This is a genomic window from Streptomyces sp. NPDC058470 (genome assembly GCF_042721055.1).
Classification (GTDB): Bacteria; Actinomycetota; Actinomycetes; order Streptomycetales; family Streptomycetaceae; genus Streptomyces.
In genome coordinates this window covers 1-56,592 of the sequence record NZ_JBHXMF010000053.1, presented here as the reverse complement: position 1 = coordinate 56,592, position 56,592 = coordinate 1, and the positions used below count along the sequence as shown (strand labels likewise).

Below are 56,592 nucleotides of genomic sequence, written 5' to 3'. Positions count from 1 at the left end.
GGCGTCGGCAAGACCGCCATCGCGGAGGGTCTGGCCCAGCGCATCGTGCGCGGTGACGTGCCCGAAGGACTGCGCGACAAGACGGTGTTCGCCCTCGACATGGGCTCGCTCGTGGCGGGCGCCAAGTACCGCGGCGAGTTCGAGGAACGCCTCAAGGCCGTACTCAGCGAGGTAAAGGCCGCCGACGGGCGGATCCTGCTCTTCGTCGACGAGTTGCACACCGTCGTGGGCGCGGGCGCCGCCGAGGGTGCCATGGACGCGGGCAACATGCTCAAACCCATGCTGGCACGCGGCGAACTGCACATGATCGGCGCTACCACCCTGGACGAGTACCGCAAGCACATCGAGAAGGACGCCGCCCTCGAACGCCGCTTCCAGCAGGTCCTGGTCGACGAGCCGAGCGTGGAGGACACCATCTCCATCCTGCGCGGCCTGCGCGAACGCCTGGAGGTCTTCCACGGCGTCAAGATCCAGGACACCGCGCTGGTCTCCGCGGCCACCCTCAGTCACCGCTACATCACCGACCGTTTCCTGCCCGACAAGGCCATCGATCTCGTCGACGAGGCGTGCGCCCGGCTGCGTACCGAGATCGACTCGATGCCCGCGGAACTCGACGAGATCACCCGGCGCGTCACCCGCCTGGAGATCGAGGAGGCGGCCCTGTCCAAGGAGACCGACCCCGCCAGCAAAACCCGCCTGGAGGAGCTGCGCAAAGAACTGGCCGACCTGCGCGGCGAGGCCGACGCCAAACACGCCCAGTGGGAGGCCGAACGGCAGGCGATCCGCCGCGTGCAGGAACTGCGCCAGGAACTGGAGCAGGTCCGCCACGAGGCGGAGGAGGCCGAACGCGCCTACGACCTCAACCGCGCCGCCGAACTCCGCTACGGCCGCCTCCAGGAACTGGAGCGCCGATTCGCCGCAGAGGAGGAGCAACTCGCCGCCAAACAAGGGCAGAACCGGCTGCTGCGCGAGGTTGTCACCGAGGAGGAGATCGCCGAGATCGTCGCCGCCTGGACCGGCATCCCCGTCGCCCGCCTCCAGGAGGGCGAACGCGAGAAACTGCTGCGCCTCGACGAGATCCTGCGCGAGCGCGTCATCGGCCAGGACGAGGCCGTCAAGCTCGTCACCGATGCCATCATCCGCGCCCGCTCCGGCATCCGCGACCCGCGCCGCCCCATCGGCTCGTTCATCTTCCTCGGCCCCACCGGCGTCGGGAAGACCGAGCTGTCCAAGACCCTCGCCCGGACCCTGTTCGACTCCGAGGAGAACATGGTCCGCCTCGACATGAGCGAGTACCAGGAGCGGCACACCGTCAGCCGGCTCATGGGCGCACCGCCCGGATACGTCGGCTACGAGGAAGGCGGCCAGCTCACCGAGGCCGTGCGCCGCAAGCCGTACTCGGTCGTACTGTTCGACGAGATCGAGAAGGCGCACACCGATGTCTTCAACACCCTGCTGCAGATCCTCGATGACGGCCGCATCACCGATGCTCAGGGCCGCACGGTCGACTTCCGCAACACCGTGATCATCATGACGTCCAACATCGGCTCCGAGCACCTCCTCGACGGCGCCACCGCCGAGGGTGAGATCAAGCCCGACGCCCGCGCCCTGGTGATGAGCGAACTGCGCGGGCACTTCCGCCCGGAGTTCCTCAACCGCGTCGACGACATCGTGCTGTTCAAGCCGCTCGGTGAGCAGCAGATCGAGCGGATCGTGGAGCTGCAGTTCGACGAGCTGCGGCAGCGGGTCGCCGAGCGCCGCATCACCGTCGAACTCACCGAAGCAGCCCGCGAGGTGATCGCCCACCAGGGCTACGACCCGGTGTACGGGGCCCGGCCGCTGCGGCGTTACATCTCCCACGAGGTCGAGACACTCGTCGGGCGAGCCCTGTTGCGCGGCGACGTCCAGGACGGCGCGAAGGTCCGCGTCGACGCCGAGCACGGAGAACTGGTGGTCACCTACGACCAGCCCGAGGACGTGAAGGGAGCGAAGGCGGCATGAATACCGTGCCGGCCACCAACGTCAACTGCCCGCACTGCGGGCGCACCAACCGGGTACCAGTGGCCGCCGAGGGCCGCCCCAGGTGCGGCAACTGCAAGCAGCCTCTGCCGTGGATGGCCGACGCGGGCGACGACGACTTCACCGAGGTTGTCGAGCAGGCCACCGTGCCCGTCGTTGTCGACCTGTGGGCCACCTGGTGCGGCCCCTGCCGCATGGTGAGCCCCGCGCTGGAGCAGGTCGCCGCTGATCTCGCGGGAACGATCAAACTGGTCAAGGTCGACATCGACAAGAACCCGCGCCTGGCGCGACGGTTCGAGGTCCAGGCCGTCCCGACGCTGCTGGTCCTCGACAAAGGACAGACCATCGCCCGGCAGGCGGGTGCCGCACCGGCCCCTGCCCTGCGGCGGTGGGTGGAGCAGTCGATCGCCGGCCGCGAACCGGCCGGGAAAGGATGATCGGCCATGACCGTACGAACCGACCCCCACCTCGCCCTCGTACGCCCCGTCACCCCTCGCGCCCCGGGGTGCGAGGAATGCCTGGCCACGGGTTCTCCCTGGGTCCACCTCAGGCTCTGCCTGACCTGCGGCCACGTCGGCTGCTGCGATTCCTCGCCAAACCGGCACGCCCGCCGTCACGCCGCCGCCGACGGCCATCCGATCGTGGCGTCGATGGAGCCCGGCGAGGACTGGCGGTGGTGCTTCGTCCACGAGGCATTCGTGTGATGCCCGGCGACGAGACACGGCCGGGCGCAGCGCCGGTGCCGGACAAGGCGGAGGAGAGCGTCCCCTTCGAGACCCCCGACATCTACGGCGCCTATCCCCGCCTGCCGGACGACCAGATGGCCCGCCTGGCGCAGCATGGCCGGACGCGCCCGGTGGACGCCGGTGACGTGCTGATCCGGGAGGGGGAGCGATGCGAGACGTTCTACGTCGTCCTCAGTGGCTCGGTCGCCATCGTCGAGGGCTACGGCACGCCCGACGAACGCCTGCTGCGTGTGCACGGCCCTGGCCGCTTCATCGGCGAACTCGGCCTCATGAACGGACAGATGGCCTTCTACACCGCCGTGATCAGGGACTCCGGCGAGATCCTCGCCCTGTCCATGGATCAGCTGCGTGACCTGGTGACCCGGGACTCCCTCCTTGGTGATGTGGTGCTGCGCGCCTGCCTGGGCCGCCGTGCCCTGCTCGTCGGGCAGGGCGCCGGTTTCCGCATCATCGGCTCGCGCTATTCGCCCGACACGCGGCGGCTGCGCGAGTTCGCCGCTCGCAACCGGCTACCGCACCGCTGGATCGATCTGGAGACGGACGAGGAGGCCGAGGCGCTGCTGCGCCGCTTCGCGGTTGGTCCGGAGCAGACGCCGCTGGTGATCTGGCGGGACACGACCCTGCTGCGCAATCCGAGCAACGCCGAACTGGGCCGGTTCATCGGCCTGCCGCCCCTGCCGTCGGGCAACGGCCGCAGCGATCTCCTGATCGTCGGCTCCGGTCCGGCCGGTCTCGCCGCCGCGGTGAACGCCGCCTCGGAAGGCCTTGGCACCACCGTGGTCGAGGCGATGGCTACCGGCGGCCAGGCCGGGACGTCCTCCCGCATCGACAACTGCTTCGGCTTTCCCTCCGGCATCTCCGGCGCCGAACTCACCGAGCGCGGGGTGCTCCAGGCGGACAGGTTCGGTGCCCGGATCAGCGTCCCGGCGGAGGCGGCCCGGCTCGAACCGCGGGACGACCACTACGCTGTGACGTTCGCCGACGGTAGCGAGATCACCGCCCGTACCGTCGTCCTGGCCACCGGCGCCCGCTACCGCCGCCTCCGTATACCTGGCATCGAGCCGTTGGAGGGCGCGAGCGTCCACTACTCGGCGACCGTCTACGAGGCCCAGCAGTGCCGTACCGACCCGGTGGCGGTGGTCGGCGCCGGCAACTCCGCGGGCCAGGCCGTGCTTTTCCTTGCCGGGTACGCACCGCGGGTGTATCTGCTCGTCCGTGGGCCGAACCTCGAGGCGCATATGTCCCGCTACCTGATCGATCAGATCGAGCGCCATCCGCGGGTGCACGTGCTGCCGCGCACCGAGATGACGGAGGCACTCGGCGACAAGGCGCTGGAGGCGGTCACCGTGGTCGACCACCGCACGGGCGAGCACCGCAATCTCGCGGTGCGGGCCCTGTTCATCTTCACTGGCGCCGACCCTCACACCGAGTGGCTGTCCGGCGCACTGGCCCTCGACGCACGCGGCTTCGTGCTCACCGGCGCGGAGGCGCAGGCCTGCTCCGTTCCCGAACTGTGGCAAAGCCAGGGCCGCGACTGCCTGACCTTGGAGACCAGTCTGCCTGGCGTCTTCGCCGCCGGCGACGTCCGCAGCGGCTCGGTCAAGCGCGTGGCCTCCGCGGTCGGCGAAGGCGCGATGAGCATCCACTTCGTGCACCGCTATCTGGGCCACACGGCCGCGCCCGGCGGCACCGACAGCTCCCCGCACACCCGTCGGAAGGAGTCCGCTTGGCTCGCATGACACCAGCGGGCGACGAGATCACGACAACGATCAGGAAACGCCGTTGCGGCGAACTCGCGGAACGCCATCGCGCCTTCCACGCCGCCGACTTCACCCCACGTGATATCCGACGTCTCCTGGCCACCGACCTGGTGAGGCGGGTGTGCTCGCCCCCACGGCAGCCCTTGTCAGCATGAACACGCTTGCTTGCTTATCGAGATCTACCGCACCCGCTTCGCCCTCGCGGCTTGACCCACCGGCTCACCGGGCGTCATGCAACTTCCACGCACGATGTCGCTGTGCGCGCCCTGCGTGACGCTGACGCACATCGACAACGATTTCGGCCTCCCCGCCCTCGCCTCCTGTGTCCGCACCCGCGCAGAAGGATGGCTCACCCTCGGCTTCGCGGCGCGTGCCGACTCCGAGGGGGCCGCGCTGAAGCTGCCTTGCTGCCGGCCGCCGCGTCTCCTCGGTCCGGACACTGGATCGTGTCTGCAGACCCAACGCGGACACGCGGGCGGGCCGGTCACCTCGCCTTTGAGGTGCCGGCCGTTTCCGCATCGCTTTCCGTGCTCAGGCTGTCCGCTTCTTGAGCGAGGTCAGGTGGGCGAAGACGACGACGTTGGCCGAGTAGCCGTGCCTCTTGTCGAAGCTTCCTCCGCACGTCATGAGTCGAAGTTCGGGACGGTTGGTGGTTCCGTACACCTTGTTGTCGGGGAACTTGTCTTTCGCGTACTTCTTCACCTCGTCGACGGTGAAGATGGCGGTTGCCCGGTCGGCCCGGCTGACCTTCACCGTGTCGCCTCGGTGCAGGGTGTTGAGGTTGAGGAAGATCGCCGGTCCGGTCCTGGTGTCGCGATGACCGACGATCAGGGAGGTTCCCGCCTCGCCGGGTGACGGGCCGTTGCGAAACCAGCCCACCACTTTCGGCGTGCTCAGTGGTGGAGCGCCCAGCCGGCCCTTGTTGTCGAGGTCGAGGCCGGTGACCGGGGCCTCGATGAAGATGGCGGGAATGGCGATTTTCACCGGCCGGGAGCGTGCCAGGGGTGTATGCGGGGCCTGTTGGGGCGGCGCGCCACCGCCGCCCGCGGCGTCACCGGCGCGGGCGGCGGTGACCGGAGGCCTGTCGGAGGAGTCTGAAACCCCCCAGACGATGCCGGTCACCAGCGAGAAGGTCGCACACAGCGTCATCGACAGACGGCACGCACGACTGGGTCCGCGTTGCCGTCGCCGTCGGCTTTGGCTATGCCTCGTTGCGGGCACGGCGGCGCGCGGCTCGGCGGATCATGATCAGCGCGGAGACGGCGATCCCGCCGGCGGTCAGGGCGGCGGCGGTCCCGGCGTTCGAGTCGCTCTGGGAGCTGACGTTCTCCAGGTCCGGGACGCCTCCGCCACCTGCCGGCACCGCTCCGATGGGCTTGTGATACTCCTTGCCCGGGCCGATTTCCGCGGGGCCGCGGCGCTGGGTCTCCTGGCGGTGGCAGTCCACGGAGAACCTCTTCGTCTTGGGGCCCGCAGGGGTGATCCACACCAGCTGGTACGTGCCCTGCGGGAGCCGGTACTTCGCGCTGTCCGCCGAGCCGTTGATCAGCGGCAGCGTGCTCTGCAAGGTGTCGCCGGGTGGCATGGTCGGGGGCTGCGCGGTGATCGTCCAGGCGACCGCAGGCAACGACTCGAAGTTGCTGGCGGAGAGGACGAACTCGCAGACCTCGACTCCGTCGCCGCCGCGCGAGTGCCAGTCGACCGAGCGGATGTCGATGGCCCCGCTGTCACCGGGAGCGGCGTAGGCGCCTCCCGCTCCGGCGAGGGTGGCACCAGCGACCACGACGGCCACCGCGGCGCCCCCGCGGACGCAACGGAAGCGGAGGGAAGAGGACATGACCATGCTGGACTCCTTCAAGCCGGGATGATTGTCGTACTTATCGACCAGGCCTGTAGTGAATGCCATAAAACGCCAAAAGATGTATCGAGACACCGTAAAAGTCATCAGATATAACTCGAATAGCCCAAGTCGCCCCACAATGGAGTCCGTCACGCCTAGTGGTTGTCTTTCAACTCGTGTCGTGAGGCGTGTGCGACCCGATGAACCTGGGCGCGCGCAGGTGGGATGTCCGGTGTGTGACCGTTCGTCGACGGCGGGGTCGGCGTTCGACTGCTCCAGCCGATATCGGGTGCGGGCATGCCGCACTGTCATCAGCGGTGGCCTCACGGAACGGTGTTGCTGAAACGCCGTAGCCCGACTCCTCGGATGCCTCCAACCATCCTTGTCTGAAGGAGGGTTGGAGGCATGGGCGTGCTTCGAGCGCCCCCTGCTCGCGCCCTGCCTCCGTATCTCGCGTCCGCGTCACCGTGGTGAGTGGCCGGGTCCGGCTGCCTGGTTGACGGCTACATGATGTTCGGGCCGGCCCTGGGCAAGAGGTGGTGGACGTCATGGCCGACCGGATCGGGAACATCTCTCGGCAGCGTTGCGAACGTGCCGGCTCGCCAGCCAGGGAACTGATCGCGCAGGTTCCAAAGCCAGGCTCACCCTGAACCGTGAGACCGACCGCTGCGCCGATAACCGCCTCCGTGATGCGCGCGCCCGAAGGGTGAGGGTGACCTGGCCGTTGGTCAGTACGAACAGCGCGCCGGTGGCGGCCTTCTTCCTCACCCCTTCTTCGGATGTCCGGTACGCGGCGGGACAGCGTAGATCGCTCTTTGCCCTTCGCGGTCTTCGGGCCGGCGCCTACGGAGGAGAGACCCTCGCTCCAGGCGACTCGGGGAGGTCGCTCCTCGACGCCTTCCATGAACTGCGGGAACTCGTCGAACTGGGTCCGCTGGTCGTAGGCCGCGCGGAGTGGAACTTCCACGTCGACTGCTTCCTTGACCGTACTCATGAGTCCCTCCTCATGTGGTTCCCGCCGAGGCCGGCCCCTTCAGGAGCGGGTCGGCTGCTAGGGCGCGTGCGAGGCACCGAGTACCGGGAAAGCCGTACGAAGGCTCCGACCCGGCCGCTGGAAGGCGTCGGCCGGTTTTTGCGGGGAACTCGTCCGGACATCAGCACCGAGGACTCCAGCGCCGACCCGGAGCGGAGCGGTCCGGTGCCTCAGCACGGGACGAATGAGGTACTCACCGTGGAAAGCCGAAACAACCCCGACGACGTGGCACTGTCGTCGCAGGAACGCCTCGCGCTGTGGCGTATCGAGGCGGAACTCCGCCAGGACCGACGCCTGGCCCGGCGGATGCGCCACTCGGTGGCCCGGCCGTGGCTGCCCCCCTTGGTGGCCGCCCTGACGTGTGCGTCACTGCTCCTCCTCGTCGTGGGAGTCCTCACCTCCGACTCCGCCGTCCTGTGGTGCCTCGCCGCGCTGTGGCCGATCACCCTCCTGCTGGCTTTCCGGATGCTGCGCCGTCCGACAGGCGCCGCGGACCGCACCAGGCCATGAACGTGAACTCCGAGCCGTCGCGCGGCGGTTCACGGCGGCAGGTCCGGTTGCGCGACAGCGACCTCCACCGGCCGGGAATCACCCGGATCCGCTGCGGGCGAGGGTTCCGCTACGTCGATCCCGGTGGCCGCCCCATCACCGACGGGGGCGAAAGGCAACGCCTGCGCGACCTGGTCGTACCGCCCGCGTGGAAGGACGTGTGGATCTGCCCTGAGGCCAACGGGCACATCCAGGCGACCGGCACCGATGCCGCGGGGCGACGCCAGTACCTCTACCACCCGCGGTTCCGGGAGCAGCAGGAGGCAGCCAAGCACGAGCACGTCCTCGAAGTGGCCCCCGCCCTGCCCCGGCTGCGGAAGCACACGGCCGAGGACCTCAAGGCCCGGGGACTATGCCGGGATCGTGTGCTGGCCTGCGCGGCACGCCTGCTCGACCTGGGGTTCTTCCGGATCGGGAACGAGTCGTACCGCCGTGACAACGAGACTCACGGTCTCACCACGTTGCTCCGCGAACACGTCTCGTGCCACCACGGCGAGGTGCGCTTCGCCTATCCGGCCAAGGACGCGAAGGATTTTTCGCAGACGCTGGCCGAGGAGTCCGTCTGCCGGGCCCTGCGCTCGCTGCTGCGCCGCCGTGGCGACGGCGAGCGCCTCTTCGCCTACTGGCAGGCCGGCGCCTGGCACGACGTGCACGCGGATGATCTCAATGCCTATCTGCGCGAGCGCACGGACACCGACATCACAGCCAAGGACTTCCGCACCTGGCACGCCACCGTCCTCGCGGCCGTCGCCCTCGCCGTTGCGGAACCCGTCGCCGCGGCATCCCGCACCGCCCGCCGACGCGCGGTGACGCACGCCGTCCGTGAGGTTGCGGGTTACCTGGGGAACACGCCCGCGGTCTGCCGCGCCTCGTACATCAACCCCAGGGTCGTCGAACTCTTCGAGGAAGGCCGGACCATCGCCCCGGCGCTCGACGACCTGGGCGCAGGGGTTCGCTTCGGCGAACCAGCCACGCAGGGTGTCGTGGAGGAAGCCGTGCTGCGGCTGCTGGCGTAGCTTCGCGTATCCCGTCGCCGCGGGGGAACCCGACGGCCACGAACACGAGGCAGGAACCGAGGCTCAAATCAAGGGAACGTACTGGCTGGAGACCGCACCGCCGGGCGAGCCCGCTCCCCCGCCGTCCCTGACCTCTCCGTCGACGTCGCGGTGGTCGGCGGCGGCATCGCGGGACTCAGTGCGGCCTGGGAACTGGCCAGTCAGGGAGGCGAGGTGGCCGTACTGGAGGCCGGACGGCTCGCCGCCGGGGTCACAGTCGCAAGACGGCCAAGCTGACCGCTCTGCACACGCTGGTCTACGACCATCTCGGCCGCAGGCCCAGTTCCATCCCCGGAAGTACCTGCTGGCGCTCGCGGCCGACCTGCGACGACGCGGAGGTGCCGTGCACGAGGACACGCGAGTCGACGGCAGCGAGGGCCAACCCTGCGTGCTGACGACAGACATCGGCGTGTCTATCCGCGCCGACGAGGTCGTGATCGCCACGCACTATCCCGTGTTCGACCGGGCCCCGTTCTTCGCCAGGCTGCCCCCGGGGCGGGAACTTGTGATGGCCGGCACCGTCGAGGAGACCCTGGCACCTCGACGACATGTACATCACGCCCGAGCAGGCCACGCGGTCGGTTCGCAGCACACCGTACGACGCCGGCAAACGCCTGCTGATCGTCACCGGGGAGCACGTCGCCCCCCGGTGCCGCCGACGTCGAGGAACGCTTCGCCCGACTGTCCGCCTGCGCACAGGACCGCTTCCCCGGTCTCACACTCACGCACCGCTGAGCCAGCCAGGACAACGACTCCACCGACTCCGTGCCCCTCGCCGGCCCACTCCACGCCGACAGCCGCCAGACCTACGTGGCCACTTGCTTCGGCGGGTGGGGACTGAGCAGCGGCATTTATGTCGGGCGGCCTGATCGGGAACCTCATCGGCGGACACGCGGGCGAGCGGAGCGATCTCTACGATCCGCGCCGCCTGGCCTCCGTGATCCGCGAGGGCGGGTCCTTCCTGAAGGAACAGGCTCACGTGGCCCAGCGCTTCGTCGGTGACCGGTTGCCACCGCTGACGGGCCCCGCACTGGAGGATCCCGCGCAGCGACAGTCCCGTGGTGCGGACGGCCGACCGGCAGCCAGCAGAAAGTCCTGCAGGTGACCAGGAGCGGTTGGGCGAAGGCCCGTCACCGCCACGGCAACGGCATACGTAGGTGGGCCCGCGCGGTGGAAAGCGACGGTCCCCCGGTTGCGGCGCACAAGGGCGCGGAGTGGGACATCGTCCGGGGCGAGTACTGAGCGGCGAGTGGTCGTGGCGGTGCCGGCAGCCCTGGCCTGCATGATCGCCACGCCGCGGGAAACCCGGCCGCCATGGCTGCGAACCAGGCTGAGGCCCCCATTCTCGAAGCGCTCGCCCGCTAGGCGGACGCGGACGAACTGGGGTTCACTCCCCCGGGCCACAAACAGGCACGCGGCGCGGACCCCCGCGCCCGCGCGGTACTGGGCAGATCGGGCCGGACCAACAGGGCGTCTTCGACTTCTACCGCACCAAAGCGCTGCCCCGCCTCGAAGACCGATGAGCCGCACGACGAGGGCGTTACGCAACCCGTGAGAGGGGAACCCGTCGATCAGTACACGAGAGGAGAAACGCGATGCCGACAGGATCGAACCAGAAGCGGGAACGACAGTACGAGCACGTGAAGGAGAGCGCCGAGAAGCGGGGTGAGTCCACGCGCCGGGCGAAGGAGATCGCATCCCGCACGGTGAACAAGGAGCGCGCCCGCTCCGGGGAGGCGAAGACCTCAAGCAGGACCTCCACACATGACCCCAAGTCCGCCTCACAACGCGGCGGGCAGCGCTCGCACAGCGGCGCCGAAGGGCCCACGAAGGACCAGCTCTACGCCGAGGCCAAGAAACGCAACATCCACGGCCGCTCCTCCATGGACAAGCGACAGCTGCAAAAAGCCCTCGGGCGCTGATCACGACGCCCGGCCCGCGGAAACGTCTCCCGGCAGCGCGGGGTAGCAGCCGTGGCAAAGAGCGCGCTCAACTCGTCGGCCTTCGATGACACACGCAACGAGAGGGAACGCGCCCCGGACGAACTGCTCGCCGCAGGCGTTGCGCACGGCCTCGTCCGCAGGGGCACCAGCGGACGCACCGTCCTGCGGGCCCTTGGCGGCATCTGCGGGCTGCGGGCCCACGGCTGGAAGGACGACGCGGTACGCATCGCCACGCTCCTGTACGACGGGCTGCGCTACGGCGCAGTGGGCCACGGTCAACTCGACCGCGACACGTCTGAGCAGCGCCACCAGCGCCAGGTGACCCCCGTTGTCTGAAGATCGCGCCATGGGCCCGGCAGACCGCACCCCGCCAGCTTGAAGCCCCTAGCTGTACTGCCCAGCACCATCCCTCAGGCCGTCCGAGCAGTGTCATTACTCATGCCGGCCCAACGAGCCGTCCGCCAACCGATCACAACCAGCCTCCTGTCATGCCGGCGTCAGGAACAGGCACTGACTACTACTGGACAGCCTCCGCCGCGACGACGAGGGCCTCCGGGGAAGGAAGTTCCGCCTGTACGGGCGAGGCGGGGAAAATCCATGAGTACGGGGGCAGCATCATGTCTGCGCCGTCACCAGGAAACTGGTGCGCAACCCCCGCTCCTGGACGAGGAATCCGCCGAGAGCACCGCGCCATGGCGGGCGCGCAGGTATAGCAGGAGTCAGGAGACATGCCAGGTGACACCATGGGGAGCCAGGAAGTTGAGGAAATCGGCCGGATCGTAGGCCTGGGCGGGGGTCAGTACTCCCGCGCGTGCCCCGTCTGCCGCGAGCCGACGAGCGCCTTCGACAGCGATCACCGCGGTAAGACCGTACCCGTCCGGCCCGGTCACCCAGCCCTGGGCACGGCTTCCATCCGTTCCGGTGGCATCGGCCGTCATCAGCCACCGGCCCGCCCGCCGGGCGTCTTCCGCGACCGTCTCGGGGATGCTGTCGACGGTGTCCGGGGTGAGTGAGGCGAACAGCGCGGCTACATCTGTCCTGATGGCGCTGTGTATGCGCCGCGCCGCCACGTGTCGGGGAATGGTGATGACCCCAGGGAGCGCGAACGTCGTGACGGGGACGGCGGCGGTCGAACCGGGTGGGACAATAGTCTCCACCTGCGAGCCGCTCGCAGGCTGCCAGGCTCCGTCGAGGTACTCCAGTGCGCCCTCGTCGAAGACCGCGGCCATCGAACGCGCGGTGCCGCGCGAGGCCCCTCCCCCCGGCTGGCGCAGGTCGGCGATGAGCATCTCGTCGACCGGGGTGACACGGGCCGCCGTCAGGTTGGCGATCAGGTCACCGGGGCCGCCGTCGTCGGCCATGGCCGGCACAACGGTCACCCCTGCGTGCTCGGCTTCCTTGCCGAACACATCGAAGACGCGCTGGATGTAGTGCTGCTCACCAGTCGTGTCGACGTAGTGGGTCCCAGCGGTGATCGCCGCGCGTACCACCGGTTCTCCCCACAAGGTGAACGGGCCCGCACAGTTGACGACGGCATCGCAGTCAGCAATTGCATCAGCCAGACCAGCCGGGTCCGCCAGGTCCGCGACCCGGGTCTCGGCTCCTGTCACGCCGGCCTCCACTGCCGCAGCCCACAGCCGATCCGCGTCACGGCCCACCAGCACCGGCGTGATCCTGCGACGGCACAGCTCGGCGACGGTGAGCCTTCCGGTGAACCCACTCGCGCCATACACGGCAATCCTCATGCCATCTCTCCCTGTTACTCGTGCTGAGCCGACGGAACATCCGCTCACCCATCACCGTAGGGACCGCACTGTGAACGTCCTATGCCTGGAGATCCGACTTAGATGTCCATTCGTCCGGAACAGCCGAACCGGACAGTACGTTGGGACCATGGACGTACTCAGTGACGCCGTCGCCGCGATGCGCACCGGTGTCCCACACTCGTCGCGGACGCAGCTGCGCACCCCCTGGGGCATCCGCTTCGAGCCGCAGCAGGGCGCGGGCTTCCACGTGATCCTGCAGGGCTCATGCTGGCTGGTCCCCTCACAAGGCAGGCCCATCACTCTGGGCGTGGGCGACGTGGTGTTCCTGCCCCGTGAACTCGGGCACGCGATCGCGGACGCGCCGACAACACCGCTGCCCGATGACGCCACGAGACGCCTGGTCGAAGCCGACGTACGCGACGCGAACGCCGGCCATGAGGGCGCGACCACGGTGATGCTCTGCGGCGCGTACCGGCTCGATCAGGCCCGAGCCCATCCGCTCCTCACCGAACTGCCCGACGTCGTACACCTCCCGGCCCGCATCGGGCAGCAACCTGCACTGCGCGGAGCCATCGACCTTCTCGGCCACGAACTCGCCGCCGAACCGCTGCCAGGCGCTTCCGGAGTCCTGCCCGCGCTCCTCGACGTCCTGCTGCTCTACATCCTCAGAGCCTGGTACGACGAGCAACCCGAGCAGGCCACCACCGGATGGGGCGCGGCCTTGCGTGATCCCGCGGTCGCCGCCGCACTGCGGGCCATCCACGGCGAACCCGCGCAATCCTGGACCGTCCAGACCCTTGCCGCGCTGGCGGGCCTGTCCCGGTCCGCCTTCGCCCAGCGGTTCACCTCAACGGTCGGCTGCCCACCCCTCACCTACCTGACCTGGTGGCGCATGACCACGGCGGCACGGATGCTCCGTGATACCGACCTTCTCCTCCGCTCGGTGGCCGAACACACCGGCTACACCTCCGAGTACGCCTTCGCCAAAGCCTTCAAAAGGGAGTTCGGCACAGCGCCGGGCCAATACAGGAACGGCTCTCGGCCCCGTTCCGAGCTCAGCACACACTCGGGCTAGAGACCCCTGGCCCAAAGCGACCACCGGACAACCGGCAGCAGGCGCCGATCTCCGACGCCTCGACAGCCTCTGAAACCCGAGCATCTCCGCCTCGTGCGCGGGCATCGCTCCCAACTCGTCGATCTTGGCCGCCACCGCTGAATCAGCATCGTCCGGTCGGGACCATCGACGGGCCTGGGCTCACCACGCCGGGCCAGGACGGACGGCCGCTACGGAATCCGGTCACGGCCCCCCTCACATACACGGCCCTGATCATGGCGTGCTCCGGGCCGGTCCCTGTCAGATCGCCCTCGTTGCCGACCCGTTCCGCAGCACACCGCGCCCGCGGATCCCGGCCCCCAGGCCGGCGAACGCCCGAAGGCTGGATCAGCCCGCGGATCGTCCGCTCCTCCCGCCGTCCGTACTCGTGGAGCAGGCGGCACCGGCTCAGCTGCGGCGCGATTCAATCGGCCCTCCACTCGATCCCGTTCAGCAGGAGCCGTCCGCCGATGGTCAGGCCTTGCGTCCCACGCCACCGAACATGGCTACCTCGGCGGCCGGTTCGGCCTCGCCGCCATCCGGGCGCCATCGATTGCAGGAGACCACGCCTGGCTCCAGGAGCTCCAGCCCGTCGAAGAACCCAGCGACGGCGGCCGGGGTGCGCTGGGTCAGCTTCGGCGTACCGTGCTCGTTCCAGAAGGCCACCGCGGCGTCAACGTCCGACAGGTCCGGTCGGGTAATGGTGTGCGAGAGGACGAGGTGGCTGCCTTCGGGCAGCGCGTCCATCAGACGCCGCACTATCGCGTACGCCTCCTCGTCCTCCTCGATGAAGATGACGACGCCGAGCAGCACCAACGCCACGGGCTCACTGAAGTCCAGCGTCCGTGCCGCCTGCTCCAGGATTGCTTCGACGTTACGCAGGTCCTCGTCGAGGTAGTCGGTGCGCCCCTCCCGCGTGCTCGTCAGCAGGGCCTCGGCGTGGGTCAGCACGATGGGGTCGTTGTCGACATAGACGATGCGGGACTCCGGCGCGACACGCTGAGCGACCTCGTGCGTGTTGTCGGCCGTCGGCAGACCGGTGCCGATGTCGAGGAACTGCCGTATCCCGCACTCGTCAGCGAGGTACCGTACGGCGCGCCCGAGGAACAGCCGGTCGGCGAGGGCGTAGTCGCCGATACCCGGGTGCAGTTGGCGTATCTGGTCCCCAGCTTCCTGATCGACCAAGTAGTTGTCCTTACCGCCCAGCCAGTAGTTCCAGATCCGGGCCGTGTGTGGCTGGTCGGTTTTGATTCGCTTGCGCGCCTCGATCGCCGCGGCGGGAATCTCAGTCACGGGACGTCCTCCAGATCAAGCCGATATACGGTCAAGGAGCAACCTAGCGGCAGGAGTTGAGGACAGCGACTCCGTCCGACGACAGGGCTGGACTGAGGAATGGCACCGTTCGGCCTCCCATGAGGCATCAGATGCAGAGGACTCCTCGCATCAACCGCCGTCTGGACCGCCTTCGTCACCCACTTCAAGCAGCCCAGCCGCTACAGGGAAGGCGCGAGCTCTGAACAGGGATCGCGTCAGGGGGCGCAAACCCCGCTGCACGGTCCCAGCCACAGTGGACCGCAGCCGTAGTCGGTCCAGTTGCACCACCACGGTGAGGCGTAACACACCATGTCGCAGCTTCCGCTCCCCGCGCATTGGGAATTGCAGTCCATGACCTGGGTGCCCTGGTCACTCCGAGGCGCCGCGCCTTGCGTGTCCGCAGGGCCCAGCGTCATGAGAATCGCCTGCGCCTCGCTCTCGCCGAACGCCGCCACCGCCGCCGATTCCAGCTCTTCGGGGGCTCCTCCCTGTCGGCGCCCCGCGATGATCTGCGGTGCCAGCCGCGTCGCGTCGTCCAGGACGGCGGACTGCTCGGCCGACAGACCGGGGTGCGTTTTCCGGTAGTTCGCGAAGTGCGCCACCCACAGATCGCTCCGAGCCGAAGCGGACAGCGCGCCGTAGACGGCGCGCCGATAGTCCGCGGGGTAGGAGACGAACTCGGAGTAGCCGGAGGGCAGCCGGTCGCGGTTGGCCTTCACCCATCGCGACGCCTTGCTGCCCTTGGCGCGAGTCACGGCCTGCGCGGGTGAGGCTGCCAGACCGCCGGTGACCAGAAACGTTCCCAGGGCCAGCCCCGGCACGGCCTTGAGGATTCCTCGACGGCTCGGGGGCCGCAGCACATCGAGGTTGCGGAGCGCACGCACCACCCGCAGCGAGTCCGCCGGCCCCAACAGCCGCGCCAGGCGGACGGACAGCGCGGTTCCGGTCCAGGCCCGCACCTGGTCGCCTTTGACCGCCAACAGGGTCGGCGCCCACTCGGCCCCATCCCCCAGGGCACGCGCGCGCAGGCCGCGAATACGGGGTTCCGTGAGGCCCGCGGCGGTCAATTTGCCGTCGACGGACACACGAACCCGATCCACCACTTCTTCGCAGAATCGACAGTCGGCGTCGAATGCCAATATCCACTCGGTCACAAGCTTCTCCCCACGTTTACTTGACAACCCGACCCACGGCGGCCGCCCGGTGTAGGTTTTCATGCCGATCCATAGAGTGCCGTTCAGCACGATTTCACGCTTCGGGTCTACCTGAAGAGAAATCATTTGCCGAGGCCTCTGGAAACATCAATCATTTCGACGAGGATCGAAACGTTTTACATTCACAGGCCATACTTACGGTGGTCTCGCAGGTTCGACTCCGGATGGCGACGAGCCTGGTGGCTCAAAGCGAGCAGCCTCGCCGAGGGCCGATACTTCGCAAGTGCGGACCACTGATGGCTCGTCTCAGTTTCAGCAAGGATGTCGAGAACGCCGTGACGACTCCGTCCCAGGGGCAGAAGCGACCACCGTGGTCGCACGGCTCTCAGGAGGCCCTCCATGACGAACGACCGGATCACCGAGATCCTCAATCGCCCGCTGAGCCAGGAGTTGCTGGCTCGTGACCTCTGCCGCCTGGCCTACGTGGCCAAGGATGGGACACCGCGGAACATCCCGATCGCCTTCGCCTGGAACGGCAGGGAGGCCGTGATGTGCACGTCGAAGAACGCCCCGAAGCTGGCTTCGCTCCGTCAGAACCCAGCCGTCGCCCTCACGATCGACACCGAAGTGCACCCGCCCAAGATCCTGCTCGTCCGCGGCACTGTTGAACTCGACGAGGTCGACGGCATTCCCGATGAGTACCTCGAAATGAATGGCTCCTACGAGATGACGGCCGAGCAACGGGTCGAATGGGAGGCCGAGGTCCGCTCGCTCTACGACGGCATGGTCCGCATCGTGATGACGCCGACGTGGGCGAAGCTGATCGACTTCGAGACGACCTTGCCCAGCGCCGTCGAGGAACTCGTCCGGCAGCGTGCGGAACGTCAGCAGAAGAGTGGCACCAGGGTGCGGTCCGTCGAGCCAAGAGTGTCGAAGTCATGACCATCCGGCGCGTGGGGCGAGCAATTCAGCCTCGACGGGAGAAGCCCCACCAACCGGCCGGAACTACCATCACCGCAGCCACCGTCAGGAGATCCTGAACATGCGAAAGCTCATTGCCCAATAACGGCCACCCGCGAGGACAGCCGACCCCGAAGTGCCCTGCTGCCTGGCCTGTGAGCGTCTCACTTCCCGTCGCGCCCCAAGCTTGCCGACAGCGTCGAGGGGCCTGCGGCGTCAGCCACGCCGGCTCGCGGCTGCTGGCGGATCTCGCTGATGCCACCAGGGTGGCCACCCCCCGTACTCCGCCGTCCTCAGGCCGCTTCGGCCGTTCACGGGACCGGACATGATCCGGGCCGGATCGCCACCGACCTGGCGTTGATGCTCGCCGACAGCGGTGAAGCGCTCGCGGATCTGGCCGTACTGCGGGAGCAGAAAGTGGTGTTCGGCTGGCCCCTTTGCCGCGACACCAAGGAGCCTGGCGGCTACTCGCCGACACGAACGAAAAGCAGCGCGGCCGTACGCCCGGCCGGCCCGCGTCCCGGGTCGTCCGATCCGCCGTCGCGGTTGCCTCCGCCTGGCGAGCGTCTCCCGGAATGTGGGTGTGGTCGCGTCTTCGGCAGCCGCGACGTCCACGACGACCAGCCCCGGCTTCCGGACGTGTACCTCGTTGATCGGATCCGTTCAGGGCATGACGAGCCGGACCCCCGATGAGTTCGCCGCAGTGGACACCTCCACCCGACCAAGAACGATCGCGGCCCGTTCGGTCACGGCGCCGGGTCGGTGAGAGAGCCGCGCTCATCCTTTGGCGCCGTCTACGGCGGTAGCGCGGGCGCGGGCGCCGGTTGTGCTGGTGTGCTGCCTCCGACTGGGCAGTGCGGGGTTGAAGACGCGGGCCACGCGCTGGGTCCAGGGAGGAGTGAAGTCGAGGATGAAGCTGACGCGGTCGGCGAAGCGGGCTTCGGGGACGGGGATTTCGATGCCGGGGTGGTGGAGGCGACCGTGGGTGACAGCGGCGGCGACGTAGTTGGTGATGGCGTCGGTGCGGTGGGTGCGGGGGCGTTGGCCGGGTGGGGTGAGGTGACTGAGGATCCGCAGGACCGTGGGGATGCTGGCGTCGAAGCTGCCTTGGTGCAGGGGTGGGCAGACGGCGGCGACGGTGAGGGGGTCGGAGTCGGTGGTCGCATCAAGGCCCGTTTGGTCGTACCAGAAAGCGGCTGCGTGGGCTTCTCCGCGGGCGTGGTGATGCAGGGAGAGACAGTAGGCGGCCGGGGTGTGTCCGGCGCCGGCGGCGTACTGCCACCAAAACCGTGCCCCGTCCGCGACGCCGGCGAGGTGCAGTGCGCAGCCCAGCAACCAGGCGCCGGGGGGTTCGGGGAGCTGGTCGGTGAGAAATTCCAACGCGCCGGGGACCACTGTGGTGACGACGACCTCGCAGAGGTGGTCCAGATGCAGGGTGGCGGCTGTGTCGCCGGCCTGCTCCTCGGCCAGGGGGTTCGCTGCGTCGGGAGTGAAGTCGACGTAGGGGCAGTCTTTGTAGGCGACAGTGTCGGTGGGGACGCGGGGGTGGTGGTGGAGGCGGGCGCGGGCGAGGAGAGCGTCGATGGGGGGCATGGCGTCTGGGTTCACTCCCGGGGGCTGTGTGTGTAGACGAGACGTTCAAGGGTGGCGCGGGCGTGGTGGTCGACGGCGTGGGCGAGGGCGGGGCTCAGGCCCAGGACGTCGGGGATCTCCTCAAGGGGCATGTCGCACAGGTAGCGCAGCACCGCGACGTCCATCTGGTCGTGCGGGAGGCGGCTGATCGCGTCGAAGAGGTCGACGAGTTCACTGAGGGCGACGAAGTGACCCGGTGATGCGTCGTGGACTTCGGCGGTGGAGAAGACGGCGGCGCGCAGGTCGGGGTGGCCCTCGTACTGGCGGTGGGCGCGGGCCATGACCCGCTCGCGCAGCAGTCGCCAGGCGTAGCGGCGGATGTTCTCACTGTTGGCGGCCTCGCTCCAGCACAGCCACAGGATGTCGAAGGTCTCGGTAACCACCCAGCGGGCTCGGTGGTCGGTGAGGAGGAAGGCGCGTGTGTAGGCGGTGTAGGCGTCGGCCATGGCCTCGGTGAACGCCTGGTGGGCCAGGGGCGGGGGTTCAGGCTGGAGAGCGACCTGCTGTATGCACTGCTCGATCCAACCGGGTTCCTTGTGGGCTTCGCGGGCCGCTGCGGTCCACAGCCGGCGCACGGGTTGGACGGGCAGGCCCAGGGCGCGGATCACGCTGAAGGTGATCTCCCAGGCGGGGTAGTAGCCGTTGCCGCGCAGCAGTTCGCTTATGCGGGTCTTGGAGTAGCCGGAGCGGTCGACGAGGTCGTCGAGGGTCAGGCCGCTGGAGAAGAGGAAGCCACGGACCGGCTCCAGCCAGGCGCGGTGTGAGAGGCCCGCGGTGTCGGAGATGGGGGCCGGCTTGCGGCCCCGGCGGCCTTGGGTATCTGGTCGGGGCGGCTGGTCGGCATCGGGGGGCCAGATCATCGGGGCGGCTCCTGTATGCCGGCGGCTGTGGGGTCGGCGGGCGGATGGGAGCCGTCGGGCGGGCTGGGGCCGTCGGGCGCGGTCAGGGCCTGGACGATTTGCTGCACGATCAGGCCCAGGGACGGGAGCAGTGCAGCCACGGCCGCGACGTGTCCCAGCACGGTCATCACCGTGCTCCACGTGAGGACCGTCGCCAAAACGGCTACGGTCACCACTTTCTTACTCGACATCGCACTCGGTTTCTGTGAGCGGTTCACACACCAACAGCCCTTCCTGGCTGCAGTGCTGAAGCACTGTCAGGAGAGCGACGCCAGCATTGCGTGCCTGCCTCGTGCGACGCCACGTGATCATGGAGTTGCGGAACAATGCCTCTGTGAAAGCCGGGCCCCGCTGCCCCCCGCCACCCCCGGTCGGGAGCGAGAACCGCCGATGATTCAACCCTTTGAGGGGAAACATCGCTTCTGCCCACACCTGGCTCGCTCACCTGCCCCATCGTGGAAAGGCGAGGCGCCACTCGACGCCGCACAAGAGCGTGCGGTCCCCGGTGCTGAAGAAACACCTCAAGGGGGGCCGCACGGCACCCCGTTGCGCGCCCGCCTGCCGCCCGCCCGCCTGCCGCCTGCCGCCTGCCGCCTGCCGCCTGCCGCCTGCCGGGCCACCATCCGCCGCTCCGGCTGCCCGACAGCACCCGTGGCCGTGTTGATTGCCCGCGAGCAGCTCCACCACAAGAACGCCAGGAGCTCAGGGGCTGCCCGACTGCGTCATGGCGTCGGCGAGTTGGCCCACGACATCCAGGATTCCCTGACCGAACGCGGTCGGGGCTACCAGCACGCCGAACACCAGCACAATGACCACGGTCAGCTTCTCGTCCGACCGGCTTCGGGCCTCTGTGCGTCGACGCAGCCGCACAACGATGATGACAGCCAGCAGAACCGCCACATTGATCGTCAGCAACACCCGGCTAGTCCTCCCGGCAGGCAAGAACGTCCCAGCCATCCTGTGTAGCCCCAACTACTCAATACAGCTGCCCAGTTACCGTTTGTTGACGGCAAAGCACTTCCCTAAGGCCGGAATCCAGGCCTTGCGCACCTTCATCAATGAGTGGTTGTCGGGTCAAGGTCGACCCGCCCAGTGGCCGCGCTCACCGGCGGCCTGTCGAGCAATGGCGCAGACACTTCGTTTCCACATATTGCGAGGCATGAGGTTGTTGAGCATGAGCGCGTCGTCATGGCATACCGATGGCGGTCTGGAAGATCGTGGTGGGCCTGAACGTTGCCTGCAGGTATGCGGATCAGTGAGGCTTCCAGAGTCAGCGGTGTGAGTGCGCGATCGTTGCGGCACTACGAGGATGAGGGGTTGATCGTCCCGGGGCGTTGCAGCAATGGGTTCCGTGACTACTGCCGGTCCACTGTCGACCGGGTGCTCCGCATCCGCTCGTTGCTCGAGTCAGGACTGCCTGTGCGGCTGATCAGGGAAATCCTGCCCCGCCTCGCCGACGGATCCGACGTCAGCACGGATGCGGTATGCGCAGAGTTCCTGTCCGAGGTGCAGAGCTATCGCGATCGACTCGCTGCGCGTATCGCAATTCTCAGCGAACAGCAGTCGGCACTCGACGCCTACCTGCGGGAGGCCCGACGCGCCGCTCTGTGAACGTCAGTTGACCTTGACGTAAGTGTGAGACTCCTACGGTCCGTGCATGGAGATCGACGAGCAGCATCACACCACCGCACAGACGGTACGAGCGCTGGTCCAGCAGTCCCATCAGGGACCGAAGGACCTGACACTCACAACCGATCGGCCCCGCCCCACCCCGGGGCCCGGCGAGTACCTGATCCGAGTGGGCGCCGCCGGTGTCAACTTCGCTGACGTCATGCAGACCCATGGAACCTACAGCGGAGGCCCGCAGGCCCCTTATGTGGCGGGCTTCGAAGCCGCCGGCGAGATCGCAGGTGTCGGACCGGACGTAGAGACCCCGATGCGGATCGGCACCCACGTCGTCGGTGCCGGTCCGGGTGCCTTCGCGCAGTACATGACGATGCCGGCCGCGGGTGTGATCCCCGTGCCTTCCGGTTGGAGTGACGCCGAAGCCCTCGGCCTGGTGCTGAACTGGGCAACTGCTTTGGCCGCGCTGAAGCCGTTGGGCGAGATCAAGAGGGGTGAGGTGGTGCTTGTTCATGCAGCGGCCGGAGGGGTGGGACAGGCTGCCGTCCGCCTTGCTCACCATTACGGTGCGCGCGTGATCGCCACGGCGTCGCCGGCCAAGCACGACAGCGTCAAAGCGCTCGGCGCCGACGAGGTCCTGGACAGCGCACACCCTGGCCTGGCCGAGGAGATCAAACGCCTGACCGGCGGGGTCGACCTGGTCCTGGAATCGGTGGGACAGGCCACATTCGAAGCCAGTCTGTCCGTCACCAAACCCTTCACCGGACGCGTCATCGTCTTCGGCGCCTCATCCGGCAACGCCGCTGTGACCACACACGACCTGGTCTTCACCCACCAGGTCCAGCTCAAGGGTCTGCACATCGGCGCGCTGGCGAGCACAGCACCTTCCCTCTACCAGTCGTTGCTCGTCGAGATCGAGGCCCTCATCGCCCAAGGGACATACCCGCCCGGCGCCCCCCAGATCCACCCCTTGGCAGACGGGCCGGCAGTGCTCCAACAGCTCGAAGCCCGCCAGACCCGCGGCAAGCACGCCCTCGACCCCTGGCGCTAGGAATCCCGATGACTCACCGCAACACCCCGCCGAGCGGCGCGGGTGGAGGTAGGGACGGTCTTGAGGAGTGCGCGGGCCTCGGAGGCGGCAGAGACCGTTCTGCCAGGTCGCGGCGGCCGGGGCAGCAGGCAGGTAGTACTCGCGCACCAGGGACCTGAGGTGTCGGCGATCTGCTGGCGACGTCCGGCTGGGCTCAGGCGAGAACGGCGACGGCGCGGGCCAGGTAGCTGTCGTCGGGGTGTGGGCGGAGGACGTACACGCCGGTGCGCAGGATGTTTGCCGGCACCAGGGCGTCGCCGGAATCGGGCTTCTTGCGTGAGACGCTGTGGCACCCGCGGGCGCCGACGTCCGCCGCGGGGACCGGGCCCGGCGGCGGACGGAACCTGCCGCTGTCGCGGCCGGCCGGCAGGCCCTACGCCGACTCCCGCAACCGCAGCTTTCCGTGGACCACCAACTCGTCCCGGCTGAGCCCGCCGCTGCGGGTCAGCAGCCGCGCCGCCTGTTCGACGGCGAGCGCGCCGAGCTCCCGGGTGTCGAGGGCGACGGTGGACAGCGGCGGTTCGACCAGGGATCCGAGCTGAAGGCCGTCGAAGCCGATCACGGCGAGGTCCTGGGGGACCCGGCGTCCGAGTCGGCGGGCGGCACGCAGTGCGCCGATGGCGATGATGTCGTTGAACGTGAACACGGCGGTGACGTCGGGGTGCCGGGCTAGCAGGTACTTCAGCGCGCCCTCCCCGCCCTCCACGCTCTGGTCGGCGCGGCACACCGCGTCCGAGTCGAGTCCGCAGGCGTCCATCGCGGCGGCGAACCAGTCGTGCCGGTTGCTCGGCTCGGACCGGCCCGCGTGATCGAGCATGCCGATCCGCCGGTGCCCCGACTCGGCCAGATGGCGGATCGCGGAGGCGACGCCCTGCTCTCCGTCGATCCGGATCGTGCTGAACCGCTCGGAGCGGTGCTCCCGGTCGATGAGCACGACCGGCATCCCACGGGTCAGCCGGTCGATCTCCTCCTCGGTCAGGCTCATGTACCCCACGACAGCGTCCACCTGCGAGGTGATCGCCTCCAGAGTGCCCCGCTCCTCCTCCACCCGATCACCGGTGTCGCACACGACGACATGCCAGCCCCGAGCCCGCGCCGCGTCCAGGGAGGCGGCGGCGACCTCGGTGAAGAAGGGGTTGAGCAGATCGGGGATCACGAGCCCGACGCTGATCGTGTCCTGGCGGACGAGCCCCCGGGCGAACCGGCTCGGCCGGTACCCCAGCGCGAGGGCGGCATCGAGGACGCGCTGCTTGGTGGCGACACCGATCTCGTCCTTGTCGTTGAGCGCCCGGGACACCGTCTGCCGGGACACCCCGGCACTCCGGGCCACATCGTCGATCGTCACCCGGCGGGGTCCGGTCCCCGACGACGCCATCGTTCACCTCCGCCTGTTGCCGACGCGCGCGCGTCGCAAGGGACACTGAGTATGCCCTGGGCCGACATTCTGGTGCGACCACGTGTTCGAACGATTGATGGTGCTCCCCTGGCTCAGGAGCCTTGACACTCGACCCGACCGAAGCGCAAAATCCCAATCACTTCGCAACAAGTTCCCCCGTTACCGCTCCCGTGAGCGCTCACGGTACCGCTCACGGAAGCACATTCCAACCAGAAGGCATCCGCCTCCAGGTGTCAACGTCGACCCCGCCTAGCACCGTCGCTAGTCGTTCTCTGGAACGGAAGATATGAGCAGCACAGTCACACGTACTCGCCTCGTCATCGCAGCCGCGGCCGCCGGCATGGTCGTCCTCGCCGGATGCTCGTCGTCCGACTCGTCGTCCGACAACGCGTCCGCCGCCTCCTGTGAGCCCTCCAAGGGCAAGGTCACTCTCCAGTACTGGAACACCGTCAACGGCATGGACAAGGTCGTCGACCTGTGGAACAAGGACCATCCCGACATCCAGGTCGAGTCGAAGAACATCTCCAACGACCAGTACGGCGCGATCGGCAACGCCCTCAAGGCCGGTACGGCGCCGGACCTCGCCCAGGTCGGCTACGACCAGTTGCCCACCCTGCGCTCCCAGGACGCCTTCGTTGACGCCTCGGCCTGCAAGACGGCCGCCGACGCCGAGTCGAAGTTCGTTCCGTGGACCTGGTCGCAGGCCAGCTTCGCCAACACCGGGGTGTTCGCCCTTCCACAGGACACGGGCCCGATGGCCATGTACGTACGCACCGACATCTTCAAGAAGTACGACGTCCCGATCCCGACGACCTGGGACGAGTACACGACCGCCGCGGAGAAGCTGCACAAGGCCGACCCGAAGCTCACCATGACGTTCTTCGACCCGAACAACGCCGAATGGTTCAACGGGCTCCTCTGGCAGAACAACGCGAACATGTACAGCTACTCCGACGACAAGTGGCACGTCACCGTGGAGTCGGACAAGAGCAAGCAGGTCGCCGACTACTGGCAGAAGCTGATCGACGACAAGCTCGTGCGTACCGACCTCGCCAACGGGTCGACACAGATGTTCGCCGCCTACCAGAACGACCAGATGGCCACCCAGATCGGGGCGGCCTGGGGCTACACGGGGATGCGTGACAACCTGCCCGACCAGGCCGGCAAGTGGTCGATCGTCCCGATGCCGACCTGGGGTGCGGACGGCAACTCCGGCGACTGGGGCGGCTCGACCGTCGCGTTCATGAAGGGCGGCAAGCACCTCTACGAGGCTGCCGAGTTCAACACGTGGCTGAACACCGACCCTGAGGCGCTCGCGCTGGCGAACGAGGTGGGCGGCCTGTACCCGGCGTCCACCGACGGGCTGAAGCTTCCGGCGCTGTCCAAGGGTGTGCCGTACTACAACAACGAGAAGATCTTCGACGTCTTCGCCGAGTCGTCCAAGAAGGTCGACACCGACTTCAGCTGGGGTCCCACCCAGAAGTCGGTGAACCTGGCACTGCAGGACGCGATGTCCAAGGCAGTGGCCGGGGACGGCAAGCTGACCGACGCGCTCGCCGCTGCCCAGGCCTCCGCGCTGAAGTCGATGGACGACCTGGCGATCCCGGCCACGGCGGGTAAGTGACCTCAGAATGACCGACATCGCCACCCGCCCCACCGACGCGGTGTCACCACCGCCCCGGGGCCGCCGCCGTCCGCGCCTGGACGTCAGCGGCCCCCGGGCCGGCACCATCGTCGCGTTCGTGACGCCCTTCTTCCTGCCGTTCGTCCTCTTCTACCTCGTGCCCATCGGCTACGCGCTCTGGCAGAGCTTCCGCGTGGTACGCCGCTCCGGCGGGCAGTACGGCACCTCGTACACGACGTTCGGCGGTTTCGAGCAGTACGTCGAGGTGTTCCAGAACCACGAGTTCTGGTCCAGCATCGGCCGTATCGGCCTGTTCGGTATCGTTCAGGTGCCAGTCATGCTGTTCCTTGCACTGGTCATGGCCCTGCTCCTTGACTCTCCCCTGCTGAAGCTCAAGGGGGCCTTCCGCACTGCCGCGTTCATGCCGTACGCGGTGCCCGGCGTCATCGCCGCGATCATGTGGTCGTATCTCTACTCGCCGCAACTCAGCCCGATCGTCGACCTGTTGAACGGCATCGGTCTGAAGCCGGACTTCCTGGGCCCGGGTGCCGTGCTGTGGTCGGCGGCGAACATCTCGACCTGGCTGTGGACCGGCTACAACATGCTGATCATGTTCTCGGCGCTGCAGTCCATCCCGCAGGAACTCTACGAGGCCGCGAGGATCGACGGGGCCGGCAACTGGGCCATCGCCTGGCGCATCAAGGTCCCGATCATCGCCCCGTCCATCGTCATGACCACGGTGTTCTCGATCATCGGCACACTCCAGCTGTACTCCGAGCCGGCCGTGCTGCGCCAGATCTCCTCGAACATCTCCAGCACGTTCACCCCGAACATGCTGGCGTACACCGTGGCCGTCGGGAACAACTACCAGCAGGCCGCCGCCATTTCGGTGGTCGTCGCCGTCATCACCTTCGTCTTGAGCTTCGGGTTCATGCGACTGACCTCCAAGAGGGCGGGACTGTGAACAAGCAACCCCGTGTCCAGGAAAGCCACGTGAGCCGTACGGCCGTCATGGCCCTGATGCTCGTGCTGGCGATCTACTTCATGCTGCCGCTGTACTTCCTGATCGTCGCGGCGACCAAACCGCAGGGCGATCTCGCCTCCACCAGCGGCCTGGCGTTCTCGAACTTTCAGCTGTTCGACAACCTGCACACCCTGTTCACCTTCAACGACGGCATCTTCGCCCGATGGATCCTCAACACCGTCGTCTACGCGGTGCTGGGCGCGGCCGTGGGCACCCTGATCTCGGCGCTGTGCGGCTACGCGCTCGCCAAGTTCCGCTTCCGCGGCCGGGAGTTCCTCTTCTCGGTGATTCTCGGCGGTGTGCTGGTCCCCAGCACCGCGCTGGCTCTGCCGCTGTTCCTGCTGTTCTCCGAGGTCGGACTCGTCAACACCTACTTCGCGGTCTTCCTGCCCAGCATCGTCAGCCCGTTCGGCGTCTATCTGGCGAGGATCTTCGCGAACGCCGCTGTGCCGCAGGAACTCATCGAGTCCGCGCGCCTCGACGGTGCCGGCGAGTTCCGCACTTTCTTCTCGGTCTCGTTCAGGCTGATGTCCCCGGCGCTGGTGACCATTTTCCTGTTCCAGTTCGTCGGCATCTGGAACAACTTCTTCCTCCCGATGGTGATGCTCCAGAAGGAGGAGCTCTTCCCGATCACGCTCGGCCTCTTCACCTGGAATGGGCAGACCGCCCGCACCCCGCTCCTCCAGGAGTCCGTGATCATGGGCTCGCTGGTGTCGATCGTGCCCGTGATCATCCTGTTCATCGTCCTCCAGCGGTTCTGGCGCACCGGCCTCGCCGCCGGCTCCCTCAAGTGACCGCTCCCGTCCCCCACTCCGCACAGAAGGTCCGCCCCGCCATGCCCAACTCCGCAGTATTCGTCCCCCACTTCCACTGGGACCGGGAGTGGTACGAGCCCTTCCAGGTCTTCCGGCACCGGCTCGTGACCGCCCTGGACACCGTGCTGGAGACGCTTGAGGCGAACCCGGACTTCCGGTTCACCGTCGACGGTCAGATGGCCGCGGTCGAGGACTACCTGGAGATGCGTCCGGAGAACCGCGAGCGGGTCGTGGCCCTGGTCCGCGAGGGCCGGCTCGCGATCGGACCGTGGCTGATCCTGCTCGATGAGTTCCTGTGTTCCGGCGAGACCATCGTGCGCAATCTCCAGATGGGGTGGGCGGCGGCGGAGCGACTCGGCGGCGCGATGCCCATCGGCTATCTGCCGGACATGTTCGGCCACGTCGCGCAGATGCCGCAGATCCTGGCACGCGCCGGGATCGAGCACGCGGCGCTGTGGCGCGGGGTGCCCGGCTCGGTCGAGGGGCACGCCTTCCGGTGGTGCGCCCCGGACGGCTCCGAGGTGCGCACCGAGTTCCTCTTCGACGGCTACGACAACGGCCTGGACGTCCTTCTGGTGCCGGACCAGGTCGGCCGTGCGCTCGGCGAGTACGCGGAGATGACGGCCGCGCGGTGGGCCGGCGATCCGGTGCTGGCCATGGCGGGCACCGACCACAACGCGCCGGACCCGCAGCTGGCGGCCTGGCTGCGCAAGGCGTCCTGCGCGGAGCTGCCGATCACCGTCGCCACCCTCGACGAGTACATCCGGGGCCATGTCCGTGACAAGGTGACTTCCGTCGTCACCGGTGAGCTGCGCAGCCATGTGCGGGGCAATATCCTGCCGGGCGTGCTGTCCGTACGGCTCGGCCTCAAGCAGCGGATGGCCCTCGCGGAGCGCACTGTCGACCACGCCGAGCGCGTGAACGCCCTGTGGTCGCGACGCGACGACTCGGCCTTCCTCTCCCTCGCCTGGCACAAGATCATCGAGTCCACCGCGCACGACTCGGTGGTCGGATCCGGCACCGACGAGACCTGCGACCAGGTCGCGGCGCGGCTCGCCGAGGCCGCGCAGACCGCCCGTGCCGTGCGGGACGCTGCGCTCGCCGAGCCCGCCGCCCGGGTGCCGAGCGACGCCTACCTGGTGGCCAACCCGCTGCCGTCGCCGCGCACGGCGCTGGTCGAGGTGGATGTCCTGGCCCCGGCTGCCGGGACCACGCTCGTCGCCACCGGCGCCGACGGGTCGGCTCATCCCGTGCAGCTGATCTCCGAGGACCCGACCGTGCTCAGCGACGAGCGCATGGATGCCTCGCAGCTCGAACGCGTACTGCGCCGTATCCACCGCAGGGAACTGTTCGGACTGCTGATCGACCGATACGAACTCACGCCGGGCTCACTGGTGTTCCATCTCGCCGAGGTGCCGGCCAGCGGGCCGTTCGACCTGCTGATCCTGCGTCGCGAGGTCGCCGCCGCGGCTGCCGCGCACCCGGGCGAGTGGCAGGTGCGGACGCTGGCCGAGGCGCGGGCGACCGCGCTGGTGCCGGTGCACGTGCCCGCCTCCGGGCTGACCGCTGTCCGGGTCTCGGCGGCCGACGGGAACAGCGTCCCGACGCCACGGCTCGCGCCGACCACGGCCACCGTGACGCCGTCGGCGGACGTGCTGTCGAACGGCCTGGTCGAAGTGGTGGTGGCCGACGACGGCACCCTGGTCGTGACCGGCGCGGACGGCACAGTCCTGTCGGGGGTGGGCCGCCTGGTCGACGGCGGTGACCGCGGCGACAGCTACAACTACGCTCCCCCGGCCCGGGACACGCTGGTGTCGGAGCCGACCCAGGTCGGCGTCGAGCTCGTCGAGAACGGGCCGCTGCGGTCCCGGCTGCGCGTCACCCGCGTCTACGAGTGGCCCGACGCGCTCGCCGCCGACCGTGACCTGCGCGGCGAAACCACCGTCCCGACGCCGGTGGAGATGCTGGTGGAGCTGCGCACGGGCGAGCCGTTCGTACGGATCTCGACCGCCTTCCTCAACCGGTCCGCCGACCACCGGCTGCGCTTCCACGTGCCGCTGCCCCGGCCCGTGACCACGTCCGCCTCCGCCGGCCAGTTCGCCGTCACCGAGCGCGGACTCACGGCGGAGGGCGGCTGGGGCGAGTACCCGCTCCCGACCTTCCCGGCGAGCACCTTCGTGGCGGCAGGGCCGGCCACCGTCCTCCTCGGCCACTCCAGCGAGTACGAACTCGTCGACGACGGCTCGGCGTTGGCCCTCACTCTGCTGCGCGCGATCGGCTCGATCAGCGTCAACATCCACCCCCTGCGCGACGAGCCCGCGGCGAGCGAGATCCCCACCCCGGGCGCACAGGATCTCGGTATGCGCATCGAGAACCGGCTCGCCGTCCTGCCCTCGGCCACCGGCTGGCAGGCCGCGGACGCGGTCGCCCTCGCCGAGGAGTTCCGCAGCGACGTGCTCGTCACGCGGGGTACCGCACCCGCCGGGGGCACCCTGCCGGCCGACATGAGCGGCGTACGGGTCGACGGCAAGGACGTGTTCGTCTCCAGCATCCGCAGGGTTCCCGCCGACGGGCACGGAGCCGGGAACGGGCCCGGAGTCGGGTACGGCATCGAGGTCCGGCTCGCCGCGCTGAGCGACACCGGGTCGACCGCTCGCCTGACGGGTGACTTCACCGAGGCCACCACCGTCGACCTGCTCGGCCGGCCGCTCTCCACCACTCCGGCGCAGGACGGCCTCGAACTCGCCCTCGCGCCCTGGGAGATCCGCACGGTCGTGCTGAGGCAGCAGCACCCCACGGGCCCCACGAGCCGACCGTGAACGTCATCTGGTCCCGCGGCGGATCGTACGAACCGGGGGCGACCGACACGCGGTCCCGCCGCGGGCCGGACGAGCCGAGCGTAACCAGCACCGCATCCCGCCGACAGCCGTGCCAGTCGTACGAACTCAACACGACCGGCGCGCACACCCGCCACGGGCCGTACGAACCGGCCGCGACCGACACCTCCACACGTCGTCAGCCGTACGCACCGACCGCGGCCTGCTCCCGCACCCGCCACCGCCTAGACACACCAGACACGACCGATCACCTCCACCCCCACACCCACCACCAGCCGTACGAACCGGCCGTCACCGACCCCCACCTCCGCCACGGCACGGGCGACGTCCACCGAGCCCCCACGAAGAAAGACGTGACCTCTTGCTCTCCGAGCTCTCCGCGTATGTTTCGGACCTGGCACCGGGGCGCGGCGCGCTGCGCCCGGCGCGCTCGTGGCTGCACTCCGACGCCCCTTCCCTCTCCCTCAACGGGCCTTGGCGCTTCCGGCTGTCCCCCACGGCGTCGGTCGCGGCGGACTTCGTAGCCGACGATTTCTCCGACGACGGCTGGGGGACCCTGGCGGTGCCCGCGCACTGGGTGCTGGAGGGGGACGGCGTCTACGGCAGGCCCCTCTACACGAACATCCAGTACCCGTTTCCGATCGATCCGCCCCATGTCCCGGACGAGAACCCCACGGGCGACTACCGCCGCCACTTCGACCTTCCCGACGGCTGGTCGGGCGCCGAGCGGATCGTGCTGCGGTTCGACGGGGTCGAGTCGCTCTTCACGGTGTGGATCAATGGCGTGGAGGCCGGCGGCGCCAGCGGCAGCCGGCTCGCCCACGAGTTCGATGTGACGGACGCGGTGCGTCCGGGTGACAACGTCGTCGCGGTGCGGGTGCACCAGTGGTCCGCGGCGAGCTATGTCGAGGACCAGGACCAGTGGTGGCTGCCGGGGATCTTCCGCGACGTCACCCTTCTCGCCCGGCCGGCCGGGGGCATCGAGGATGTCTGGCTCAGGACCGGTTACGCCGCCGGGCAGGGCCGGATCGACCCGGAGGTCACCGCCGACGCGTCGGCCTTCCCCGTCACCCTGCGGATCCCCGAGCTCGGCGTCGAGCGGGTCTGGGCGACGGCGGCCGAGGTGGCCCCGCTGGACGTGGCCGAGGTGGAGCCCTGGTCGGCGGAGGAGCCGCGCCTGTACGAGGCGACGGTCTCCTCGGCGTCGGAGAGCATCGCCCTGCGGGTGGGTTTCCGCACGGTCGAGATCCGCGGCGACCAATTCCTGGTCAACGGCCGCCGGGTGGTCTTCCACGGGGTGAACCGTCACGAGACGCACCCCGAGCGCGGCCGGGTCTTCGACGAGCGGCATGCGCGCGAGGACCTCGCCCGGATGAAGCGGTTCAACCTGAACGCCATCCGCACCAGCCACTACCCTCCGCACCCACGGCTCCTCGACCTCGCCGACGAACTCGGGTTCTGGGTCGTCCTGGAGTGCGACCTGGAGACACACGGCTTCGACAAGATCGGCTGGGTCGGCAACCCGAGCGACGACCCGGCGTGGCGCCCGGCCTACCTCGACCGCATCCAGCGGACCGTCGAGCGGGACAAGAACCATCCCAGCGTCGTCATCTGGTCCCTCGGCAACGAGGCGGGCACCGGCAGCAACCTCGCCGCGATGTCGGCATGGGTCCACGCCCGGGACACCGAGCGACCGGTGCACTACGAGGGCGACCACACGGGCGAGTACACGGACATCTACTCACTCATGTACCCGACGGTCCCGGAGACCGAGCGGGTCGGCACCGACGACGCTTCGTCCACGCTCCTGGACTGCACCCCCGCGCAGAGCGCCCGCCAGCGCGGCAAACCATTCCTGCTGTGCGAGTACGCCCACGCGATGGGCAACGGGCCGGGCGCGTTCGATCAGTACGAGGCGCTCGTACACGAGTATCCGCGGCTGCACGGCGGCTTCGTCTGGGAGTGGCGGGACCACGGCCTCCTGGCGACGACCCCGGACGGAACGCCGTACTACGCCTACGGCGGCGACTTCGGCGAGGTCGTGCACGACGGCAACTTCGTGATGGACGGCATGCTGCTGAGCAACGACGTCCCCACGCCCAGCCTCCACGAGTTCAAGGCGGTCGTGCAGCCGCTCCGCTTCGCCTTCGACGGCGAGAAGGTCGCGATCACGAACCTGCGGCACTCGGCCGACACATCGGATCTGCGGTTTCGCTGGCGGGTCGAGCACGACGGAGTGCCCGTGGACTCGGGCGAGCTGGACGTCCCCGCCGTCTCGGCGGGCGAGTCGGGCCGGGTGACGCTCCCCCGGGTCACCGTGTCCCCGGACGCCGAGACCTGGTTCACGATCGACGCGGTGCTGGCGACCGGCACCGCCTGGGCGGACCAGGGGCATGTCGTTGCGACCGCCCAGCACGACCACTCGGTACGGCGGCCGGTCCCCCGCGCCCGTCCGCGCACCGACTGGCGGCCCGGCGACGGCACCCTCGCCCTCGGCATCGCCGAGTTCGCCGACGGGTCGCTCACCCGTCTCGCCGGTCGCGCCGTGACCGGACCGCGTCTGGAACTGTTCCGCGCCCCGACCGACAACGACGAGGGTCCGGGGGACCGCCTCGAAGGGAGCGACGACAGTGTCGCGGGGGTGTCCAGCGCCGACCTGTGGCGCCGGGACGGCTTGGACCGGCTCAGCGCGCGGAGGGTCACCGTGGAGCACGCGAGGGACGCCCTGCGCACCGTCGACAAGGTCTCCGCCGCGAACTCCGCCCTGTCCGTGACGGTGGAGACCGTCTGGTCGGTCGAGGGGGACGAACTCGAACTGCGCGTCGAGATCGAACCGTCGAGCGGCTGGCGGACGGTGTGGCCGAGGATCGGTGTGCACTTGGGCCTGCCCGACGGCACGGCTCCCGTCGACGGTGCCGAGTGGTTCGGGCTGGGCCCGTTCGAGTCCTACCCCGACAGTCTCCACGCGGCACGCACGGGACTCTTCGCCGCCCCGGTCGGCGATCTCCCGGTCGACTACGCGCGCCCCCAGGAGACCGGGCACCGCTCCCGGCTGCGGCACCTGACGCTGACCAGCGGTGCGGAGCGGGTGGTGCGCATCACCGCCCTGCCCGACACCCGGGGCCGGCATCCCGGCTTCACCCTCAGCCGCCACACCCCTCAGCAGATCGCCGAGGCCCGGCACCCCTTCGAGCTCCCCGGCTCGACGACCAGTCACCTGATCATCGACGCGGCCCAGCACGGCCTCGGCTCCCGCGCCTGCGGCCCCGACGTATGGCCGGAGTTCGCGCTGCGCCCGGAGGCACGCACGATCAGGCTCCGGATCACGGGAGGCCGAACCACGACGTGAAGCGCGCCCGGTCGGCGGCCGGGCTCCGGTTGTGGGGCTGCGATGGCATGCCGGTCAGCGCCGCATTGCATGTACGACGCCACCGCGACGGTCTGGACGCTCAACGGGCGTGGCGGTGGCGGCGGGATCGACATCAAGGTCACCGGCGGGCAGCGGGTGCGGATCTTCCAGCTGAGGTACTACCCAGACGCCTTCCCCACCGCCTCTTTCAATCGCCGCCGCACGTCGTTCCTCAGCGGCCGTTGTGGCAGGTGTCCGGCGGGTGCGACGATGCAGGTCGGCGACGAAGGGACACCGAGGTGAGGCACGAGGACCAACGACCGCCCGCCGCCGTGCTGTTCGACGCGCTGGGCCGGGACTATGAGAAGGCGTTCGCCCACGCTCCCGCCCATCTGTCCGCGCTGGAGTGGCTGATCGAGCGGCTGCCCCCCGCCGCGCGGACGCTGGACGTGGGCAGCGGCACCGGGCGGCCCACCGCGGCCGCGCTCATCGAGGCAGGGCACTCGGTGCTGGGCGTCGATGTCTCCCCCGTCATGGTCGAACTCGCCGCCCGTCAGGTCCCCGAGGCCGATTTCCGCTGTGTCGACATCCGGATTCTCCCGCTGGAGGCCGACTCGTTCGACGGCGTGTGCGTGTTCTTCTCGCTGCTGCAGATGACCCGCGCCGAGCAGTCGGCTGTGACGCGACGCCTGGCTCTGGCCCTGAGGCCCGGCGGGCATCTGGTACTGGCCACCGTGCCCGCGGACGTGGAGGACGTCGAGGTGGTCTTCATGGGTCGGCCGGTCCGCGCGACGAGCTTCGCCGAGGAGAACGTCACCGCCATGGTGGAGGCGGCAGGGCTGACGGTCCTGTCCCGCCACAGCACCACCTTCGTCCCGGACCACTCCGGCGCCGACCCCGAACCGCACCTCTTCCTGTACTGCCGCCGTGAGGAGACCGGGCGCTGACGCTCAGGCGCACTGCATCAGCAGGCCGCTGATTGCCGATGAGAGCGACCGGGACGAACAAGGAGAGGTGGCCGAGCGCCGTGGTGAGCGTCCAGATCGCCTCGTCGTCGTAGGGGCGGATGCCTTGGCGAACAACTCGTCGGAGACGCGTTCTCCGAACGGGTTCGGGGTGAGGACGGCCTCCACGAGCTCCCATACGCGAAGGACGCGTGCATGGGCGAGGTGAGGTGGATGCGAACGTTGTTCCGGAGCAGCACGATCGGCCCGCCGAACTGCATGTCGGCGCAGAGTGGCGGACCCCGTGCCGACTCCCGCTCAAGCCCGGCGATCCCTTCCTCGCTGAGCCGCGCACGCCCCCGGCTAACGCGCCCCGCGGTAACGGAGGTAGACGACTCGCGAGCTGAAGGTGCGGGTCTCGACGAGTTCGAGATCCACCCGGCGCTCGCGATGGGGAAAGTACGGAATGCCACCGCCGATCAGCACCGGGTAGACCATGGCCCGGTACTCGTCGACCAGACCCGACGCGGCCGCCTCGGCGGCTAGAGCCGCGCCGCCGATGTCGCCCTCCCCCGGCTCGGCTCGCAACCGCAGGTCGAGGGGCCGCGACGTCTCCGAGAGGGCCAGGACCCTCAACCCGACACTGGCATGCCCATAGTGAACCCGACGGATTCGCAAAAAGATCCAACAGTGGCTCACCCCATGTGAAATAGAGACACCCGGGCGAGTTCGGGCGCGGTCACCAGCACGATCGGTCGATGCCTCGCTCAAGATCCACGCCGATGAACTGATCTGGGCTGTCGCTCGGTACGGTCCGCAGTTACCGGTATGCCGCCCACCGCTGACACGAGGGGCAGGTTCGTCCCGGCGTCTTCCGTCCTCTCGATCTACAACACTGAGGAGCTTTACTACGCAGCCGCCGCACTCAATAGCCGCCATCGCACAACACTCGGCTGCCAAAAGCCCGCCGAGCTCGTCGCAGCCCTGGCGTTTTCACGTGTTGCGATGGCCGCTGGAATCCACCAATCAGTAAGGCCGTCGCCCTCGATACGTTCTGCCTCCTCGGCGTGGCAGCAGAGCCGGAATGTCGTCGGGAGTCGCGATCGTCTCGGCGGCCAGGTGGAGTTCCGCCCGCACTGTCGCGGATGACAGGTCGAGGGACAGCGCCCTGCCACATTTGCTCATCCAGTCGGTGAGCGTGCTCCGGCTCAGACTCAGCTCAGAGGCAGCGGGAGCCGTACGTCCACGGTGTTGGAGCCAGCATCGAAGGGCGATACGCAGCGGTTGGTCCAGTGGTTCGAGAAGGGCCGAGGCCCAACGGTGGGCGTGCTCGGGGGTGAGCAGATCGGTAGGCAGCAGAGGGTTGGGAACAAGGCTGGTGGAGGAGGTGATCTGGCTGGGGGCGGCCGGGGCCCTGACCGCCAGCAGGAGTTGGGCCTGCACGGTGGGGTCGTCCAACTCGGCGACAAGCAGAGTGCCGATCCCGCGCAGCCGTGTGCGTACCGTTCCTTCGGACACGTCGAGCACCGATGCGGCGGCCTGAGCGGATCCCGAACGCAGGTATGCCTCCAGCGTCCTGCGCTGCTCGCGGTCCAGGGGCCTGAGGATTGCTGCGGACCAGGAGGTGAGCCGATGGGCGGGAATGACCCGGAGCAGTCCGCGCGAACCCAGGACGGTCGCGGACGTCAGGCGGCCGGCACGTGCGCCGTGACGGGCATTGCCGGCCTCCGCCCACGCGGTGGCGACCATGTCCAGCGGCAAAGGGTCTGAAAAGCCGCCGGCCAGCTGATGCCGGTCGGCGATGCGCGCGGCGAGTGGGCGGGCCGAGTGGCGGTCTGTGCCGTTGCCGTGGAGCGCGACGACCACCAACTCATTTCCCTCCACGCACACCAGCGTGCGGGGGTCACTGGGGGACACACTGGGCTGAGCCGTTCGCCAGTGAGCCTGGTAGGCGGCGTGCACCGACTGTCCGGTCAGCCGGAATACCGTGGCATGGGTGAACGCGGCGCCGCCCAGCACGTTGGTGGCCAGGTGAGGCTGGCCGCTGAGCAGGAGGTGCAAGACCGCGGTGTGCAGCCGCTGCTCAGCATGGTGGGTTTCTTCCGCCCGGCGAACCCGGGCCCGCATTCTGAGCAGATCAACGGTGGTCCGCGCGATCAGGTCGATGCGGGATGCGGGTGCTGCTGTGCCGGGTCCGACGACGAGGGCGGCGCCGGTCATCTTGCGGATCGTCAGGTGCGGGTGGAGCTGGGGGTGCGCGGCAGCACGCACCCCCTCGGGTCCGGCGGTGTGGGGGGCACTGCAGACGACGCCGCCCATGAGGTCCATGAGGACCGCCCAGCCCTCGGCCAGGGCCGCGGCCTCCTCGATCAGCTGAGCGTCCGAGTGGGCCGCTGCACGCGTGAGTCGTCGCACCACCTGATACCGCGTCACCTCCGTGGGAGAGGCGGGCGCGGGTCCCACACGGCCCGACGTCATGAGATCCGCGCCACGCCGCCCCAGCCCGCGCGGTCGGTAAGGAGGCCGGTGTTCGCGTCGGGGCGCCAGCGCGGCCAGCTCGTAAACCCGGGTTCGACCAGTTCGGTGCCCTCGAAGAGCTCGATGGCCACGGACGGCTCCCGGAAGATGTAGGGAATCGCTCCCGAGCTGTTGTATTCGTCCTGCACCGCTTGGTGTTCCTCGTCCGCGGCGGTGGAGTGGCTCAGTGACAGGTGGCTGCCTGAGGGAAGCTGGTCGACGAGTCGGCGCACGAGACCCAGAGCTTCATCCCAGTCGACGATGTGGCCCAGCACGTCGTTGATGACCAGAGCGATCGGCTTGGTCATGTCCAGCGTCTTGGCTGCACCCGCTAAGACGGTGTCCGTGTCACGCATGTCCGCCTGCACATAGGCAGTAGCGCCCTCGGAAGTGCTGGTGAGGAGCGCATGGACGTGCAGCAGCACGATGGGGTCGTGGTCTATGTAGACCACTCGGCAGTCGGGCGAGATCCGCTGTGCGACTTCATGGGTGTTGTTGCTGGTGGGCAGCCCGGCACCCAGGTCGATGAACTGCCGGATCCCGGCTTCCCTGGCCAGGTACGTGGTGGTGCGCCGCAGGAAGTCCCGGGACTCCCCGGCAAACGGGACGATCTTGGGGTACTTGCTGCTGTAGGCGTCGCCGGCGGCCTGGTCGGCGGGGTAGTGGTCTTTCCCACCCAGCCAGTAGTTCCAGACACGCGCGCTATGAGCGACGGACGTGTCGATCTGCGGGGACGGGCGGGTCGGTTCGGTCATGACAACGCTTCCTTCGATTCGTCAGGATGAGGTGCGACAACGCAGGTGTGGTCCAGCAACACGTGATACGCCGTCACCGCGTGCCTGCTGCTCAGGACTTCGGCGGATCCGGGCAGATCTCCCTCACGGACCACGTGATCAGGGATCTCTGGTACGTCGACCCGGTACAGGGTCACGGTCGGCATGCCGGTCATGCTGTGGCAGGGCCCTTCCAGCGGGTGAATCTGCAAGGTCACATCGGGACGCTCGACGGCTGCCCTCAGCGCCTGCCATTGCTCGGCCATCACTGCCTCGCCGCCCACGGGCGTACGCAGCGCGGCGGCTGACATGACTGCCCAGATGCGCGTGTTCTGGTCACGCAACCGCTTTTGGCGTTCTATGAGCAGCTCGGTCCGCCGGTCCTTGTCCGCGGGGGGCAGCTCAGGTCTGCGGACGTCTTCGACGGCGCGGGCGTAGGACGGTGTTCGCAGCAGGGCAGGAACGAGTGCCGGCTCCCACACGCGGATGATCCGGGTCGCGGACTCCACACTCATCAGGTCCAGCTGCCATGCGTCCATGACAGACCGCCACGGATGCCACCACCCGGGGAGGTTGGCAGTCGCGAGCTGCCCGAGGAACTCTGCGATTTCGGCGGCGCCCGCGCCGTACGCCGTCAGCAGGGTGTGGACCTGGCCCTCATCCAGGGATGTCTCGGCCAGTTCGATACGGCGGACGGTTGCCGTGTGGGCTCCGAGTGCGGTGGCAGCCTCGCCTCGGGAAATCCCTGCGGCTTCGCGCAGGGTTTTGAGCCGGGTGGCGAGAACGAGGTGCGCGACGGTCCTGCCAGACCTTTCGCGAGCCATGGAATCCCCCTTCCGGCACTTTCTTCAACCTGTAGGTAGTGCAAACTTTGTACCTTGCAATCTTCGCGCGCAACCCTTTGAGTATGCCTAACTCGCCTCAGTGACCGTGCAGTTGCGGATGGTGGAAGGCCGCGCGCCTGTGCGGGCGGGCCCCCCTCGAGGGGCTCCGTTCGCGTACGCGCCGTCGAACCGGGCCTGGGGTGAGTCGGGCGTGGTCGACGCCTACGGGGGATAACGGGAGGGCGAATGAACAGGCGTGATCCGCGGCAGCCAGTCCTGGGAAGGCACGCTGTCAACCGCGAGTACGTCAGCGGTCCTCGCAGCCGCATCGGCGCAGGTCTGCGCAACGCCGCACTGTGCAGGAACCGGGGCGGCGGGCGTGCGAGGGGGAGGCTTCCCTAGGCCCTGTCGTCGCATTCCCGTCTGCCTCGCGACGCCATGCACGCCGTCTCGCCGCAACGGGCGCAGACCCAAGTACGTCCAGTACGAGGGTCCGCGCCCGGCACACCGAGAGCACGCACCTACTGCGACACAGGCTGCTGCCGCAGCGGGCGCGAGGCCGCCCTCCGGGCGACGACGGGAATGCGACGACAGGACCTAGGTGTATTGACTCGCAGCGGTTTGTGTCCCTGGTGTGCGACACGCGGCAAGAGGGCATCGCCCCCCAGCCGTTCGCCCTTCACCAGGACGGTCCGGTTGTCCTGTGTGCGCAGGGCGCAGTGCCTGTCAGCCGACTACCGCAGCCGGACGCCGACCGCTGGGTCCGCCGACTCCTCGCTCCACTGATGCAACCGCCGCCGTAGTCCTACCCTTTACATCCGAAGGGCCCCGCCGTGCACACATCGCAACGCCGCCCGGTACTGCTGGTGGGTGCCGGCATCCGCGAGTATCACGCCCACAGCCTCCTGCAGATCGCCGCGTCCCATCCGGTGGTTCTGGTCGACGCCGTCGTCCCGTCCTGGGCTCGCCCCTATCTGGTAGGAGAGGTCACCGTCAGCCTCTCCGACCCGAGCGAAGTAGGCGCAGCGGTCGGGAGGTTCACCGTCGAACACCCGGTCAGCGGGATCGTCACCAGCGAGCCTCGCCACGCCGGTCTCGCTGCCCACTTGGCACAGCACTTGGGCCTGCCCGGCAACTCCCCCTCAGCAGTGGCCACGTGCGAGGACCCGTCCAGGGCCCACCGCGTCCTGCGCGAAGCCGACGTCCCTTCTATGCGGGTGCACGCGGTCGACGACATCCAAAGCGCGCTCGCCGCCGCGCGCTCGCTCCGCTTCCCGGTCTCCCTCACTGCGCCCGCGGCGGGCACCGGCCCGGTGCGCGCGGACTGCGACGACGAGGTACGCAGCGCCTACGTGGCCCTCGCCCCGGGCGACAGCGCTGAACCGCTCACTGCGAGCGTGACGATTGAGGAGTTCGGCCTGGACGGCCCGGAGGTCGGCGTCGAGGCCGTGGTCCTCTCCCCTGGAGAGGTGCAGACGGTCGCCGTCACCCGCAGGACTCTCTGCCCCGAACGCGCCCACTGTCCGGTTGGTTACAGCGTCGACGCGCACGACGAGCTGCTCCAGGCCGCCGACCTCACCCGAGTCGTCGCGCAGGCGACGACCGCGCTCGGACTCACCGTCGGCGTCGTGCATGCCGATGTGCGACTGACCTCGCGCGGACCGTTCATCCTGCAGGTCGGGGCGTCTCCCGCCGATGACCTCATTCCGTTACTGGTGGCCCGTGCCCGGGGCATCGGCTTGTCCCGGGCGGCGGCCGCCCTGGCCACCGGCGGCACCCCCGACCTGACCCCCACCCGGGGCCAGGCCGCCGCGATCCGCTTCCTCCACCCGGACGCCTCGGGCCGTGTCGTCCGGCTCAAAGCCGCAGAGAGGCTCACGTCGCAGCCCTGGCTGGACCGTTTCGCCTGGACCCAGCGGCCGGGCAAAGCGGTGCTCGGCCCGCCGCGCAGCGGCCGCGCGGACCGCCTCGCACACTGGGTTGTCACCGGAGCGGACACCGCAGAGTGCACGTCGCGGCTCGGTCTGATCGCCGAACAGGTCACCGCCCGCGTCTCGAAGGCCGCATCCAGCCCCGTCGGCGCGCACTGACCGCTCATCACCTGCCCCTGGCGCCCAGCAGGCGCGCCGTGCAGTGCTCCTCGTCGGCAACCTGATCGTCGTCGGACACGGCGCGGCCGAGGTGAGCCGCCGTCATCTCGCGTGCCGCGAACGGCTCTCCGGCTACTTCCTGGACCGGATCCAGGGACTCGGCGTACTGCGGTATCTGGGAGCGTCGAAACGCGAGGCGGACGAGGTCGCCCGGGTCGGCGACGAGCTCGTGGACGACAGTCTCGCGGTGCTGCGCATCGGCTTCCTCTCGACGGCGGTGGTCGAGCTGGTCGTGACGATGGCGGTCGCCGTCGCGGCCACGTACATCGGCCTGACCCTGCTCGGCTACGTCGACATCCCCTGGCTTCCGCCCCGGATGTCGTTGCGCACCGGCCTTTTCCTCCTGCTCGCGGTTCCGGTGTACTTCCAGCCGTTGCGCGCGTACGCGTCCGCCTACCACGCGCGCGCGGACGCCGATGCGATGGCAACCGAGGTCGAGGCGTTCCTGGACGGTCCCGACGTGCCGGAGCTGTTCGTGCCGCCATCCGCCCCGGGCGTCGTAGTCAACTCCGTGACCGTCGTCTTCGACGGTGAGCCGGCGGGGGCCGAACCGTCATTCCCCTCGCGCGCCGCCGACAGCGGTACCCGCCCGGCGCCCGCCCCGGCCGCCGGAACGACGACCCTCGTCACCGGCCCGGGCGGCAGCGGCAAGACCACGTACCTCAGGCAGTTGGCCGGAGCCGACAGCCGTCGCACCGTCCTGGTCGCCCACGACGACCACATCTTCGACGGCATCATCGAGGACAACCTCCGCCTGGCCGCCCCCGAAGCCACCGAGCAGGAGCTCCACGACGCCCTCGAAGGCGTCTGCCTTGCCGACCTCGGCGGTCCGGCGAGGGCCGTCGGCCGTCGTGGTGAGGACCTGTCCGGCGGCCAGCGGAGGCGCCTGGCGCTGGCCCGCGCCCTCCTGGCCGAGCCTGACGTACTGCTCCTGGACGAGCCCACCGAAGGCCTGGACGCCCCGACTGCCCGCGCGGTGCTGGAAGCCATCCGCGAACGGCTGCCCCGCTGCGCCCTTGTCGTCGTCGCCCACGACCGTCACCGCGACCATCTTCCCTGGGCCCCCGACACCGAGATCGCGATGGCTCCGATCCTGGCCGTCGACCGAGGGAGCGATATTCCCGAGGCATGACGACTGCCTTCGCCTCGACCCTGCTCAGTGGTGAGGTGGATCCGTGCAGTTCTCCGGTGAGGAACTGCACGCGACCGTAACCGAAGGACGGCTCCGAGCATGAGCCGGTACGGGTCTGACCTCACGTAGGCGCTGAGACCTTCGGGACGGGTGCGAACGGCACTCGGCACGTGCCGCGCTTCGGCCGCATCGACCAGCTGTTCACACATGCGCCCAACGAGGCAGGGGAGAGACACTCGTGCGGCGACGGCGCAGGGCCCCCGCGCCTTCTATCTCAGCTATGCACTGGGCAGGCAAATGGCCAGGGCGACGTGCCGCATCAAGCCGACGTAGTGGCGGACTTCGTACTCGTCCAGGCCGCATTCGTTCTGCTGACAACTCGCCCGCGTCCCGGCCCGGCTGGGCGAGGGACCCACTCCCGGCAGCTTCGTGAGCAGCCCTCGACCAGCAAGATCGAGAGCGTCCTGCAGGTAGGCGTTCACTGGTCGTTCCTCTGACCAACTCCGGGTCAGGCCCGATCGAGGCGGGCTCGATGGTGGCGGGGTGACGAGTGCGCGCCAAGCCGGACCGCGAGGCGAGGCTGAGGAACAGGGCCCTTGACGACATTGGCTCACGCCTTTACCGTCTCGGCACGCAGGTTCACAAGTGAACTACTTGTTCACGGACCTGAACTCGCCTTGTCCTCCCCCACATCCCGAAGGACGGCACCATGATTCGTACCAGAGTTCTCGCGACGGCTACCGTCGCGGCCACTGTCGCCGTGGTCACCGTGTTGGGCACCTCAAGCGCCGGCGCCGCAGATCCGAAGGTCGCTCCCGGCGGCAACTTCGACCTGTCGGTCTGGCAGTTGCAGGAGCCCGTGGGGTCGCCCGGCAGTCCCACCACCATATCCTCGTCGCGGCTGCAGGGCTCGAACGGCTTCCAGGACTCGTACTTCTACACGGACACCCGTGACGGAGCAATGACGTTCTGGGCACCCGAGAAGGGCGTCACCACCCCGAACTCCAACTACGCCCGCTCCGAGTTGCGCGAGATGAACCAGAGCGGCAGCGCGGCGGACTGGTCCCTGAGCGGCAGCCACAAGCTGAGCGCGACTCTGCGCGTGGTGTCGGTGACGTCCAACGTGTGCGTGGGGCAGATTCACCTCGGCTCCGGCGGCTCCTCCACCAAGCCGCTGGTGGAGCTGTACTACCGGTCGAACGGCGACATCGTCGCCGGTACCGAGAACTCCCCCTCGGGCGGCCAGACGCTGCACACCGTAGGCAATGTGTCGGTCGGCAAGACGTGGACCTACACCATCGCCGTGTCCGGCGGCAACACCATCAACCTGACCGTCAACGGCAGCACCACGCACTACACGATCCCGTCGTCGTTCTTCCCGTACAAGCAGTACTTCAAGGCCGGTTCCTACAACCAGTCGTCCTCCGACAGCACTACGAAGGGCGCGCGGGTCGCGTTCTACGGGCTGACCGTTTCGCACGGCTGACGGAAGTGAGGGAGCGCTAGGTCCTGTCGTCACATTCCCGTCGTCGCCCGGAGGGCGGCCTCGCGGCGTCAGGTGCGTGCTCTCGGTGTGCCGGGCGTAGACCCTCGTATTGGACTTGGGTCTGCGCCCGGTGCGGCGACAGGGCGTGCATGGCGTCGCGAGGCAGACGGGAATGTGACGACAGGGCCTAGGGTCCCGGACCGGGGGCCGAAAGACCGAGGACGGCCCGGTGTTGCCGAAACACCGGGCCCTCCGGTCTCTTGTCAGGGGCGGTCGCGAAGTACCTGGTCCAGGCTGGACGACGGAACGCCCGGGACGAAGGACTCGGCCTGCAGCTGTCCGTGGCGGGTGTGCGGGCCCGCCACGGGACTGCTCAGCAGCTGAGGTTCGCGCCCGGCGCGGTGTGCAGGATGTCGGTGAACGCGAGGTAGAGGTCCACCCGGTGCTGCATCTGGTCGGGCCGGCCGCCGTTGCACTCGGTGGAGCCGTTGAGGCTCCAGATCGTCTGACCGAAGCCGTGACCGCCGGTGATCGCGTCGTGCCCGGTCATCGTCCCGGGGCCGGTCTGGGTGTTCCAGTACCACAGCGCTGTCATCCAGGCCACGGCCGGATCGGTCTCGACCAGCCAGGGGTTGTTGAGCAGGTCCAGACCCAACGCGTCGCCCGCGGCCTTGTAGTTGAAGTTCCAGCTCAGCATGATCGCCCCGCGCCCGTAGTACGCGGAGGTTCCCGCCGGACAGCCGTAGGGCTGGGTGGCGTCGCAGAAGATCGGGTAGGTCGCCTCGTTCTGCGCCCGGACATAGAACAGACCGCCGGTTTCGTGGCTTATGTTCGCGAGAAAGGCTGCGGCCTCCTGTTTGCGGACGGTCCGGCTGCCGGTGCGGGCGAAGGCGGGGTACGCCTCGGTGGCTTCGAGCAGCCCGTCGTAGGTGTAGAAGGTGTTCCGGTCCGGGAACATGCGCTCGAACTGCGCTTCGCTCACCACGAACCGGGAACCGTGCCTGGCCTGGACGGTCGCCTGAGCGGGTGCGGCGGCGGTGAAGAGCAGTCCGCACAGCGCGGCCAGGGCGGCCATCGTTGTCCTGCTCCTTGATCTGAGCACGAGTCATCTCTCCTTGGAGTCACGGGAGTTCGCGCCGGTGGGGGGTGATCGACCGACAGGGCTACCCCTTCCCAGCTCCAGGCCGTCCTAGGCGCCATTACCGCGGTGCGTCCTGCTCGGCGGCGTTCGCCGTCAGCTTCCCGCGGAGTTCGTCCACGAACCTGGCTGCGGCGTACTGGCAATCGGGCTGCCGAGAGCTGGCCTCTGGGCAGGCGTTTCCCGGGGGCAGGCTCGATAAGAGCCAAGTAGTACGCCGCAGGTGTTCACACGTCGACCAGGTCGAGTGCCTTGTTCAGGTTGTACTCGGCTATGCCTGCCATGAACGCCCGGTCGGGGAAATCCCCGTCGAGCAGGCGCAGTGGACCTGCCGTCAGTGAGAGTCGCTGCGCGAGCATGTAGAGCGCGAGCCGGTCCTCGTCCAGTCCGTCCACCTTCAGCGGCCGGTAGGCGTCGTGCAGGCGGATCTGGAGAAAGACGTGCTCCCACTCGACGTCGAAATACAGCAAGCCCTCGATGTCGATCACCACAGGGTTTCCGTCCGTGTCCACCAGCACATGGTCGGGCCCCAGTTCACCGTGCACGACCGCGTACTGGGCACGTGGCCGCACCACCGCCGCCAGACCTTGCAGCCGTTCCTCCAGCCGGCCGCGGGCTCCCGCGTTACTGACAAGGATGGGACTGGACACCGGTACGCAGCATCGATCACTCAATGTGACAGTGGCGGCCGGGCAGCTCCCCGCTAAGTGGCCGCAACCCGGCGGCACCACCTCGTCCTCACCGGACAACTCCCGCTCCATGCGAGACCAGCGGGGTCCAAGGGAGGTGGCTCTCCACCTCGCCGATTCGAAGGAGGCTCAGTCGATGCAGAACTCGTTGCCCTCGATGTCCAGCATCGGGATGCAGGCATCATTGCCGTCGTACAACGTCTGCACGTGTACCGCACCGAGCGGCTCCAGGCGCGTGCGTTCAGCCTCAAGTGCGGCGAGACGCTCTTCACCCACGAGGCCGGTGCCGACCCGGACATCAAGATGCACCCGGTTCTTGACGGCCTTCCCCTCGGGGACACGCTGGAAGAACAGTCGCGGGCCCACCCCTGAGGGATCTATACAAGCGAACCATGAATCCTGCTGCTCAGGGGGCTGCGAACGCTTGAAATCGTCCCAAGTCGCAAACGTCTCCGGTGGCGGCGGGACGACGTACCCCAACACCTCGCACCAGAAGCGAGCGAGGCGCTCAGGTTCCGCGCAGTCAAAGGTGACTTGGAACTGCCTGATCGATGACATCGGCGCACCCTACCAAGGGGCTCTTTTGCTCATTTCTCCAGGTGGACCCGCATGCTGTCGAGAGGACACCCCAACGCCGCCGAGACCACCCTCACGCCAAAGATCCGCCACGGGACAAGATTTAGGCGTGACCTAGGCGAGGTCATCTGCTTGGGGCCCCTCCCCACCGCGTCTGAAACGATCAGCTACTCACGATCACGACACCCCCGTCGCACAGGACATCGACGCAGACCCGAGGCCTGGTACCGAGACGTGAGCGATGGGCATCAGAGTGGGTTGAGGCGGGCCTTGAGCAGGCAGAACTCATTGCCTTCGGGGTCGGTCAGGACATGCCACGGCTCCTGCCCCGTCTGACCGATGTCGGCCGGGCGCGCACCGAGTTTCAGAAGGCGTTCGAGCTCGGCGTCCTGATCGCGGTCGGTGGCGTTGACGTCGAGGTGCAGTCGCGGCTTCCCCTTCTCCGGCTCATCCCTGCGGCTGAGGATGATCGTCGGTTGCGGGCCGCCGAACCCTTCACGAGGTCCGATCTCCAGCGTTCCGTCGTCCTCTCGGTCGAGCACGACGAAGTCCAGAACCTCGCACCAGAACCGCGCCAGCACCTCGGGGTCGCGGCAACCGAGCACGAGCTCACTGATACGACACGCCATAACGAAACCTGCTCTCATCCTGGGAACTGCCGGGAGGCCACATGCGAACCTCGTGGACTACCCGGCAGCGAAAACAACCCGGTGAACGTACCGAACAAGGCGAGCAGGGGCGAAATGATTTCGGGGCCGAACCGGTCCGGGCAGCAGGGCAAGGCCGTTGGCCATGCCCTGCACTCCACACGCCAAGACTTGCGCCGGTGACGCATCCGACATCGGGGATCAGCCGGCATCAGGGCCGAGCCGCACCGCCTGAGCGTGCTGGATGCCCCCCACCCGCGTCGTCGAGACAGCCGTACCGGAGGCCCACTATGCGGATCACGGCCAGCACCATGGCGACCTCGTGCTCGAAGGGGGCCTGGAACGCGCGACCAAGGCCGCGCCTGCGCGCGCGGTTGGTGCAACGGGGTCATGCGTGAACATGCGCTGCTCGTCGGCGGTCCGACTGAATCGCTCTGTCACTCGGCCGAGTTGCGCCTCAACGAGAAGGCCGCGCCAGTCCATGAGCATCGTGCGGGCGTCGGTTGCCACGGGCAGTCGGGTGCCCCCGCCGCGGTGCACCGGGGTCGTTCATAGTGATCTCTACCGTCGGCAGGCACATGGATGCCGTCTTCAGGACGGGCGCGGACCCCGCGTCGGGTCGCAGTCGGCGATGTGGCGGCGATGTGGCGGCGATCGATCGACCAAAGGGCCTCTCTCAGCACGCTGGCGACGTCGATGCCATAGAGCTCAATCGGATCAACGCGCCTTTGATCAGGGACGGTTCGCCTTCCTCCGGAGCTGGTGCCACCCCACCAGGCCATGTACTCGACACGGGAGGTAGTCAGGTCAACTCTGCAGGCTGGCAACCCCGTTGCGGGGCTACGAACACGGTGAGGCGGGGCGATCCGCGCCGGATGCTCGACCACCGCATCACGCTGCGCGCGGGCATCGCCCCGGTCCGCGCCCACATTCCCGAACTCCTGCCGGATGTGCTCGCCGGTGCCTCGTTCCGGAGCCCGTCTTCGATCGTGCCGTTCCTCTGGCCGAGGTGCCGGACGGCTATCGGGCGATGGACGACCGTTCGGCACCGAAGATGCGCCACTGCTTCTGAGCGTGGGGGCCGCGCGGCACCAGTGCGGTTACACCCGTGCTGCGCGGCGGCCTCGTGACGTCAGGCCGCGCTCTTCACATGGCGGACCAGCCACATCAGCAGGGCGTCCAGGTCGGTTGCGGCCGAGAGGACCCGGTCGACCGCCTCGGGGGTGTGCAGCCATTCCTCGCAGCCGAGGGGACGAGCGGCGATCAGCGAACGGTGGCGTAGCAGGTCCGTACGGGAGTGGTCCGCCGGATAGCCGCGCGGGGGGCGTTTCATCACGTCGCCCGAGACGTCGTAACCCTTCTTACGTACGTCCTCGATGATGGCGGACAGATCGCGGCCGCTCCCCTCGGAGGCCACGGCTTTGCGGAACATGTCCACCTGGCCGGGGTCGGGGTACCACCAGGCGCCCTGGATCCGCAGGCCGTCCAGGTCGAACCGGAGACCGATCTCCACCTTGCGGCCGAGCCGGATCACCGCGCCCTGGTGCTGCCACCACCAGGAGTTGGTGCGGTAGTGCCAGACGGAGAAGTCCTCGTACCGGCGGTCGGTGTCCGCGACCTCGTTCAGCAGGTCGATCATCGGCTGCCGTACCAGGCGTTCGCGGTCCGCGCGGTAGCGCTCGCGGGTCGCGTGGGTCGGTTCGCCCTGGAGCTGCCACAACACGTCCATGGCCTGCTCAGGCCAGCCGGTGAACTGTCCACGCATGCGCGGAGGATAGCTCACGGCCGGACGCACGGGCTGCACCGTCCACGCCACACTCGCCCTCGCGACGTCACCCAGGTCACAACTGGGCCGTCGGCTCGCGCCGTTGACGATTGAACCCTAGGACCCGGTAATCAGGTCCCGGTGAGTTCGTAAAGAGTCAGCTTCATTTGCATGGAGGGGAAATATACGTCTAGGTCTTCCGAGCCAAACAATGGGGAGTACTGCCCTGTTATGCACCATTGACGCGCGAAAGTGCCTTCCCACGCTGAGATTTGATGTAAGTCTTCCCTTCGCGACACACAAATGTCATAGTGGCGCGCTGCATCAAGCCGGAGCTATGAATCCTATTCATTTCCTGAAGGAGGCTTTCGACGTGCCAGGGCCGCAGGCAACGCGGGCGGGAAGGAACGGGCGCAACGTCCAACTGCCACCGTCCGGGCCGCGTTTCGCTCAGGCGGTAGCGGTCCCGCTGCTCGTCGCCGAGGCGTCCAAGACGTCCGCGACGCCCGACAGCGCCGGCACAACCGCGTCGATCTCGTCGACGCCAAGGACGCCACCTTCGACGTCCGCACGGTTACGACGCTGCGCGGCGGCATCACCGGTGCCACGCGGATCGCGCGCCCTGCCGACGCCGGTGTGACCAACCCCGTACGCCACCTGCACGAATCGCTGGTGACGTCGGCTTCCGTGGCGCACGAGCGCCGCATGGACGCCGAGGAGCTCGTGCACGTCGCTCACCCCCCGGATACCGGATAGGTGACACGCAATGCCGTGCCGCCCCCGGCAGCGCCATCTCCCCCAACGACTCCTCGGAGAATCCATGCATCGACGTTTCCTGCGCCCGGCCGCATTCCGGACGGCCATCGCCGTACTGCCAACACTCCTCGTGGCTGCCGCCATTGGTGTCGGCGTGATTCCCGCCCAAGCCGCGGCCGCACCCATCGTCTACAACGTCGCCCCCACGGGACAGGGCACCACCTGCTCGACCACGGCCCCGTGCGCGCTTCTGACGGCGCAGAGCAAGGTCCGGGCGGCAACAGCCACGATGACCACGGACATCAACGTCGTGCTGGCCGACGGGACTTACCGTCTCAGCGGCCCGCTCTCGTTCGGCTCCACGGCGGGCGACTCCGCGACCGGCGGTCACACCGTCAGCTACCAGGCGGCTCCCGGCGCGCACCCGGTCCTCAGCGGCGGCCAGCAGGTCACCGGATGGACCCAGGGATCCAACGGCGTCTGGAGCGCCAACGTCCCGTCCGGCACCGACACCCGCCAGCTCTACGTCGACGGTGTGCGCGCCAACCGCGCGTCCGGACCGGCGCCGACCACCTTCACCCGTACCGCGACCGGCTACACGACCTCGAACACGACCCTTGCCGGCTGGCAGAACATCTCCAACATGGAGTTCGTCTACGGCGTCGAGTGGACGCAGATGCGCTGCGGCGTCGCGTCGGTGTCGGGAAGCACCGTCACGATGCAGCAGCCGTGCTTCGACAACTCCACGAAGAAGCAGTACGGCGTGAACGCCGACATACCGACCACCATCGAGAACGCGAAGGAACTGCTCAACGCTCCGGGCGAGTTCTACCTCGACAAACCGGGCCACACCGTCTACTACCTGCCCCGCGCGGGCCAGCAGATGGGCACCGCCGACGCCGAACTCCCCAGCCTGCAGAACCTGATCACGGGCGAAGGCACCGCCTCGAACCCGCTGCGCGGCCTGTCCATCAGCGGTATCACCGTCGCCTACGGGGGCTGGACCACCCCGAACTCGGCCGACGGCTTCTCCGAGGTGCAGGCGAACATGCGTCTCACCGGTGCCAGCGCCTGGCAGAAGCAGGGGTCGTGCGACCGCTTCTCCACCACTGATCCGGGAACCTGCCCGTACGGCAACTGGACGATGACTCCGGGCAACGTGACGTTCGCCTATACCGACGGGCTGAAGCTGAGCGGCAACACGTTCCAGCATCTCGGCGCCGCCGGGCTCCAGTTGGGCCAGGGCGTCACCAACTCCTCGATCACCGGGAACGTCTTCACCGACATCTCCGGAAGCGGCATCGAGATCGGCAACGGCACCGACGCGAACCCGACCGACCTCGGTGTCCTGCCCACCGGCAACACCATCGCGGACAACTGGATCCACAACATCGCCGTCGAGTACACCGGAGGCGTCGGCATCTTCCAGGGCTACACCCGCAACGACACGATCACGCACAACCAGGTCAACAACGTCCCCTACAGCGGCATCAGTTCGAACTGGGGCTGGGGACGCACCGCCACCAAGTCCTCGGGCAACAAGATCACCAACAACCTCGTCTACGACTACATGCGGCAGCGCACCGACGGCGGCGGCATCTACGTACTCGGGCAGGAAGGCACCTCGCTCTCCGACGGCCTGGTCATCAGCGGCAACGTCGTACGCGGCGCCGGGGGCGGCGGGTTCGCCATCTACACCGACGGAGGCAGCCAGTACGTGACGATGACCGGCAACGCGGCCTACAACGCCAACAACGCCTCCATGGGCGGCTGCAAGGAGGGGACGACCACTCCGTACGGCGACTTCTCGTTCACCGGCAACTACTTCGAGAACCTCACGCCCAACTGGGTCTGCGGAAACCCGAGCAACGTCAACGTCAGCGGGAACACGCAGGTCTCCGCCGACGGCGTCGGTGTACCGGCTTCGCTCCTGGCCAACGCAGGCCTCGAAACGGCGTACGCGGGCATCGCCGCACCGCCGACCGGCGCGGCACCGACCAACCTCGCGGCCCACAAGCCGGCCGTGGCGCAGTTCCTCGACGGCAGCACCGCACAGCTGCAGCCGGGGTCCCAGGTGGCCTACACGACGGACGGTGACCCCGCCACGTACGCACAGGCCAGCGGGCAGTTCAAGTGGCAGCTCGTGGTCGACCTGCAGCAGTCCCAGACCCTGGGATACGTCACGGTCGGCATGCCCCAGGCCCACTTCGCGACCGACTTCCATGTGGACGCCTCGACCAACGGGACCACCTGGACCACCGTCAGCACCGTCAACAACAGCGGCTGGGGAACCGTCCCCGCAGCCTTCTCCACGCCGGTGACCGCCCGCTACCTGCGCGTCGTCGCCGACAAGCCGGACAACTCGGGCCAGCGCGGGGACCAGATGGCGATCAGCGAGATCGGCGCGTACGCCCCCGCCACCCAGGGCAGCAACAACATCGCGCTGAACACCCCGGCCCAAGCGCTGTTCATCGACGGAACCCAGGCCGACATGCAACCGAGTTCCACCCCCGCGCTCGGCGACGACGGCAACACGTCGACTTTCGCGCAGGCTTCGGGACGCTACCGGTGGACGCTGCAAGTGGACCTCCAGCAGGCGCAGTCGGTCAACGTGGTGTCCGTCCTCACGCCCACCGACAAGTACGCGACCGCCTTGCACGTGGACGTCTCCCTCGACGGTTCGTCCTTCTGGACGGTCGCGCACCGCACTGACAGTGCGGGAGGCGTCACCGGCGTCCAGCTGGACGCGCCGGTCACGGCTCGCTATGTGCGGGTCGTCGCCGACCGGCCGAACTCCGGTGGCCAGACCGGCGGCCAGATGGCGATCAGCGAACTCGCCGTGTACGGCACAAAGTAGCGGCGAGCACCTGGATGCGTGGCCCAGGCCGGCCACGCATCCGGGTGCGATCCGGCGTGAAAGCGCAGGCTGCCCGAACGTGAGGCGACCCCACCCCTACGGAGGGCCCTTTGGCCAGGTCGGGGGCCAAAAGGTCAAACGAAGCGGTTATCCTCCTCGACTACAGAGACTTTTCGATCGAATAGTTGTCGAACTCGATCGCTTGTGACCGTTTCACCTAAGAGGGGTTGGCCCCGCGCCCAAGCTAGGCAGGATAGGGCCGTGGTAGGCAACCTCCCCGTGATGACGACCAGCTTCGTCGGCCGTGAAAGCGAACTCGACGCAGTCGAAGTGGCGTTGGCCCGGCACCGGTTGGTCACCCTCACCGGTGGCGGCGGTGTCGGTAAGAGCCGTCTGGCGCTGCGCGTCGCGGAGCAGATACGAGGTCGATACACCGACGGAGTCTGGTGGGTCGACCTGTCCAACCTCTACGACGACCGCTTGTTCACCGCCACGGTCTGCGACGCGGTCGATCTCCTGGACCACAATCCGCGCGCCCCCGTCGAGGCGCTGTGCGAGTGGCTGACCGGTCGGGAGGTCGTACTCGTCTTCGACTGCTGCGAACGAGTGCTGGCTTCCTGCCGCTCGCTGCTGAGCGAACTCCTCGCTGCTGCACCGCACTTGAAGGTCATCGCCACCAGTAGAGAGCCCCTCGGCGGGAAGGGTGAGCACCGTATCGAGGTGGCTCCGCTCTCCATGGACGAGGGCGGCAGCGGAGACGCCGTCCGCCTGTTCCGCGAGCGCTGCGCCACGGCCGCCCCTGCGGTGTCCCTCGACTCCCCCGACTCCGCCGACGCCGTCGCCGCCATCTGTCGCCGCCTTGAGGGAATCCCGCTCGCCGTCGAACTCGCCTGCGCGCGCCTGCGGGAGAGCAGCCTCACGGAGATCGCCGCGCGCCTCGGCTCACGGCTCGACACCCTCGTCGACGAGACGATGTGGCCCCAGCGCCACCGAGCCCTTCGCACAGCGATCGGCTGGAGCCATGAACTGTGCTCCCCCGTCGAGCGCCTGCTGTGGGCCAGGCTCTCCGTCTTCCGCGGCCCCGTCGAAGTGTCGGACGCCCAGTCCGTCTGCGCGGGAGGCCCTCTCGCTGCCCACGACATCCCTCCGCTTCTCGAACGGCTCGTCGATCAGTCCGTCCTCCAACAGGTGGGCACCCGCTACCGCATGCTCGACACAGTGTGCGAGTACGGGGCCATGTGGCTCGCGGAACTCGGTGAGGAGCAGGCCCTCGCCCGACTCCATGCCGCGCACTTCGCCACCGTCCTGGCCGAGTCCGAAGCCGACTGGCTCAGCGATCGGCAGGTCGCCTGGTACGCGCGGATCTCCGCAAGCCACAGTGACGTACGCGCCGCTCTCGACCACCTCATCGAGGCGGACCCCGTCGCCGCCCTCGAAATGGCCGGCCGGACGGGCCTGTTCTGGCCCTGCTGCGGACATCTCCACGAATCCCGCGACTATCTTGAACGCGTCCTGGCTCTCGACACGCCCAGGGGCCCCTCCCGCACCCGAGTGCTCTGGGCCCTGGGCATCACGCTCACCCTCCAGGGCGACCACCGCGTCGCTCTGCGCATCGGGCAGGAATGCGCCGATGCAGCACGACAGGACGGCACCCCACAGTCCCAACTCTTCGCCGCCCACACCCTCGGCCTCACCCACCTCATGGCGGGCCGCCCCCAGGCCGCGTACGACGTCAGCCACCAGGCCCTGACCAACCACAGCACGTCTCCCCCGTCGGGCGCGCCGCAGCTCTGCTGCATGGTGATCCGGACGTTCGCCCACTCCGCGCTGGGCCGACTGACCGAGGCCTATGAAGCTGCCATCGATCTGCGCGATCTCAGCCTCCGGTACGGCGAACAGTGGGCGCGGTCGTACGCGTTCCATCAACTCGCCTTCATAGACCTCCTCCAGGGCCACGCGCACGACGCCGAACGCCACGCCCTGGCCATGCTCACCAGCAAGCACAGCCTGAACGACAACCTCGGAATCGCCCTCGCTCTCGACCTCCTCACCGGAGCGAACGCGGTCCAGGGCAACGGCATCGGGGCGGCCCGCACCTCCGGAACCGGGAACACCTTCTGGCGCATGCTCGGCCACCCGAATCGCGGCACACCCGAACTCTCCGAGGCCCGTGACCAATGGGAGCTGCAAGCGCGCAAAGCGGCGGGGGACGACGCCTACAACAAGGCCTTCCGCAACGCCTTGAACGACGACGCGGAACACAGCCTCACCCTCGTGCTGCAAGGCCCTCCACTCCCCTGACCGTCACCTGGTCCCGGCAGAGGATCGCTGCCCCGTTTCTCAGAAGTGCCGGTGATACGTCTTGTTGGCGATGCGCCAACTGTCGTCGACGCGGACCAGCAGGAAGACGTCGGTGAAGGTGTCCGCACCGTGCCGGAGCGCCATGGTGGCGGTCGCGACGGTGCCGTGGACGGCGATGGCGTCGATGCGGCGTGAGCGGGTCGGTTCATCCAACGCCGGTTCGCCCCGGACGAGGGCGGCGCAGTACCCGGCCAGGGGCCACGAGACGAAAGCGCCGCCCCGAGTTCCCTCGATGTGGGCGGTGGGCTGGAACGCGCCGCGGAAGTGGATGGGATCGCCGCCGGCGTGGCCGCGGATGTAGGCGCGGAGTGGTTCGAGCACGGCATCCTCCACAGCAGGGACCGCGGCGGCAACGGCGATATCGGCCTCGGGGGTCGGCAGGAGTGTCGGCCAGGACGGCTGCGCTGCGGAGAGGGATGTTCGACGCGGCGTACAGCAGCGCCATGTCCTTGGCCGACGCACCCTTCGTGAACTTCGCCGTGAGAGCGGCCGGTTGGTCGGTGCGGAAGGAGCGTATGCGGGCCACGAGGGCGTCGAGCGGGCCGATTTCGAGGACGACCAGCACCTCGGCACGGGGCAAGCCGAGGACCGTGGCCTGCCGCAGTGAGGCGCGCAGCGCGATGACGGCACCGGTAAGGCTGTTGTTGGCGATCAACTTGAGCGCGGCGGCGGTGGAGGCGTCGTCGACGCGCCGCACGGTGACCAGCACATCGGCAGGTGGAGCGGCCCTCCTCCGCCGCCGCCGGTTTCAGGGCGCTGAAACCATCCTGAAAGCGCGCCGATTGCGCCCTCCCGCAAGCTCTGCGGCATGACGACAACGACATCGCACTCACCGGCCATCGCGGCCAAGGGACTGCGCAGGTCCGACGGAGACAAGACGGCCCTCTACGGCATCGACCTGACGGTGCCGGTCTCCCCCAGGGACATTCCAAGGCGCCCGACCCCCCGCCGGGCACACGGGGAGTAAAGCTCACCTCCCGCTCCGTGGGCAATCCGATCGATTATGTACAACCCAGGCGGGCTCCGAGCCGTCCGCGCCAGGCGGCACCGCGCACCGAAGCGGGCAGTCAGTTGAAAGCGTCCGTCATGCAGTCCACCCGGCACCGGGCGGCCTCGAAGCGTCGGCGGAGGGCGGCCGCTGCCTGTTCGCGCTCCACAGAGACGAGCCCGTAGTGCTGATGCGCCACGCCGATCACGTCGCCGACCGTGACGACAGCCGGTTCGTCCCGTGCGGCCCGTCGGCGAGCCTCGGCGATCGCCATGTCCGCGGCACGCAGCAAATTCCGGGATTGGTCCCGGGCCGCGGACGCCTGGGACCGTTTTGCCGAGAGGGGCCGCAGGACGCGCCCCTTCCAGAAAAGTCCAGCGGCGGCACATACGATGCCGAGCGCTATGAACAGGACTCCGCCGGGATCATAGGACATCGACCCAGTCTCCAGCATTCGTCCGGCCAGTGGGTACAACTCCGCTGCCCACGCGCACTCCACGGAGCATCCCAGCGACGGGCACACCCCCAACGGCCTTTGTTAAAGCCTCTGGTCCGATGCGACGAACTCCGGGAATCCCGTGCACTTGTACGACACACTCTCCGTCGGAAGATCGATTCATAGCCCGCCGAAAGGACTTCCCCGCATGGGCAACGTGCTCCGTACCGGAGTTGCAGGAACCGCAGTCCTCTGCCTTTCACTCGTCGCGGGCCCCGCCTACGCGACGCCTCCCGGCCCGGGAGTCACCGGCACAGTGATCGCCCAGACCACCGTCGGCGACACCGACTACATCCTGCGGGAGATCACCGTCCCGGCGGGCCAGAGCACCGGCTGGCACTACCACGACGGAACCCTGTACGGCCTCGTCAAAGAAGGCACCCTGAGCCACTTCGACTCCAACTGCGCGCCCGACGGCACCTACCAGGCCGGCGCCACCCTCACCGAACCCTCCGGTTCCAACCACGTGCACATCGGCCGCAACCTCGGGACCACCCCACTGGTCCTGGACGTCCTCTACGTACTACCGCACGGCGCCCCCTTCTCCGAGGACGCCCCCAACCCCGGCTGCGATTTCCAGTAACCAACGGAGCGCCCCCCGTTGAGTTCCGGAAACCCTCAGGAGTTCCTGGCTGACTTCCGCCACGGCACGCGAGAAGTCGGCGAACTCACCGTCCCCGCACGGAAGCGGTGGCCGTGGGCGAGCGGAAGCCGACGCGCACCGCTGTGGTCCTGGCAGCGACCTGCCAGGACCACAGCGGCCGAGGGCGGCCTGGGCCGTAGCTCAGCCTCGCGCTCGGCGCAGCGCTCAGTACTGCTCGGTCTCCACGAAACCGGCGTCCACGTCGTTGTCGGCGCCGAAGGCGTCGGCAGCGGCGGTCGGGTCGAATCCGGGCGGGCTGTCCTTGAGGCCCAGACCCATGCCGGCCAGCTTCGCCTTGACCTCGTCGATGGACTTCGCACCGAAGTTAC

The 56,592-nt window shown here is 68.5% G+C and carries 49 protein-coding genes and 7 pseudogenes (1 of these 56 only partly in view); 32 read left to right on the top strand and 24 right to left on the bottom strand.

The features are described 5' to 3' along the window. The 4 genes in view from clpB to ACFWP7_RS32215 are tightly spaced (at most 6 nt apart) and all read left to right on the top strand, a layout consistent with a single transcriptional unit that may run on beyond the window. Nucleotides 1–2,001, top strand: partial view of an ATP-dependent chaperone ClpB gene (gene clpB / locus ACFWP7_RS32230; protein ID WP_384388645.1) — the 3' portion only. The gene continues 639 nt to the left of window position 1, outside the view; the window shows 2,001 of its 2,640 coding nt (coding positions 640–2,640); its start codon lies beyond the left edge, outside the window; the stop codon is at nucleotides 1,999–2,001. Next, a complete protein-coding gene (gene trxA / locus ACFWP7_RS32225; protein ID WP_384388642.1) occupies nucleotides 1,998–2,456 on the top strand; it encodes a thioredoxin in 459 nt (152 codons plus the stop codon). The genes clpB and trxA overlap by 4 nt, the downstream gene beginning before the upstream one ends. Before the next feature lie 6 nt (nucleotides 2,457–2,462). Next, nucleotides 2,463–2,723 carry a UBP-type zinc finger domain-containing protein gene (locus ACFWP7_RS32220; RefSeq protein WP_384388639.1) on the top strand — a complete coding sequence of 87 codons (261 nt, stop codon included), beginning with the start codon at nucleotides 2,463–2,465 and terminating at the stop codon, nucleotides 2,721–2,723. After that, nucleotides 2,723–4,504, top strand: coding sequence for an FAD-dependent oxidoreductase (locus tag ACFWP7_RS32215; RefSeq protein ID WP_384388636.1), 1,782 nt, complete (start codon nucleotides 2,723–2,725; stop codon nucleotides 4,502–4,504). Before ACFWP7_RS32220 ends, ACFWP7_RS32215 begins: the two co-directional genes overlap by 1 nt. A gap of 552 nt (nucleotides 4,505–5,056) precedes the next feature. On the opposite strand, the gene ACFWP7_RS32210 is transcribed toward ACFWP7_RS32215, so the two are convergent. The 3 genes and pseudogenes from ACFWP7_RS32210 to ACFWP7_RS32200 form a co-directional block, all read right to left on the bottom strand. Next, on the bottom strand, nucleotides 5,057–5,674 hold the full coding sequence (locus ACFWP7_RS32210) for a class F sortase (protein WP_384388632.1): 618 nt from the start codon (nucleotides 5,672–5,674) through the stop codon (nucleotides 5,057–5,059). A gap of 52 nt (nucleotides 5,675–5,726) precedes the next feature. Next, complete coding sequence (locus ACFWP7_RS32205; protein WP_384388630.1) at nucleotides 5,727–6,368, bottom strand: hypothetical protein; 642 nt, start codon at nucleotides 6,366–6,368, stop codon at nucleotides 5,727–5,729. A gap of 883 nt (nucleotides 6,369–7,251) precedes the next feature. Then, nucleotides 7,252–7,359 (bottom strand): annotated as a pseudogene (locus tag ACFWP7_RS32200) (cyclase); the annotation flags it as partial. 237 nt (nucleotides 7,360–7,596) lie between these two features. On the opposite strand from ACFWP7_RS32200, the gene ACFWP7_RS32195 reads away from it, so the two are divergent. The 8 genes from ACFWP7_RS32195 to ACFWP7_RS32160 all read left to right on the top strand — a co-directional run bounded on the left by ACFWP7_RS32195 (nucleotide 7,597) and on the right by ACFWP7_RS32160 (nucleotide 11,281). After that, nucleotides 7,597–7,908 carry a DUF3040 domain-containing protein gene (locus tag ACFWP7_RS32195; protein ID WP_384388627.1) on the top strand — a complete coding sequence of 104 codons (312 nt, stop codon included), beginning with the start codon at nucleotides 7,597–7,599 and terminating at the stop codon, nucleotides 7,906–7,908. Further along, nucleotides 7,905–8,963: a DNA topoisomerase IB gene (locus ACFWP7_RS32190; protein WP_384388624.1), complete on the top strand. Its 1,059-nt coding sequence runs from the start codon at nucleotides 7,905–7,907 to the stop codon at nucleotides 8,961–8,963. Before ACFWP7_RS32195 ends, ACFWP7_RS32190 begins: the two co-directional genes overlap by 4 nt. 150 nt (nucleotides 8,964–9,113) lie before the next feature. Then, the gene (locus tag ACFWP7_RS32185) at nucleotides 9,114–9,239 is read left to right on the top strand and encodes an FAD-dependent oxidoreductase (RefSeq protein ID WP_384388621.1); all 126 of its coding nucleotides are present in this window, start codon (nucleotides 9,114–9,116) and stop codon (nucleotides 9,237–9,239) included. A gap of 64 nt (nucleotides 9,240–9,303) precedes the next feature. Next, complete coding sequence (locus ACFWP7_RS32180; protein WP_384388668.1) at nucleotides 9,304–9,843, top strand: hypothetical protein; 540 nt, start codon at nucleotides 9,304–9,306, stop codon at nucleotides 9,841–9,843. A 12-nt stretch (nucleotides 9,844–9,855) separates the two neighbouring features. Then, entirely contained in the window at nucleotides 9,856–10,107 is a 252-nt protein-coding gene (locus ACFWP7_RS32175; RefSeq protein WP_384388618.1) for a hypothetical protein, read from the top strand. Next, a complete protein-coding gene (locus tag ACFWP7_RS32170; protein ID WP_384388615.1) occupies nucleotides 10,104–10,244 on the top strand; it encodes a hypothetical protein in 141 nt (46 codons plus the stop codon). The genes ACFWP7_RS32175 and ACFWP7_RS32170 overlap by 4 nt, the downstream gene beginning before the upstream one ends. Before the next feature lie 353 nt (nucleotides 10,245–10,597). After that, nucleotides 10,598–10,924, top strand: a complete 327-nt coding sequence (locus tag ACFWP7_RS32165) for a plasmid stabilization protein (protein WP_384388613.1) — start codon at nucleotides 10,598–10,600, stop codon at nucleotides 10,922–10,924. A gap of 51 nt (nucleotides 10,925–10,975) precedes the next feature. Then, the gene (locus ACFWP7_RS32160) at nucleotides 10,976–11,281 is read left to right on the top strand and encodes a hypothetical protein (protein WP_384388610.1); all 306 of its coding nucleotides are present in this window, start codon (nucleotides 10,976–10,978) and stop codon (nucleotides 11,279–11,281) included. A gap of 383 nt (nucleotides 11,282–11,664) precedes the next feature. Here the strand turns inward: ACFWP7_RS32160 and ACFWP7_RS32155 are convergent, their stop codons facing one another. Further along, on the bottom strand, nucleotides 11,665–12,690 hold the full coding sequence (locus ACFWP7_RS32155; protein ID WP_384388607.1) for a saccharopine dehydrogenase family protein: 1,026 nt from the start codon (nucleotides 12,688–12,690) through the stop codon (nucleotides 11,665–11,667). Between the two features lie 148 nt (nucleotides 12,691–12,838). Here ACFWP7_RS32155 and ACFWP7_RS32150 point away from each other — a divergent pair, with 148 nt between their 5' ends. Next, nucleotides 12,839–13,786 (top strand): AraC family transcriptional regulator, encoded by a 948-nt coding sequence (locus tag ACFWP7_RS32150; protein ID WP_384388604.1) that lies wholly within the window; start codon nucleotides 12,839–12,841, stop codon nucleotides 13,784–13,786. A gap of 492 nt (nucleotides 13,787–14,278) precedes the next feature. On the opposite strand, the gene ACFWP7_RS32145 is transcribed toward ACFWP7_RS32150, so the two are convergent. Both ACFWP7_RS32145 and ACFWP7_RS32140 read right to left on the bottom strand, forming a co-directional pair. After that, nucleotides 14,279–15,097, bottom strand: a complete 819-nt coding sequence (locus ACFWP7_RS32145) for an SAM-dependent methyltransferase (protein ID WP_384388601.1) — start codon at nucleotides 15,095–15,097, stop codon at nucleotides 14,279–14,281. Nucleotides 15,098–15,333: 236 nt separating this feature from the next. After that, complete coding sequence (locus ACFWP7_RS32140; RefSeq protein WP_384388598.1) at nucleotides 15,334–16,398, bottom strand: bacteriocin fulvocin C-related protein; 1,065 nt, start codon at nucleotides 16,396–16,398, stop codon at nucleotides 15,334–15,336. Nucleotides 16,399–16,671: 273 nt separating this feature from the next. On the opposite strand from ACFWP7_RS32140, the gene ACFWP7_RS32135 reads away from it, so the two are divergent. Beyond that, nucleotides 16,672–17,214, top strand: coding sequence for a pyridoxamine 5'-phosphate oxidase family protein (locus tag ACFWP7_RS32135; RefSeq protein ID WP_384388595.1), 543 nt, complete (start codon nucleotides 16,672–16,674; stop codon nucleotides 17,212–17,214). Nucleotides 17,215–17,447: 233 nt separating this feature from the next. Further along, a pseudogene (locus tag ACFWP7_RS32130) lies at nucleotides 17,448–17,717 on the top strand (IS1380 family transposase); the annotation flags it as partial. 292 nt (nucleotides 17,718–18,009) lie between these two features. Here the strand turns inward: ACFWP7_RS32130 and ACFWP7_RS32125 are convergent. The 4 genes from ACFWP7_RS32125 to ACFWP7_RS32110 form a co-directional block, all read right to left on the bottom strand. Next, nucleotides 18,010–18,825 (bottom strand): hypothetical protein, encoded by an 816-nt coding sequence (locus ACFWP7_RS32125; RefSeq protein WP_384388592.1) that lies wholly within the window; start codon nucleotides 18,823–18,825, stop codon nucleotides 18,010–18,012. Between the two features lie 11 nt (nucleotides 18,826–18,836). Next, on the bottom strand, nucleotides 18,837–19,724 hold the full coding sequence (locus tag ACFWP7_RS32120) for an XRE family transcriptional regulator (protein WP_384388589.1): 888 nt from the start codon (nucleotides 19,722–19,724) through the stop codon (nucleotides 18,837–18,839). Continuing rightward, a complete protein-coding gene (locus ACFWP7_RS32115; protein WP_384388587.1) occupies nucleotides 19,721–19,891 on the bottom strand; it encodes a hypothetical protein in 171 nt (56 codons plus the stop codon). Before ACFWP7_RS32115 ends, ACFWP7_RS32120 begins: the two co-directional genes overlap by 4 nt. A 574-nt stretch (nucleotides 19,892–20,465) precedes the next feature. Further along, on the bottom strand, nucleotides 20,466–20,681 hold the full coding sequence (locus tag ACFWP7_RS32110; RefSeq protein ID WP_384388584.1) for a hypothetical protein: 216 nt from the start codon (nucleotides 20,679–20,681) through the stop codon (nucleotides 20,466–20,468). 327 nt (nucleotides 20,682–21,008) lie between these two features. Here ACFWP7_RS32110 and ACFWP7_RS32105 point away from each other — a divergent pair, with 327 nt between their 5' ends. Then, nucleotides 21,009–21,374, top strand: a complete 366-nt coding sequence (locus tag ACFWP7_RS32105) for a MerR family transcriptional regulator (RefSeq protein ID WP_384388582.1) — start codon at nucleotides 21,009–21,011, stop codon at nucleotides 21,372–21,374. 46 nt (nucleotides 21,375–21,420) lie between these two features. After that, on the top strand, nucleotides 21,421–22,437 hold the full coding sequence (locus tag ACFWP7_RS32100; RefSeq protein WP_384388579.1) for an NADPH:quinone oxidoreductase family protein: 1,017 nt from the start codon (nucleotides 21,421–21,423) through the stop codon (nucleotides 22,435–22,437). 412 nt (nucleotides 22,438–22,849) lie between these two features. On the opposite strand, the gene ACFWP7_RS32095 is transcribed toward ACFWP7_RS32100, so the two are convergent. Continuing rightward, on the bottom strand, nucleotides 22,850–23,851 hold the full coding sequence (locus ACFWP7_RS32095) for a LacI family DNA-binding transcriptional regulator (protein WP_384388576.1): 1,002 nt from the start codon (nucleotides 23,849–23,851) through the stop codon (nucleotides 22,850–22,852). A gap of 307 nt (nucleotides 23,852–24,158) precedes the next feature. Between ACFWP7_RS32095 and ACFWP7_RS32090 the strand changes: the two genes are divergently transcribed. From ACFWP7_RS32090 to ACFWP7_RS32060, 7 genes are all read left to right on the top strand, one after another. Beyond that, nucleotides 24,159–25,496, top strand: coding sequence for an ABC transporter substrate-binding protein (locus ACFWP7_RS32090; protein ID WP_384388572.1), 1,338 nt, complete (start codon nucleotides 24,159–24,161; stop codon nucleotides 25,494–25,496). Nucleotides 25,497–25,503: 7 nt separating this feature from the next. Continuing rightward, nucleotides 25,504–26,460, top strand: coding sequence for a carbohydrate ABC transporter permease (locus tag ACFWP7_RS32085; protein ID WP_384388569.1), 957 nt, complete (start codon nucleotides 25,504–25,506; stop codon nucleotides 26,458–26,460). 47 nt (nucleotides 26,461–26,507) lie between these two features. After that, nucleotides 26,508–27,314 (top strand): carbohydrate ABC transporter permease, encoded by an 807-nt coding sequence (locus tag ACFWP7_RS32080; protein ID WP_384388665.1) that lies wholly within the window; start codon nucleotides 26,508–26,510, stop codon nucleotides 27,312–27,314. 41 nt (nucleotides 27,315–27,355) lie between these two features. Next, entirely contained in the window at nucleotides 27,356–30,154 is a 2,799-nt protein-coding gene (locus ACFWP7_RS32075) for an alpha-mannosidase (RefSeq protein WP_384388566.1), read from the top strand. Nucleotides 30,155–30,533: 379 nt separating this feature from the next. Then, nucleotides 30,534–33,521 carry a glycoside hydrolase family 2 TIM barrel-domain containing protein gene (locus tag ACFWP7_RS32070; RefSeq protein WP_384388563.1) on the top strand — a complete coding sequence of 996 codons (2,988 nt, stop codon included), beginning with the start codon at nucleotides 30,534–30,536 and terminating at the stop codon, nucleotides 33,519–33,521. Between the two features lie 69 nt (nucleotides 33,522–33,590). Further along, nucleotides 33,591–33,824, top strand: coding sequence for a hypothetical protein (locus ACFWP7_RS32065; protein ID WP_384388560.1), 234 nt, complete (start codon nucleotides 33,591–33,593; stop codon nucleotides 33,822–33,824). Continuing rightward, a complete protein-coding gene (locus ACFWP7_RS32060; RefSeq protein WP_384388558.1) occupies nucleotides 33,821–34,468 on the top strand; it encodes a class I SAM-dependent methyltransferase in 648 nt (215 codons plus the stop codon). Before ACFWP7_RS32065 ends, ACFWP7_RS32060 begins: the two co-directional genes overlap by 4 nt. A gap of 360 nt (nucleotides 34,469–34,828) precedes the next feature. Here ACFWP7_RS32060 and ACFWP7_RS32055 read toward each other — a convergent pair. The 4 genes and pseudogenes from ACFWP7_RS32055 to ACFWP7_RS32040 form a co-directional block, all read right to left on the bottom strand. Beyond that, nucleotides 34,829–35,056: pseudogene (locus ACFWP7_RS32055) on the bottom strand (dihydrofolate reductase family protein); the annotation flags it as partial. A 435-nt stretch (nucleotides 35,057–35,491) separates the two neighbouring features. Beyond that, entirely contained in the window at nucleotides 35,492–36,883 is a 1,392-nt protein-coding gene (locus tag ACFWP7_RS32050) for a helix-turn-helix domain-containing protein (RefSeq protein ID WP_384388555.1), read from the bottom strand. Nucleotides 36,884–36,939: 56 nt separating this feature from the next. After that, nucleotides 36,940–37,737 carry an SAM-dependent methyltransferase gene (locus tag ACFWP7_RS32045; protein WP_384388552.1) on the bottom strand — a complete coding sequence of 266 codons (798 nt, stop codon included), beginning with the start codon at nucleotides 37,735–37,737 and terminating at the stop codon, nucleotides 36,940–36,942. Continuing rightward, nucleotides 37,734–38,579, bottom strand: coding sequence for a helix-turn-helix domain-containing protein (locus tag ACFWP7_RS32040; protein ID WP_384388549.1), 846 nt, complete (start codon nucleotides 38,577–38,579; stop codon nucleotides 37,734–37,736). Before ACFWP7_RS32040 ends, ACFWP7_RS32045 begins: the two co-directional genes overlap by 4 nt. Before the next feature lie 833 nt (nucleotides 38,580–39,412). Here ACFWP7_RS32040 and ACFWP7_RS32035 point away from each other — a divergent pair. The 3 genes from ACFWP7_RS32035 to ACFWP7_RS32025 all read left to right on the top strand — a co-directional run bounded on the left by ACFWP7_RS32035 (nucleotide 39,413) and on the right by ACFWP7_RS32025 (nucleotide 43,347). After that, nucleotides 39,413–40,669 (top strand): carboxylase, encoded by a 1,257-nt coding sequence (locus ACFWP7_RS32035; protein ID WP_384388547.1) that lies wholly within the window; start codon nucleotides 39,413–39,415, stop codon nucleotides 40,667–40,669. Between the two features lie 43 nt (nucleotides 40,670–40,712). Beyond that, nucleotides 40,713–41,861, top strand: coding sequence for an ATP-binding cassette domain-containing protein (locus tag ACFWP7_RS32030; protein ID WP_384388545.1), 1,149 nt, complete (start codon nucleotides 40,713–40,715; stop codon nucleotides 41,859–41,861). 709 nt (nucleotides 41,862–42,570) lie between these two features. Then, on the top strand, nucleotides 42,571–43,347 hold the full coding sequence (locus ACFWP7_RS32025) for a polysaccharide lyase family 7 protein (RefSeq protein WP_384388543.1): 777 nt from the start codon (nucleotides 42,571–42,573) through the stop codon (nucleotides 43,345–43,347). 373 nt (nucleotides 43,348–43,720) lie between these two features. Here ACFWP7_RS32025 and ACFWP7_RS32020 read toward each other — a convergent pair whose 3' ends face one another. The 4 genes and pseudogenes from ACFWP7_RS32020 to ACFWP7_RS32005 all read right to left on the bottom strand — a co-directional run bounded on the left by ACFWP7_RS32020 (nucleotide 43,721) and on the right by ACFWP7_RS32005 (nucleotide 46,379). Then, a complete protein-coding gene (locus ACFWP7_RS32020; RefSeq protein ID WP_384388540.1) occupies nucleotides 43,721–44,422 on the bottom strand; it encodes a chitinase in 702 nt (233 codons plus the stop codon). 290 nt (nucleotides 44,423–44,712) lie between these two features. Beyond that, nucleotides 44,713–45,108: pseudogene (locus ACFWP7_RS32015) on the bottom strand (aminoglycoside phosphotransferase family protein); the annotation flags it as partial. Nucleotides 45,109–45,303: 195 nt separating this feature from the next. Then, on the bottom strand, nucleotides 45,304–45,732 hold the full coding sequence (locus ACFWP7_RS32010) for a VOC family protein (RefSeq protein WP_384388537.1): 429 nt from the start codon (nucleotides 45,730–45,732) through the stop codon (nucleotides 45,304–45,306). A gap of 266 nt (nucleotides 45,733–45,998) precedes the next feature. Next, complete coding sequence (locus tag ACFWP7_RS32005) at nucleotides 45,999–46,379, bottom strand: VOC family protein (protein WP_384388534.1); 381 nt, start codon at nucleotides 46,377–46,379, stop codon at nucleotides 45,999–46,001. A gap of 893 nt (nucleotides 46,380–47,272) precedes the next feature. On the opposite strand from ACFWP7_RS32005, the pseudogene ACFWP7_RS32000 reads away from it, so the two are divergent. Further along, nucleotides 47,273–47,469, top strand: a pseudogene (locus tag ACFWP7_RS32000) (IMP dehydrogenase); the annotation flags it as partial. Between the two features lie 60 nt (nucleotides 47,470–47,529). Here the strand turns inward: ACFWP7_RS32000 and ACFWP7_RS31995 are convergent. Continuing rightward, on the bottom strand, nucleotides 47,530–48,162 hold the full coding sequence (locus ACFWP7_RS31995; RefSeq protein WP_384388532.1) for a DUF2461 family protein: 633 nt from the start codon (nucleotides 48,160–48,162) through the stop codon (nucleotides 47,530–47,532). Nucleotides 48,163–48,612: 450 nt separating this feature from the next. Next, on the bottom strand, nucleotides 48,613–48,891 hold the full coding sequence (locus ACFWP7_RS31990; RefSeq protein ID WP_384388529.1) for a hypothetical protein: 279 nt from the start codon (nucleotides 48,889–48,891) through the stop codon (nucleotides 48,613–48,615). Between the two features lie 91 nt (nucleotides 48,892–48,982). On the opposite strand from ACFWP7_RS31990, the gene ACFWP7_RS31985 reads away from it, so the two are divergent. Further along, the gene (locus ACFWP7_RS31985; protein WP_384388527.1) at nucleotides 48,983–51,775 is read left to right on the top strand and encodes a discoidin domain-containing protein; all 2,793 of its coding nucleotides are present in this window, start codon (nucleotides 48,983–48,985) and stop codon (nucleotides 51,773–51,775) included. 282 nt (nucleotides 51,776–52,057) lie between these two features. Then, entirely contained in the window at nucleotides 52,058–54,076 is a 2,019-nt protein-coding gene (locus ACFWP7_RS31980; protein WP_384388524.1) for an ATP-binding protein, read from the top strand. A gap of 39 nt (nucleotides 54,077–54,115) precedes the next feature. Here the strand turns inward: ACFWP7_RS31980 and ACFWP7_RS31975 are convergent. Continuing rightward, nucleotides 54,116–54,842 (bottom strand): annotated as a pseudogene (locus tag ACFWP7_RS31975) (nuclear transport factor 2 family protein); the annotation flags it as partial. A 102-nt stretch (nucleotides 54,843–54,944) separates the two neighbouring features. On the opposite strand from ACFWP7_RS31975, the gene ACFWP7_RS31970 reads away from it, so the two are divergent. Then, the gene (locus tag ACFWP7_RS31970; protein ID WP_384388520.1) at nucleotides 54,945–55,103 is read left to right on the top strand and encodes a hypothetical protein; all 159 of its coding nucleotides are present in this window, start codon (nucleotides 54,945–54,947) and stop codon (nucleotides 55,101–55,103) included. A 100-nt stretch (nucleotides 55,104–55,203) separates the two neighbouring features. On the opposite strand, the gene ACFWP7_RS31965 is transcribed toward ACFWP7_RS31970, so the two are convergent. Beyond that, complete coding sequence (locus tag ACFWP7_RS31965; protein WP_384388518.1) at nucleotides 55,204–55,416, bottom strand: hypothetical protein; 213 nt, start codon at nucleotides 55,414–55,416, stop codon at nucleotides 55,204–55,206. 352 nt (nucleotides 55,417–55,768) lie between these two features. Here ACFWP7_RS31965 and ACFWP7_RS31960 point away from each other — a divergent pair, with 352 nt between their 5' ends. Then, nucleotides 55,769–56,203: a cupin domain-containing protein gene (locus tag ACFWP7_RS31960; protein WP_384388516.1), complete on the top strand. Its 435-nt coding sequence runs from the start codon at nucleotides 55,769–55,771 to the stop codon at nucleotides 56,201–56,203. A gap of 225 nt (nucleotides 56,204–56,428) precedes the next feature. Here ACFWP7_RS31960 and ACFWP7_RS31955 read toward each other — a convergent pair. Beyond that, nucleotides 56,429–56,592 (bottom strand): annotated as a pseudogene (locus ACFWP7_RS31955) (DNA-directed RNA polymerase subunit alpha); the annotation flags it as partial.

Bases quoted from the DNA above. Each gene is read 5' to 3' on its own strand.
- trxA (WP_384388642.1), top strand. From the start codon at position 1,998: ATGAATACCGTGCCGGCCACCAACGTCAACTGCCCGCACTGCGGGCGC.
- ACFWP7_RS32220 (WP_384388639.1), top strand. From the start codon at position 2,463: ATGACCGTACGAACCGACCCCCACCTCGCCCTCGTACGCCCCGTCACC.
- ACFWP7_RS32215 (WP_384388636.1), top strand. From the start codon at position 2,723: ATGCCCGGCGACGAGACACGGCCGGGCGCAGCGCCGGTGCCGGACAAG.
- ACFWP7_RS32210 (WP_384388632.1), bottom strand. From the start codon at position 5,674: ATGACGCTGTGTGCGACCTTCTCGCTGGTGACCGGCATCGTCTGGGGG.
- ACFWP7_RS32205 (WP_384388630.1), bottom strand. From the start codon at position 6,368: ATGGTCATGTCCTCTTCCCTCCGCTTCCGTTGCGTCCGCGGGGGCGCC.
- ACFWP7_RS32190 (WP_384388624.1), top strand. From the start codon at position 7,905: ATGAACGTGAACTCCGAGCCGTCGCGCGGCGGTTCACGGCGGCAGGTC.
- ACFWP7_RS32175 (WP_384388618.1), top strand. From the start codon at position 9,856: ATGTCGGGCGGCCTGATCGGGAACCTCATCGGCGGACACGCGGGCGAG.
- ACFWP7_RS32165 (WP_384388613.1), top strand. From the start codon at position 10,598: ATGCCGACAGGATCGAACCAGAAGCGGGAACGACAGTACGAGCACGTG.
- ACFWP7_RS32155 (WP_384388607.1), bottom strand. From the start codon at position 12,690: ATGAGGATTGCCGTGTATGGCGCGAGTGGGTTCACCGGAAGGCTCACC.
- ACFWP7_RS32150 (WP_384388604.1), top strand. From the start codon at position 12,839: ATGGACGTACTCAGTGACGCCGTCGCCGCGATGCGCACCGGTGTCCCA.
- ACFWP7_RS32140 (WP_384388598.1), bottom strand. From the start codon at position 16,398: ATGATTTCTCTTCAGGTAGACCCGAAGCGTGAAATCGTGCTGAACGGC.
- ACFWP7_RS32135 (WP_384388595.1), top strand. From the start codon at position 16,672: ATGACGAACGACCGGATCACCGAGATCCTCAATCGCCCGCTGAGCCAG.
- ACFWP7_RS32125 (WP_384388592.1), bottom strand. From the start codon at position 18,825: ATGCCCCCCATCGACGCTCTCCTCGCCCGCGCCCGCCTCCACCACCAC.
- ACFWP7_RS32120 (WP_384388589.1), bottom strand. From the start codon at position 19,724: ATGATCTGGCCCCCCGATGCCGACCAGCCGCCCCGACCAGATACCCAA.
- ACFWP7_RS32115 (WP_384388587.1), bottom strand. From the start codon at position 19,891: ATGACCGTGCTGGGACACGTCGCGGCCGTGGCTGCACTGCTCCCGTCC.
- ACFWP7_RS32105 (WP_384388582.1), top strand. From the start codon at position 21,009: ATGCGGATCAGTGAGGCTTCCAGAGTCAGCGGTGTGAGTGCGCGATCG.
- ACFWP7_RS32100 (WP_384388579.1), top strand. From the start codon at position 21,421: ATGGAGATCGACGAGCAGCATCACACCACCGCACAGACGGTACGAGCG.
- ACFWP7_RS32095 (WP_384388576.1), bottom strand. From the start codon at position 23,851: ATGGCGTCGTCGGGGACCGGACCCCGCCGGGTGACGATCGACGATGTG.
- ACFWP7_RS32090 (WP_384388572.1), top strand. From the start codon at position 24,159: ATGAGCAGCACAGTCACACGTACTCGCCTCGTCATCGCAGCCGCGGCC.
- ACFWP7_RS32085 (WP_384388569.1), top strand. From the start codon at position 25,504: ATGACCGACATCGCCACCCGCCCCACCGACGCGGTGTCACCACCGCCC.
- ACFWP7_RS32080 (WP_384388665.1), top strand. From the start codon at position 26,508: ATGGCCCTGATGCTCGTGCTGGCGATCTACTTCATGCTGCCGCTGTAC.
- ACFWP7_RS32075 (WP_384388566.1), top strand. From the start codon at position 27,356: ATGCCCAACTCCGCAGTATTCGTCCCCCACTTCCACTGGGACCGGGAG.
- ACFWP7_RS32065 (WP_384388560.1), top strand. From the start codon at position 33,591: ATGTACGACGCCACCGCGACGGTCTGGACGCTCAACGGGCGTGGCGGT.
- ACFWP7_RS32045 (WP_384388552.1), bottom strand. From the start codon at position 37,737: ATGACCGAACCGACCCGCCCGTCCCCGCAGATCGACACGTCCGTCGCT.
- ACFWP7_RS32040 (WP_384388549.1), bottom strand. From the start codon at position 38,579: ATGGCTCGCGAAAGGTCTGGCAGGACCGTCGCGCACCTCGTTCTCGCC.
- ACFWP7_RS32025 (WP_384388543.1), top strand. From the start codon at position 42,571: ATGATTCGTACCAGAGTTCTCGCGACGGCTACCGTCGCGGCCACTGTC.
- ACFWP7_RS32020 (WP_384388540.1), bottom strand. From the start codon at position 44,422: ATGGCCGCCCTGGCCGCGCTGTGCGGACTGCTCTTCACCGCCGCCGCA.
- ACFWP7_RS32010 (WP_384388537.1), bottom strand. From the start codon at position 45,732: ATGTCATCGATCAGGCAGTTCCAAGTCACCTTTGACTGCGCGGAACCT.
- ACFWP7_RS32005 (WP_384388534.1), bottom strand. From the start codon at position 46,379: ATGGCGTGTCGTATCAGTGAGCTCGTGCTCGGTTGCCGCGACCCCGAG.
- ACFWP7_RS31995 (WP_384388532.1), bottom strand. From the start codon at position 48,162: ATGCGTGGACAGTTCACCGGCTGGCCTGAGCAGGCCATGGACGTGTTG.
- ACFWP7_RS31985 (WP_384388527.1), top strand. From the start codon at position 48,983: ATGCATCGACGTTTCCTGCGCCCGGCCGCATTCCGGACGGCCATCGCC.
- ACFWP7_RS31980 (WP_384388524.1), top strand. From the start codon at position 52,058: ATGACGACCAGCTTCGTCGGCCGTGAAAGCGAACTCGACGCAGTCGAA.
- ACFWP7_RS31970 (WP_384388520.1), top strand. From the start codon at position 54,945: ATGACGACAACGACATCGCACTCACCGGCCATCGCGGCCAAGGGACTG.
- ACFWP7_RS31960 (WP_384388516.1), top strand. From the start codon at position 55,769: ATGGGCAACGTGCTCCGTACCGGAGTTGCAGGAACCGCAGTCCTCTGC.